This is a genomic window from Haladaptatus ordinarius, from assembly GCF_054177595.1.
The window spans coordinates 1-54121 of sequence record NZ_JBPEHH010000014.1 but is presented as its reverse complement, the minus strand read 5'-3'; the positions used below and the strand labels follow the sequence as shown (position 1 = coordinate 54121).

General features: G+C 60.8%; 68 protein-coding genes and 2 tRNA genes (1 of these 70 cut by a window edge). 29 read left to right on the top strand and 41 right to left on the bottom strand.

From position 1 onward, the window contains the following. From dnaJ to ACR3FF_RS07530, 4 genes are all read right to left on the bottom strand, one after another. Positions 1–1109, bottom strand: the 5' portion of a protein-coding gene (gene dnaJ / locus ACR3FF_RS07545) for a molecular chaperone DnaJ (RefSeq protein WP_458187379.1). The gene continues 31 nt to the left of window position 1, outside the view; the window shows 1109 of its 1140 coding nt (coding positions 1–1109); it begins with the start codon at positions 1107–1109; its stop codon lies beyond the left edge, outside the window. A gap of 99 nt (positions 1110–1208) precedes the next feature. Then, positions 1209–3107, bottom strand: coding sequence for a molecular chaperone DnaK (dnaK, locus tag ACR3FF_RS07540; protein WP_458187378.1), 1899 nt, complete (start codon positions 3105–3107; stop codon positions 1209–1211). 172 nt (positions 3108–3279) lie between these two features. After that, positions 3280–3927: a nucleotide exchange factor GrpE gene (locus ACR3FF_RS07535; RefSeq protein ID WP_458187377.1), complete on the bottom strand. Its 648-nt coding sequence runs from the start codon at positions 3925–3927 to the stop codon at positions 3280–3282. A gap of 48 nt (positions 3928–3975) precedes the next feature. Then, positions 3976–4323 (bottom strand): DUF7344 domain-containing protein, encoded by a 348-nt coding sequence (locus ACR3FF_RS07530; protein WP_458187376.1) that lies wholly within the window; start codon positions 4321–4323, stop codon positions 3976–3978. Positions 4324–4626: 303 nt separating this feature from the next. Between ACR3FF_RS07530 and ACR3FF_RS07525 the strand changes: the two genes are divergently transcribed. From ACR3FF_RS07525 to nth, 3 genes are all read left to right on the top strand, one after another. Next, on the top strand, positions 4627–4992 hold the full coding sequence (locus ACR3FF_RS07525; RefSeq protein ID WP_458187375.1) for a hypothetical protein: 366 nt from the start codon (positions 4627–4629) through the stop codon (positions 4990–4992). 79 nt (positions 4993–5071) lie between these two features. Further along, positions 5072–6376, top strand: a complete 1305-nt coding sequence (locus tag ACR3FF_RS07520; protein WP_458187374.1) for an MFS transporter — start codon at positions 5072–5074, stop codon at positions 6374–6376. A 121-nt stretch (positions 6377–6497) separates the two neighbouring features. Then, a complete protein-coding gene (gene nth / locus ACR3FF_RS07515; RefSeq protein WP_458187373.1) occupies positions 6498–7184 on the top strand; it encodes an endonuclease III in 687 nt (228 codons plus the stop codon). A 32-nt stretch (positions 7185–7216) separates the two neighbouring features. Here the strand turns inward: nth and ACR3FF_RS07510 are convergent, their stop codons facing one another. Next, entirely contained in the window at positions 7217–7702 is a 486-nt protein-coding gene (locus ACR3FF_RS07510; RefSeq protein WP_458187372.1) for a DUF7321 family protein, read from the bottom strand. Between the two features lie 89 nt (positions 7703–7791). Between ACR3FF_RS07510 and ACR3FF_RS07505 the strand changes: the two genes are divergently transcribed. The 8 genes from ACR3FF_RS07505 to ACR3FF_RS07470 all read left to right on the top strand — a co-directional run bounded on the left by ACR3FF_RS07505 (position 7792) and on the right by ACR3FF_RS07470 (position 12791). Next, positions 7792–8580, top strand: a complete 789-nt coding sequence (locus ACR3FF_RS07505; RefSeq protein ID WP_458187371.1) for a DUF7319 domain-containing protein — start codon at positions 7792–7794, stop codon at positions 8578–8580. A gap of 88 nt (positions 8581–8668) precedes the next feature. After that, positions 8669–9358 (top strand): plastocyanin/azurin family copper-binding protein, encoded by a 690-nt coding sequence (locus ACR3FF_RS07500; protein WP_458187370.1) that lies wholly within the window; start codon positions 8669–8671, stop codon positions 9356–9358. After that, on the top strand, positions 9359–9745 hold the full coding sequence (locus ACR3FF_RS07495) for a DUF7318 family protein (protein WP_458187369.1): 387 nt from the start codon (positions 9359–9361) through the stop codon (positions 9743–9745). A gap of 3 nt (positions 9746–9748) precedes the next feature. Next, a complete protein-coding gene (locus ACR3FF_RS07490; RefSeq protein ID WP_458187368.1) occupies positions 9749–10597 on the top strand; it encodes a ubiquinol-cytochrome c reductase iron-sulfur subunit in 849 nt (282 codons plus the stop codon). Next, positions 10598–11392: a cytochrome b gene (locus ACR3FF_RS07485; RefSeq protein WP_458187367.1), complete on the top strand. Its 795-nt coding sequence runs from the start codon at positions 10598–10600 to the stop codon at positions 11390–11392. A 5-nt stretch (positions 11393–11397) separates the two neighbouring features. Then, positions 11398–12162: a cytochrome b family protein gene (locus ACR3FF_RS07480; RefSeq protein ID WP_458187366.1), complete on the top strand. Its 765-nt coding sequence runs from the start codon at positions 11398–11400 to the stop codon at positions 12160–12162. Positions 12163–12175: 13 nt separating this feature from the next. Further along, positions 12176–12544 carry a DUF7315 family membrane protein gene (locus tag ACR3FF_RS07475; protein ID WP_458187365.1) on the top strand — a complete coding sequence of 123 codons (369 nt, stop codon included), beginning with the start codon at positions 12176–12178 and terminating at the stop codon, positions 12542–12544. Continuing rightward, positions 12537–12791: a DUF7314 family protein gene (locus ACR3FF_RS07470; RefSeq protein WP_458187364.1), complete on the top strand. Its 255-nt coding sequence runs from the start codon at positions 12537–12539 to the stop codon at positions 12789–12791. Before ACR3FF_RS07475 ends, ACR3FF_RS07470 begins: the two co-directional genes overlap by 8 nt. A 48-nt stretch (positions 12792–12839) precedes the next feature. Here the strand turns inward: ACR3FF_RS07470 and ACR3FF_RS07465 are convergent, their stop codons facing one another. Both ACR3FF_RS07465 and mvk read right to left on the bottom strand, forming a co-directional pair. Next, a complete protein-coding gene (locus ACR3FF_RS07465) occupies positions 12840–13580 on the bottom strand; it encodes an isopentenyl phosphate kinase (protein ID WP_458187363.1) in 741 nt (246 codons plus the stop codon). Beyond that, positions 13577–14560 (bottom strand): mevalonate kinase, encoded by a 984-nt coding sequence (gene mvk, locus ACR3FF_RS07460; protein WP_458187362.1) that lies wholly within the window; start codon positions 14558–14560, stop codon positions 13577–13579. Before mvk ends, ACR3FF_RS07465 begins: the two co-directional genes overlap by 4 nt. Before the next feature lie 132 nt (positions 14561–14692). On the opposite strand from mvk, the gene ACR3FF_RS07455 reads away from it, so the two are divergent. Continuing rightward, on the top strand, positions 14693–15373 hold the full coding sequence (locus ACR3FF_RS07455; protein ID WP_458187361.1) for a bacterio-opsin activator domain-containing protein: 681 nt from the start codon (positions 14693–14695) through the stop codon (positions 15371–15373). Between the two features lie 84 nt (positions 15374–15457). On the opposite strand, the gene ACR3FF_RS07450 is transcribed toward ACR3FF_RS07455, so the two are convergent. From ACR3FF_RS07450 to moaA, 17 genes are all read right to left on the bottom strand, one after another. Then, positions 15458–15655 (bottom strand): hypothetical protein, encoded by a 198-nt coding sequence (locus ACR3FF_RS07450; protein ID WP_458187360.1) that lies wholly within the window; start codon positions 15653–15655, stop codon positions 15458–15460. Between the two features lie 189 nt (positions 15656–15844). Then, on the bottom strand, positions 15845–16621 hold the full coding sequence (rpsB, locus tag ACR3FF_RS07445; protein WP_458187359.1) for a 30S ribosomal protein S2: 777 nt from the start codon (positions 16619–16621) through the stop codon (positions 15845–15847). Continuing rightward, positions 16618–17823 carry a phosphopyruvate hydratase gene (gene eno / locus ACR3FF_RS07440; protein ID WP_458187358.1) on the bottom strand — a complete coding sequence of 402 codons (1206 nt, stop codon included), beginning with the start codon at positions 17821–17823 and terminating at the stop codon, positions 16618–16620. Before eno ends, rpsB begins: the two co-directional genes overlap by 4 nt. Further along, positions 17820–18002 carry a DNA-directed RNA polymerase subunit K gene (locus tag ACR3FF_RS07435; protein WP_458187357.1) on the bottom strand — a complete coding sequence of 61 codons (183 nt, stop codon included), beginning with the start codon at positions 18000–18002 and terminating at the stop codon, positions 17820–17822. Before ACR3FF_RS07435 ends, eno begins: the two co-directional genes overlap by 4 nt. Beyond that, positions 18002–18202, bottom strand: a complete 201-nt coding sequence (locus tag ACR3FF_RS07430) for a DNA-directed RNA polymerase subunit N (protein ID WP_458187356.1) — start codon at positions 18200–18202, stop codon at positions 18002–18004. Before ACR3FF_RS07430 ends, ACR3FF_RS07435 begins: the two co-directional genes overlap by 1 nt. Positions 18203–18214: 12 nt before the next feature. Continuing rightward, positions 18215–18610 carry a 30S ribosomal protein S9 gene (locus ACR3FF_RS07425; RefSeq protein ID WP_458187355.1) on the bottom strand — a complete coding sequence of 132 codons (396 nt, stop codon included), beginning with the start codon at positions 18608–18610 and terminating at the stop codon, positions 18215–18217. Then, complete coding sequence (locus ACR3FF_RS07420; RefSeq protein ID WP_458187354.1) at positions 18604–19041, bottom strand: 50S ribosomal protein L13; 438 nt, start codon at positions 19039–19041, stop codon at positions 18604–18606. The genes ACR3FF_RS07425 and ACR3FF_RS07420 overlap by 7 nt, the downstream gene beginning before the upstream one ends. Beyond that, the gene (locus ACR3FF_RS07415; RefSeq protein WP_458187353.1) at positions 19038–19391 is read right to left on the bottom strand and encodes a 50S ribosomal protein L18e; all 354 of its coding nucleotides are present in this window, start codon (positions 19389–19391) and stop codon (positions 19038–19040) included. The genes ACR3FF_RS07420 and ACR3FF_RS07415 overlap by 4 nt, the downstream gene beginning before the upstream one ends. Positions 19392–19418: 27 nt before the next feature. Continuing rightward, positions 19419–19503, bottom strand: a tRNA-Leu gene (locus ACR3FF_RS07410). A 195-nt stretch (positions 19504–19698) separates the two neighbouring features. Beyond that, positions 19699–20445, bottom strand: coding sequence for a DNA-directed RNA polymerase subunit D (locus ACR3FF_RS07405; protein ID WP_458187352.1), 747 nt, complete (start codon positions 20443–20445; stop codon positions 19699–19701). Between the two features lie 3 nt (positions 20446–20448). Further along, complete coding sequence (locus ACR3FF_RS07400; protein WP_458187351.1) at positions 20449–20835, bottom strand: 30S ribosomal protein S11; 387 nt, start codon at positions 20833–20835, stop codon at positions 20449–20451. Continuing rightward, on the bottom strand, positions 20832–21353 hold the full coding sequence (locus ACR3FF_RS07395; protein WP_458187350.1) for a 30S ribosomal protein S4: 522 nt from the start codon (positions 21351–21353) through the stop codon (positions 20832–20834). The genes ACR3FF_RS07400 and ACR3FF_RS07395 overlap by 4 nt, the downstream gene beginning before the upstream one ends. Continuing rightward, the gene (locus ACR3FF_RS07390; protein WP_458187349.1) at positions 21353–21859 is read right to left on the bottom strand and encodes a 30S ribosomal protein S13; all 507 of its coding nucleotides are present in this window, start codon (positions 21857–21859) and stop codon (positions 21353–21355) included. The genes ACR3FF_RS07395 and ACR3FF_RS07390 overlap by 1 nt, the downstream gene beginning before the upstream one ends. Positions 21860–21875: 16 nt before the next feature. Next, positions 21876–21960 (bottom strand) — tRNA-Ser (locus ACR3FF_RS07385). A gap of 78 nt (positions 21961–22038) precedes the next feature. Next, the gene (locus ACR3FF_RS07380) at positions 22039–22320 is read right to left on the bottom strand and encodes a hypothetical protein (RefSeq protein ID WP_458187348.1); all 282 of its coding nucleotides are present in this window, start codon (positions 22318–22320) and stop codon (positions 22039–22041) included. After that, a complete protein-coding gene (locus ACR3FF_RS07375) occupies positions 22317–23093 on the bottom strand; it encodes a M99 family carboxypeptidase catalytic domain-containing protein (RefSeq protein WP_458187347.1) in 777 nt (258 codons plus the stop codon). Before ACR3FF_RS07375 ends, ACR3FF_RS07380 begins: the two co-directional genes overlap by 4 nt. A gap of 43 nt (positions 23094–23136) precedes the next feature. Next, complete coding sequence (moaA, locus tag ACR3FF_RS07370) at positions 23137–24096, bottom strand: GTP 3',8-cyclase MoaA (RefSeq protein ID WP_458187399.1); 960 nt, start codon at positions 24094–24096, stop codon at positions 23137–23139. A 229-nt stretch (positions 24097–24325) separates the two neighbouring features. On the opposite strand from moaA, the gene ACR3FF_RS07365 reads away from it, so the two are divergent. Further along, positions 24326–25366, top strand: coding sequence for an Mrp/NBP35 family ATP-binding protein (locus ACR3FF_RS07365; RefSeq protein WP_458187346.1), 1041 nt, complete (start codon positions 24326–24328; stop codon positions 25364–25366). Between the two features lie 3 nt (positions 25367–25369). Further along, positions 25370–25591 carry a DUF7976 family protein gene (locus ACR3FF_RS07360; protein WP_458187345.1) on the top strand — a complete coding sequence of 74 codons (222 nt, stop codon included), beginning with the start codon at positions 25370–25372 and terminating at the stop codon, positions 25589–25591. A gap of 20 nt (positions 25592–25611) precedes the next feature. Here ACR3FF_RS07360 and ACR3FF_RS07355 read toward each other — a convergent pair whose 3' ends face one another. Beyond that, positions 25612–25752 (bottom strand): hypothetical protein, encoded by a 141-nt coding sequence (locus ACR3FF_RS07355; protein WP_458187344.1) that lies wholly within the window; start codon positions 25750–25752, stop codon positions 25612–25614. 377 nt (positions 25753–26129) lie between these two features. Here ACR3FF_RS07355 and ACR3FF_RS07350 point away from each other — a divergent pair, with 377 nt between their 5' ends. From ACR3FF_RS07350 to lrpA1, 3 genes are all read left to right on the top strand, one after another. Beyond that, the gene (locus ACR3FF_RS07350; protein ID WP_458187343.1) at positions 26130–28019 is read left to right on the top strand and encodes a 2-oxoacid:acceptor oxidoreductase subunit alpha; all 1890 of its coding nucleotides are present in this window, start codon (positions 26130–26132) and stop codon (positions 28017–28019) included. A gap of 1 nt (position 28020) precedes the next feature. Then, positions 28021–28956: a thiamine pyrophosphate-dependent enzyme gene (locus ACR3FF_RS07345; protein ID WP_458187342.1), complete on the top strand. Its 936-nt coding sequence runs from the start codon at positions 28021–28023 to the stop codon at positions 28954–28956. 104 nt (positions 28957–29060) lie between these two features. Then, positions 29061–29489: an HTH-type transcriptional regulator LrpA1 gene (lrpA1, locus tag ACR3FF_RS07340; RefSeq protein ID WP_458187341.1), complete on the top strand. Its 429-nt coding sequence runs from the start codon at positions 29061–29063 to the stop codon at positions 29487–29489. Here the strand turns inward: lrpA1 and ACR3FF_RS07335 are convergent. Further along, positions 29482–30138, bottom strand: coding sequence for an arsinothricin resistance N-acetyltransferase ArsN1 family B (locus ACR3FF_RS07335; protein WP_458187340.1), 657 nt, complete (start codon positions 30136–30138; stop codon positions 29482–29484). The genes lrpA1 and ACR3FF_RS07335 overlap by 8 nt on opposite strands. Before the next feature lie 88 nt (positions 30139–30226). On the opposite strand from ACR3FF_RS07335, the gene ACR3FF_RS07330 reads away from it, so the two are divergent. Beyond that, a complete protein-coding gene (locus ACR3FF_RS07330; protein WP_458187339.1) occupies positions 30227–30703 on the top strand; it encodes an SRPBCC family protein in 477 nt (158 codons plus the stop codon). 34 nt (positions 30704–30737) lie between these two features. Further along, positions 30738–31295 carry an NAD(P)/FAD-dependent oxidoreductase gene (locus ACR3FF_RS07325; protein WP_458187338.1) on the top strand — a complete coding sequence of 186 codons (558 nt, stop codon included), beginning with the start codon at positions 30738–30740 and terminating at the stop codon, positions 31293–31295. Here ACR3FF_RS07325 and ACR3FF_RS07320 read toward each other — a convergent pair whose 3' ends face one another. Further along, the gene (locus ACR3FF_RS07320) at positions 31296–31883 is read right to left on the bottom strand and encodes a plastocyanin/azurin family copper-binding protein (protein ID WP_458187337.1); all 588 of its coding nucleotides are present in this window, start codon (positions 31881–31883) and stop codon (positions 31296–31298) included. A gap of 423 nt (positions 31884–32306) precedes the next feature. Further along, entirely contained in the window at positions 32307–33356 is a 1050-nt protein-coding gene (locus tag ACR3FF_RS07315) for a M42 family metallopeptidase (protein WP_458187336.1), read from the bottom strand. A gap of 132 nt (positions 33357–33488) precedes the next feature. On the opposite strand from ACR3FF_RS07315, the gene ACR3FF_RS07310 reads away from it, so the two are divergent. Then, on the top strand, positions 33489–33746 hold the full coding sequence (locus tag ACR3FF_RS07310) for an MTH865 family protein (protein ID WP_458187335.1): 258 nt from the start codon (positions 33489–33491) through the stop codon (positions 33744–33746). Here the strand turns inward: ACR3FF_RS07310 and ACR3FF_RS07305 are convergent, their stop codons facing one another. Both ACR3FF_RS07305 and pdhA read right to left on the bottom strand, forming a co-directional pair. Continuing rightward, positions 33747–33983: a hypothetical protein gene (locus ACR3FF_RS07305; protein WP_458187334.1), complete on the bottom strand. Its 237-nt coding sequence runs from the start codon at positions 33981–33983 to the stop codon at positions 33747–33749. It abuts the gene before it with no gap. 111 nt (positions 33984–34094) lie between these two features. Continuing rightward, positions 34095–35156, bottom strand: a complete 1062-nt coding sequence (gene pdhA, locus ACR3FF_RS07300; protein ID WP_458187333.1) for a pyruvate dehydrogenase (acetyl-transferring) E1 component subunit alpha — start codon at positions 35154–35156, stop codon at positions 34095–34097. A 211-nt stretch (positions 35157–35367) separates the two neighbouring features. On the opposite strand from pdhA, the gene ACR3FF_RS07295 reads away from it, so the two are divergent. The 9 genes from ACR3FF_RS07295 to ACR3FF_RS07255 all read left to right on the top strand — a co-directional run bounded on the left by ACR3FF_RS07295 (position 35368) and on the right by ACR3FF_RS07255 (position 42901). Next, positions 35368–36678 (top strand): M20/M25/M40 family metallo-hydrolase, encoded by a 1311-nt coding sequence (locus ACR3FF_RS07295; protein WP_458187332.1) that lies wholly within the window; start codon positions 35368–35370, stop codon positions 36676–36678. 40 nt (positions 36679–36718) lie between these two features. Next, positions 36719–37486 carry an NAD(+)/NADH kinase gene (locus ACR3FF_RS07290; protein WP_458187331.1) on the top strand — a complete coding sequence of 256 codons (768 nt, stop codon included), beginning with the start codon at positions 36719–36721 and terminating at the stop codon, positions 37484–37486. A 56-nt stretch (positions 37487–37542) separates the two neighbouring features. Next, positions 37543–37977, top strand: coding sequence for a DUF7313 family protein (locus ACR3FF_RS07285; RefSeq protein ID WP_458187330.1), 435 nt, complete (start codon positions 37543–37545; stop codon positions 37975–37977). Between the two features lie 110 nt (positions 37978–38087). Then, positions 38088–38453, top strand: coding sequence for a DUF7541 family protein (locus tag ACR3FF_RS07280; RefSeq protein ID WP_458187329.1), 366 nt, complete (start codon positions 38088–38090; stop codon positions 38451–38453). 48 nt (positions 38454–38501) lie between these two features. Then, entirely contained in the window at positions 38502–38729 is a 228-nt protein-coding gene (locus tag ACR3FF_RS07275) for a DUF6684 family protein (RefSeq protein ID WP_458187328.1), read from the top strand. Positions 38730–38798: 69 nt separating this feature from the next. Continuing rightward, positions 38799–40544 carry a cytochrome c oxidase subunit I gene (ctaD, locus tag ACR3FF_RS07270; RefSeq protein WP_458187398.1) on the top strand — a complete coding sequence of 582 codons (1746 nt, stop codon included), beginning with the start codon at positions 38799–38801 and terminating at the stop codon, positions 40542–40544. A gap of 696 nt (positions 40545–41240) precedes the next feature. Then, a complete protein-coding gene (locus tag ACR3FF_RS07265; RefSeq protein ID WP_458187327.1) occupies positions 41241–41507 on the top strand; it encodes a DUF7520 family protein in 267 nt (88 codons plus the stop codon). Positions 41508–41531: 24 nt separating this feature from the next. Continuing rightward, on the top strand, positions 41532–41930 hold the full coding sequence (locus ACR3FF_RS07260) for a universal stress protein (RefSeq protein WP_458187326.1): 399 nt from the start codon (positions 41532–41534) through the stop codon (positions 41928–41930). Positions 41931–42316: 386 nt separating this feature from the next. Then, a complete protein-coding gene (locus ACR3FF_RS07255) occupies positions 42317–42901 on the top strand; it encodes a DUF7978 family protein (protein ID WP_458187325.1) in 585 nt (194 codons plus the stop codon). 182 nt (positions 42902–43083) lie between these two features. Here the strand turns inward: ACR3FF_RS07255 and ACR3FF_RS07250 are convergent, their stop codons facing one another. The 11 genes from ACR3FF_RS07250 to ACR3FF_RS07200 all read right to left on the bottom strand — a co-directional run. Further along, positions 43084–43737, bottom strand: coding sequence for a thioredoxin domain-containing protein (locus ACR3FF_RS07250; protein ID WP_458187324.1), 654 nt, complete (start codon positions 43735–43737; stop codon positions 43084–43086). Then, a complete protein-coding gene (locus ACR3FF_RS07245; protein ID WP_458187323.1) occupies positions 43730–44476 on the bottom strand; it encodes an ABC transporter ATP-binding protein in 747 nt (248 codons plus the stop codon). The genes ACR3FF_RS07250 and ACR3FF_RS07245 overlap by 8 nt, the downstream gene beginning before the upstream one ends. Positions 44477–44528: 52 nt before the next feature. Further along, the gene (locus ACR3FF_RS07240) at positions 44529–45287 is read right to left on the bottom strand and encodes an ABC transporter ATP-binding protein (protein WP_458187322.1); all 759 of its coding nucleotides are present in this window, start codon (positions 45285–45287) and stop codon (positions 44529–44531) included. Next, on the bottom strand, positions 45287–46423 hold the full coding sequence (locus tag ACR3FF_RS07235; protein ID WP_458187321.1) for a branched-chain amino acid ABC transporter permease: 1137 nt from the start codon (positions 46421–46423) through the stop codon (positions 45287–45289). The genes ACR3FF_RS07240 and ACR3FF_RS07235 overlap by 1 nt, the downstream gene beginning before the upstream one ends. Further along, positions 46420–47355, bottom strand: a complete 936-nt coding sequence (locus ACR3FF_RS07230; RefSeq protein ID WP_458187320.1) for a branched-chain amino acid ABC transporter permease — start codon at positions 47353–47355, stop codon at positions 46420–46422. The genes ACR3FF_RS07235 and ACR3FF_RS07230 overlap by 4 nt, the downstream gene beginning before the upstream one ends. Before the next feature lie 112 nt (positions 47356–47467). Then, positions 47468–48820, bottom strand: a complete 1353-nt coding sequence (locus tag ACR3FF_RS07225; RefSeq protein ID WP_458187319.1) for a substrate-binding protein — start codon at positions 48818–48820, stop codon at positions 47468–47470. Between the two features lie 212 nt (positions 48821–49032). Beyond that, entirely contained in the window at positions 49033–50130 is a 1098-nt protein-coding gene (locus ACR3FF_RS07220; RefSeq protein ID WP_458187318.1) for a branched-chain amino acid ABC transporter permease, read from the bottom strand. 134 nt (positions 50131–50264) lie between these two features. Then, entirely contained in the window at positions 50265–51593 is a 1329-nt protein-coding gene (locus tag ACR3FF_RS07215) for a substrate-binding protein (RefSeq protein WP_458187317.1), read from the bottom strand. A 291-nt stretch (positions 51594–51884) separates the two neighbouring features. Beyond that, positions 51885–52865 (bottom strand): flap endonuclease-1, encoded by a 981-nt coding sequence (gene fen, locus ACR3FF_RS07210; RefSeq protein WP_458187316.1) that lies wholly within the window; start codon positions 52863–52865, stop codon positions 51885–51887. A gap of 44 nt (positions 52866–52909) precedes the next feature. After that, positions 52910–53518, bottom strand: a complete 609-nt coding sequence (locus tag ACR3FF_RS07205; RefSeq protein ID WP_458187315.1) for a YIP1 family protein — start codon at positions 53516–53518, stop codon at positions 52910–52912. 265 nt (positions 53519–53783) lie between these two features. Beyond that, a partial coding sequence (locus ACR3FF_RS07200; protein ID WP_458187314.1) for an IS4 family transposase occupies positions 53784–54121 on the bottom strand: 338 nt, incomplete at its 5' end.

Below are 54121 nucleotides of genomic sequence, written 5' to 3'. Positions count from 1 at the left end.
CCTTTTCCCACGTCGACTTCTTCGCCTCCGGCTTCTGCAAACGCCTCCAGTGCCTCGCGCTGTTCTTTGTTCAGCGACTCGGGCGTGACCACCTGCACTTTCACGTAGATGTCACCATACCCCCGCCGCCGGAGGTACGGCATCCCTTTTCCGCGTAGGCGGAACGTCTCGCCGCTCTGTGTTCCCGCCGGCACGTCCATCTCGACCGACCCGTCGAGCGTCGGAATCTCCACCTCGGCACCGAACACCGCCTGCGGGAACGAGATGGGCGTCCGATAGTAGAGGTCAGCACCGTCTCGTTCGAAGTCGGGATGTTCGCGCACTCGCACTTCGATGAGCAGGTCGCCGTTCGGTCCGCCGTTCTCACCGGGCGCGCCCTCGCCTTCCATCTGGAGGGTCTGCCCATCGGCGATACCCGCGGGAATGTCGACCTGCAGTTTCGCCTGCCGGTGGACGACTCCGTCGCCGCCACAGTCGCCGCACGTCTCTTCGTACAGTTCGCCCTCGCCCTCACAGCGCGGGCAGGTCCGCGACTGCTGGACGCGACCGAACGGCGTCTGTTGCACTTGCGTTACCTGCCCCTGACCGCGACACTCAGGGCAGGTCTCGACGTCCGATCCCGCTGGATGGCCCTTCCCGTCGCAGGTGTCACAGCGTTCCGGTCGCCGTACCGACACCTGCTTTGTCGCGCCCTCGTAGGCCTCTTCGAGGTCGATTTCGAGCCCGGTACGCAGGTTCGACCCCTGTCGGGGCCGGTTCGAACTGCGGCCACCGCCACCGAAAAACTGCTCGAAGATGTCGCCCATGCCACCCATGCCGCCACCGCCGAAGGGGTTGCCTCCGGCGCCACCGGCACCACCACCGTCGAAGCCACCGCGCTTTTCGGCCTGTTCGAAGCGGTCGTGGCCCATCTGGTCGTACGCCTGACGCTTCTGTTCGTCGGTGAGCACCTCCTTTGCCTTCTTCACCTTCTTGAACTTCTCTTCTGCGTCCGGTTCGTCGCTTACGTCCGGATGATACTGGGCGGCTTTCTTGCGATACGCCTGTTTAATCTCGTCCTCGTCGGCGTCCCGACTCACTCCGAGTGCGTCGTAGAAATCCTCGCTCATCAGTTGTTCTTACTAAAGTCGGAAGGTATTTGAATCGCCCGTCTGCTCGTCGTCGGTCGCGTCGTCAGCACCGTCGGTGCCGACCCGCAGACGAGAGCGTCACTCGTCGTCGTCCACGTCTTCGAAGTCGGCGTCGACGTACTCGTCTGCGTTCTGGTCACCGGCACCCGCAGCGCCAGCACCAGGACCTGCGCCACCCATGCCGCCGCCCATCCCACCGGGGCCTGCGGCACCGGCTTGCTGGGCCTGCTCTTGTTGCTGGTACATCTGCTTGCCGATCTCCTGGAGCGCCGTGCTCAGGTCTTCAGTCGCCGCCTCGAGGTCGTCTTTGCTCGCGTCGTCGTCTTCGAGTGTCTCTTCGACCCCCTCCATGGCGTCGCGGATGTCCGCTTCGAGGTCGTCGTCGATGTTCTCCTCGTTCTCTTCGAGGAGCGTCTCGGCGCGCTGGACTGCGCCTTCGGCGGCGTTCCGCGCCTCGATGAGTTCTCGGCGCTCTTTGTCCTCTTCGGCGTGTTTCTCCGCTTCGTCTTGCATCCGGTCTATCTCCTCGTCCGAGAGGCCAGCGCCGCCTTCGATGGTGATTTCCTCGCTGTTGCCCGACCCCTGGTCTTCGGCGGAGACGTTGACGATACCGCTCTCGTCGATGTTGAACGCGACTTCGATCTGCGGGGTTCCGGCCGGTGCCGGTGGGATTCCCGAGAGGTGGAACTCGCCGAGCAGTTCGTTCTTGTTGGCGATTTCGCGTTCGCCCTGGAAGACACGAACCTGCACCGAGGTCTGGTTGTCGGCCGCCGTCGTGAATATCTTCGACTCCTCGGTCGGGATGGTCGTGTTCTTGTCGATGAGTCGCTCGAACAGGCCGCCTTTCACCTCGATACCGAGCGAGAGCGGCGTCACGTCGAGCAGAACGATGTCGTCCACGTCGCCGGAGAGGACGCCACCCTGAATGGCCGCGCCGAGTGCGACCGCTTCGTCAGGGTTGACGTTCTTCTTCGGCTCCTGGCCGGTCAGTTCCTCGACCTTCTCGGTGACCTGCGGCATGCGCGTGGAGCCACCGACGAGGATGACTTCGTCGATGTCGCTCTTGCTGTACCCCGCGTCCGAGAGCGCCTGCTCGGTCGGTTCGACCGTGCGCTCGATGAGGTCGCTGGTCAGCGACTCGAACTTCGCGCGGGTGAGACTGTCTTCTAAGTGGACCGGGCCGTTGTCGGTCGCCGTGATGAACGGGAGGTTGATGTCCGTCTCCTTGCGCGAGGAGAGTTCGATTTTCGCCTCTTCGGCGGCGTCTTTCAGACGCTGGAGCGCCTGACGGTCGTCGCGGAGGTCGATTCCGTGGTCGTTCTCGAACTCCTCTGCGAGATAGTCGATGACGGCGTGGTCCCAGTCGTCGCCCCCGAGGTCGTTGTCACCGTTCGTGGCGACGACTTCGTAGACGCCCCCGCCGAGGTCGAGGATGGACACGTCGAACGTCCCCCCACCGAGGTCGTAGACGAGAACCGTCTGGTCGGTGTCGTCGTCCAGTCCGTAGGCCATCGACGCCGCGGTCGGTTCGTTGATGATGCGCTCTACCTCGAAGCCGGCGATTTCGCCGGCGTCTTTCGTCGCCTGGCGCTGTTTGTCGTTGAAGTACGCGGGAACCGTGATGACGGCTTTCTCGACGTCGTCGCCGAGATACTCCTCGGCGTCGCGTTTGATTTTCTGGAGAATCATCGCGGAAATCTGTTCCGGTGTGTACTCTTCGTCGCCGATTTCGACGGTGTAGTCGTCTTCGCCCATGTGGCGCTTTATCGACTGAATCGTCTTCTCGGGGTTCTGAACCGCTTGATTCTTGGCCGGTTTGCCGACGAGACGTTCGCCGTCGTTGGAGAACGCGACGACAGACGGCGTCGTTCGGTCTCCCTCTCCGTTGACGATAATCTCCGGGTCGCCACCTTCCATCACCGCGAACGCGCTGTTCGTGGTACCGAGGTCGATACCCAGTATCTTGTTACTCGTCATTGTTGGGGCAACCTACCCGTTTGCGCCGGTTAAAGGTTACTAGATGTCACGACGTGGCGCTGAGAACTACCGCCGTGCTTGCTTGCGATTCGACGTACGTGAATCGGTCTCATCCGGGAGTTTTATGTTGAACCGGTACTCCATCCGGTGTCTCGGGTCGACCGGAACCGATTCACTCGTCGTTCGCCACGTCGGTTTCCTCGCTCTCGTCACCGTTGCCGTCGCTGACGGTGACCTGCGCCGATTGGAGGACTTTCTCGGCCATCTCGTAGCCCGGTTGGTACACGTCGGCGATGGTGTCCTCCGGATGGTCACTCTCGACTCGGAGCATCACTTCGTGGCGTTGCGGGTCGACTTCTTCGCCAGGGTCCGGGTCGATTTCGGCGACGTTCTCGTCCTCGAACACGCGGTCTAGCTCTTTCAGGGTGAGTTCGACGCCCTCGCGGAGGCTCTCGACGTTCTCGTGGTCCTCCTCGACGGCGCGTTTCAGGTTGTCGCGCACGTCGATGAGACGGGTGACGAGGTCTTCCGTCGCGCGTTTTTCGAGTTGCTCTTGGCGTTTTTTCGCCCGTTTCTTGTAGTTCTGGAAGTCGGCCTGCTTTCGTTTCAGTCTCGCTTCTAAATCCTCGACCTGCCGCTCCAGTTCTCGTCGTTCCGACTCGACGGTGCTAACGTGTTCTTCCACCTCGGCGGCGAGGCTCTCGTCTTCGGTGGCGACCCGCGCGACGAGGTTCGTCTCCTCCGGGCCGAGCACGTCTTCCGTCGCGTCCTGTTCGGCTCGCTCCTCGTCTGCCGTCTGGGCGGCCTCCTCCTCGGTCATACACGTCGAAAGTTCCTGCGTGCGTTTAAGGTTTCAGAATCGGGACGTTCAGAACCGGGACGCTATTTCGACCCGGGCGAAGACGTCGACGAGCCAGTCCGCGGAGAGCGTGTACTGTGGCCGGCCGACCAGCCCGCTAAGTGGGTCGTACTCGACCAGTCCACGCCGCGAGAGCGTGGGTAGCCGGTTCCGCGAGATGTCGGCCAGCACCGCTTCGAACGCTTCGTCCGACACCGAGTCGGGAGGGACGCCTCGTTCCCACGCGGCCACCTCTCTCGCGAGCGTTTCCAGTTCCATCGGGGCGGTTCCGGCGTGCTGGGTGAGTGAATAGAGCACGTAGCGGTCGCGACGCTCAGACACGCTGGCGAGCAGCGAGCCGACAGAACCGCGTGACATTTGAGTCCATTCCACTATCGCTCCCGGCGAATTTTAACCCCATCAACCGTTTCCATCGTTCACCGTCTGTAACGTGAGGTGAGTCGTCGCGGACGACGTATCGGGTTCGATTGTTTCGGTCGATAACTTCGGATGTGGGAGTTTCAGCGCGCGCTGTGTGGCGGTAACGACCAATTCTCGCGGACGAACTGCGACCGTTCACGGATACGTTCACGTTCGAAACGAACCTCACGAAGAATCGTCGGCCTACTCGTGCCAACGTAGGACACAACCCTTTTCGGGCGGGCGAGAGAACGCAGAGGTATGCCAGACGAAGAACCAGACGAGAATGGCGAGGAGGAACCGGAGAAATCGTTCCGAGAGCGCGTCGAAGAGATTCGAGAAAAGCGTGCGGAAGAGGGCGACGAAGACCGTGACGAACGCCTGAAAGAGGCACTCGGCGGTGAGGGCGGTGGCGGCCCCGGCGGCATGGGCGGCAACCCCTTCGCCCAGATGATGGGCGGTATGATGGGCGGCGGCCCCGGCGCGATGGGTGGCGGACCGGGCGGCCCTGGCAGCGAGTCCGGCGGCAACGAAGAGCTCACGCGCGAGGTTCGACAGCTCCGGGACGAGGTTCGTGACGTCACTCGACAGCTCCAGCGCATCGCCGACGCGCTCGAAGACGACTGACCTGTCATCGAACTTTCAGCAATTCCGCGACCGAAAGCAGAGATTCTTATAGCTCGTCAATCTATTTCGATTCGTAATAGTGTCGGAAGCGTCGAGTGGCGGTAGCTCACTCCGCCTGTTCACGGACCGCGAGTTCGTCGCACTGGCGAGCACCGCGTTCGCCCGGAGTCAGGCGTACTCGACCATCCTCATCGCGCTGGCGCTGTACGCCGACATGTTCCACACGACGAGCACCGTCGAGGGACTGTTCGGGACGGCGTTCGCGGTGGTGCAACTGCTCATCGTCCTCCCGCTCGGCCGCTACATCGACACGCGCAACTCGAAGCGCATCCTGCTGGTCGGACTGTTGCTCAACGTCCTCGTCTTCGTCGGCTTCATGTTCGTCGAGAACGTCACGCACATCATCCTGATGCGCGTCCTGCAAGGGACGGGGGCAAGCATCCTCTGGCTCACCGGGATGACGGTGGTCGGCGAAATCAGCGACAAGGGCTCGCGCGGGTTGTGGATTGGAACCTACAATCAGGTCGGGGCACTTTCGAGCCTCGTCGGCGACATCTTCGGCGGACTCCTGCTCTACCTCTACGACTTTCGGCTCACGTACGTCGTGCTCTCGGTCATCACCATCGGGGCCTTTCTCTCCGTTCTCCTCTTCCTCCGGGACAACCCCGGAGGCAGAAAGGACCCCGAGGAGACGAGCGGGCGCGAAACCCTTCAGACGCTGCTCGGACGGTCCGCCATCAAGGCACTCGTGTTCTTCCGCCTCTCGTTCAGCGTCGGGAAGATGGCGGTCATCATCTTCCTCCCCATCTACGCCCGCAAGGGGTTCGGCATCAATCCGTTCGTCATCGGTGGTATCATGGCTGGGGGGAAACTGACCAAATCGCTCACGCAGGGGAAAGTCGGCGACTGGACGGACCGCGTAGACGACACCTATCGGTTCATCCTCGTGGGTGCGCTCGTGTACGCGTTCGGGACGGCGCTCATCCCGCTCGCCGGTGTGGCTCACCAGTACATTCCCGACACGACCGTCGCCGCGTTCGGCGGGGAGATGGTGGTTCCCGGTGCCTTCTTCGTGCTCTTTGCGGCCTACGCCGTGCTCGGAATCGGTGACAGTCTCCGGCTTCCCGCCAGCATGTCGCTGTTCGTCGAAGAGGGCGAGCAGTTCGACGCGGTGGCCTCCAGCCTCTCCCTTCGCTCTATCGCGTGGAAGGTCGGGCAGGTCGGTGGGCCGGTGTTCATCGGAGCCATCTGGGACGCGACGAGCGTCCTCGTCGCGTTCTGGTCGGCGGCGGCGTTCATCGTCGTCTCGGCTATCGTCTTCGTCGTGATGTACAGCACCGACCCCGCCCCGGACGAGTGTGTCGACCCGGTCACTGGGGATTAGAGCCGTCTGCGGGCACGTCGTGAACGGATTTTCCACCCACAGTACGCCTCGAACGACTCGTTTCCTCCACTCCGCCGCGAATATCGAACGACTGAAACCCTGTCCATCCGAGTCACCCGCTATGGGTGACCCACTGGAGACGCGAGACGAACAGTTGGACGAGATTCTCGAGAGACTGTACGACGAATACCCGGATGCGACCATCTCGCTCGACTTCACGAATCGCCTCGAACTACTCGTCGCGGTGATGCTCTCCGCGCAGTGTACGGACGAGCGCGTGAACGCGGAGACCGAGCACCTCTTCGAGAAGTACCGGTCGCCGGAAGATTACGCGAACGCGGACGTGGACGAACTCGCCGACGACCTGAGTTCCATCACCTACTACAACAACAAGGCCAAATGGATACGGAGCGCCTGCCGGACCATCGTCGAGGAACACGACGGCGAGGTTCCGGACACCATGGCCGAGTTGACCGACCTGACGGGCGTCGGGCGCAAGACGGCGAACGTGGTGCTCCAGCACGGTCACGACACGGTGGAGGGCATCGTCGTGGACACGCACGTCCAGCGACTGTCGCGTCGATTGGGGCTGACCGAGAAAGAACGCCCCGAAGCCATCGAAACCGACCTCATGTCGTTCGTCTCCGAGGAGGACTGGCAACAGTTGACCCACCTGTTCATCAGCCACGGCCGGGCGACCTGCACCGCCCGGAGCCCCAACTGTGACGACTGCGCCCTCGAAGACATCTGCCCGTCGTCGCAACTGGACAACGACGCCGACCTCGCCAGCGGCGAGGCGTGGAACTGACCGGCCGTCGAAACCGGGGCTGAACGAAGCGTTCAGAAGTAATCGGTGTACAGGATGAGAAATCGCGCCATACCGAGCGTCCACGCGAGCAACCAGAAGACGACGTAGCCCGCGACCCCGACGCGCAGTCGCCTGCGCCACGAATCCATGTTCTCGTGGAGCTCGCTGATGTCGACGTCCTGGTCCGGTTCGCCGTACAGGTCGTGGGCACGCTTGACCTGAAAGATTCTGACGATACCGGTGAGCGCCAGCACCAACATCGCGTAGGCCTGCAAGCCGAGAAAGACGTGCACTGCGGCGAGGCCACCCAGCTGGTCGAGGAGACGGGGGGCCATCCATCCGACGACGGGAATCGTCGTCAACAATAGCCCGACGAGGATTATCTTCAGATGGTAGGTGAGCAAGCTCCAGGTTACCGTCTCGGCTTCGAGGATGACCCACGCGCCGTAGAGATAGAAAGGAAAACTCGCAGTCACGACCAGCGCGACCACAGTCGCAATCGCCGCGTCGCTCACCATAATCGGAGGTTAGACCGGGGGGCGTTAAAGCGTGCGAAACGTCGGGCGTGTCAGAAGATGTTTAGCCGTCGAAGCGTAACCTTCGGATAATGGCCGACTCCGACAGTGGGACGCAGGGCGCAGACGACGATGTGCCAGAGAAATCCCGCGAGGAACTCCGCCGCGAGGTCGAAGAGAAGTACGATTTCGATAACTTCGGTCCCGAGGACATGGCGGAGATGACGCTCGAAGAGTGGGAAGTCGCGTTCGACCCAGACTCGTGGATTACGGGCCGCGAGTTACTCGACCGAGTCGAGGCCGACTTGAAACATCGAATCGCCGTCCGAGAAGTGTTCGCCGTGGTCGAGCGTATCACCCGCGACGGCGAACCCCAACTGCTCGCGTACTCCGACGAAGGCTACGCTATCGTCTACCCCGACGGGAGCGTCGAGGGGCGAGGGACGGTACTCCGTGACGTGAAACCGACCGTGGCGCTCGCGTCGATGGAGGAGTACGACGTTCCGGAGGTTTCCGAAGACGACCAACTGCCCCGACCCGACGACGTTCCGGAAGGAAGCGGCGAACTGGGGAACAAGTTGATGCAAGCCATCGCGGCCATCCACGTGCTCGCCGGAATCGGACTCCTCCTCGCGTGGTTCCTCGTCGCGCTCGGACTCCTCAGCCTTCCACAGCGAGTTCAGGGTGCGACGGCGCTCCTCGCCATCGTCGGTGCTGGCTTTCTCGTCTTCGGACTGTTCGTCCTGGTCATCGTCGCGAACGCTCGACTCTCCGATAGGTTCCGGTCGGAAGAGTACCGGAACCGGTTACGGTCCGCAGGGGTCGAATCGGGTGACCGACCCGACTTTCTTCCCCTGGACGAAAACGAGCAGGACGACTGAACGGACGAGAGGAGTTTCGAAAACCCTGTAGACGGGTATCCATCGGCATCGGTGGCTTTAAGCAAGTCCCATCCTGAGCAACACGTGTATGAAGAGGCGGGACTTTCTACTGGCGGCCAGCGGCGTTGCTGGCGGAACTGCCGCGGCGGCGGCACCCGCTGGTGCGCAGCAGACGACCACGTCAGGAGGTGGAAACCAGTCGGGCGGGAACGGGACTGGTGGAAACACCACGACGACGTCTGGCGGCGGCAACCAGTCGAGTGGAAACCAATCGAGTGGTAATCAATCAGAAGGCGGCGGCGGTGGCGGCGGGGCCACGAAGACGGTGACGACCGGCCCCGGCGGCGAACTCGTCTTCGAACCAGCCAAGCTATCGATATCGCCGGGAACGACGGTGAAGTGGGTGTGGGAGTCGAACACCCACAACGTCATCCCCGAGAGCCAGCCCAGCGGGTCGAGCTGGAAGGGCACGCCGGGTGGCGAGGCGAAGACCTACGACTCGGGCTACACGTACGAACACACGTTCGACACGCCGGGAACGTACGAGTACTACTGTGCGCCGCACAAGAGCGCCGGCATGACCGGGACCATCCAGGTCGGCGGTGGTGGCGGTGGCGGCGGCGGACAGGAAGAAGCGGACCCGGAGGAGATGGGCGTGCCGTTCCAGGCTCACTACGTCGGAATCGCGACGATTCTGATGATGGTCGTTTCGATCATCTACACGTTCTTCTTCCTGAAGTACGGCGAATCACCCCACACGAGCGGAGGGAACAGATAGATGTCATCGTCAGGAAGCACGTACGGCGACATTCATCGATACGAACCGGCACGGGAGAGTACGACTGCTGCTATCGCAATCGTCCTGTTGACGATAATCGAAGTCGTGTTCGTCGGCCTGTTCACCTACGGCCTACTCAACGGCTGGGGTCTCTCCGAGGTCGGGAACATGTATCTCGGGGGCATCCTCGCGGTCATCTTCATCGATCTCGCGTTCGTACTCATGCTGTACCGCAAGGAGTTCCTCCCCGACGTGATGATAGTCAAGAAGCGTCGTCGTAAATGGGAAGACCTCTACGTCCGCGAAGAAGAGCAGTACGGAACCGAATCGTTCGGTGACGCGTGGGAGCAGTTCAAACGAGCAGTGTACCCTTACTACAAACGATAAACAATGGCAGGAGACGACAAATATCCGGAAAGCACAGGTCGCCGCCGTTTCGTCAAAGGCGTCGTCGGGAGTGCGACCCTCGCCGGCTTCGGTACCGCCGGGGCCGCAGCCCTGAAATCGGCGACGTCCCCGACCGGCGAAGGTGGCGGAATCACCCAGTTCATGGGGATGGAGAACACGGACGGCCCCGCGCCGCGCGCGATGCCACAGATACCCATCGAGATAGACGGCGAGGGGTTCATCAAAGGCGTGTTTCCCAAGCCCAAGAAGGTAGAAGAGCAGGGTCGGACGATTACGGTCGCCGAGACGAACATCGGCGGAATCACCTACTCGGCCGAGTGGTTCCAGTACTGTGGTGTCCAGACGTACAAAGGCGTCGACCCGGAAGCCGACATGGACAACTACTTCCGGTACAAGGAAGGCGGCGCATACGACTGGCAGAGTAGCGAGGTCAAGGCAGGAGACAAGGTTCACGTCGACGACTTCAGCGATTACAAGACGTGGGGCAACGACATCGGAAAGTCCGGTCTCGGCAAGCCGGCGATGGTGACCTGGCGCTCGCAGGACGTGCCCGCGAGCCAGACGATGACCGTCCAACTCATCCGAAGCACGAACGTCGAAGAGATGGCGAACGAAAACGAGTGGCTCAAAGCGAGCACCCAGGAAGGGTTCATCGCCAACCTGAACAAGTGTACGCACTTCTGTTGTGTCCCCGCGTTCAAGGGCATCGCCGGTGCCGCGAAGTTCGGTGCCCAGGACATGATCTACTGTCCGTGCCACCAGTCCATCTACGACCCGTTCAGCATCGTCAAGAAATCGTTCGTGGCACTGCCACGTCCGGAGGACGAGTAGATGAGTATCGAACGCAAAGACGAACACGACCACGGTGAGTGGCTCCGTGAGAAAGACCTCACGCCCATCGAGAGCACGTTCCTCACGACGCTCATCTGGATGGACCGACGGTTCCGCATCGTGGACTATCTCGAGATTCTGGAGACGCTGTACTACCGCGTCAACCTCCAGATGCCGAAAAGCCACACCGAACAGTACGGGCTGGACAACAAGTTCTGGTACTGGTATCCCCTGTACGCGCTCGGGAGTTTCTCGACCATCGCGTACGTCGTGGCCGCCATCAGTGGCGCACTGCTCGGGTTCTACTACTCGCCGTCCACGGCGGGTGACCCATCCGCGGCGTACTCCCAGTTGGAGCTCATCATGACCGACCTCAACTTCGGGTTCATGCTCCGGAGTATTCACCGCTGGTCGGCACAGGTGATGGTCGCGGCAGTGTTCCTCCACATGCTCCGTGTCTACTTCACGGGTGCGTACAAGGAACCGCGCGAGGTCAACTGGCTCATCGGCATCGTCCTCATCAGCCTGACGATGGTGTTCGGTTACACGGGCTACCTGCTCCCGTGGGACCAGCTCGCGTTCTGGGCCGGACAGATCGGCGTCGAGATGAGCCTCTCGGTTCCACTCATCGGTGAGTGGGTCGCCCAACTGCTGTTCGGCGGGTTCAGTCTGAGTCAGGCCACCTTGCAACGCATGTACATCCTGCACGTGTTCCTGTTGCCGTTCGTGGTGACCACGCTCATCGCGGTCCACATCGGCATCGTCTGGATGCAGGGCATCGCGGAACCACACTGATACCAATGACCGACGAAAACGAAACCCAACCCCGAACTGACGGAAGCGGAACCGGCATCGTCCCGCCGGACGACGAGACCCCGTCGTGGCTCGAACGCAAGCAGCGCACGCAGGGTCTCTCCCGGTTGACCTACGAATACTTCGAACGCGCCCGCCGCGAAGACCAGGACCTCCGCGAGGAATCGAGTTACGTCGAGCGCGACGTGCTGGCGTTCCCGACGTGGCCACACGAGATGATTCGTAATCTCTCGATTACGAGTTTCTTTGTCGGGATGATTCTGTTCCTCTCGGCGACGCTCCCGCCACACCTCGGCCCGCCGGCAGACCCGAGTTCGACCCCGGCTATCATCCTGCCCGACTGGTATCTCTACTGGTCGTTCGGCCTGCTGAAGCTGGGGCCGCTCAACCCCGAACTCGCCATCCTCGGCGGTGACAAACTGATGGCAGACCGAACCTACGGTGTCGTCGCGAACGTCGTCGTCGTCGGCGCTATCGCTATCGTTCCGTTCCTGAACAAAGGAAGCGCACGACGTCCCGTCGAACAGCCGTTCTGGGCGGCAGTCGGCATGTTCGGCGTCGTGTTCGCCATCACCATCAGCGCGCTGTCCATCAAGAACCTGCTCCCCATCAACGCTCACCTCGCGTTCGACCTGACGTTCCTCGTGCCGATCGTGGCAGGAACCATCACCTACGCGGTGTTGAAATCGATGCGCGAAGGCTACATGTTCAGCCTGAACCGCCGGTACTACCGCCTGCGACCGCCGAAGTGAGCTGACTTTTTCAATGTCTGGACGGGACGACGAGTTCGAGACGAACTATTCTGTGTTCGGCGACGAAGAAAGCGACGGCGAAGACGCCAAATCGTCTGGGATTCGTTCCCGCGAGGTGGTCGTGCCACTTCGCATGTACAAAGTAGTGACCGTCTTCTCGACGCTGTTCGCCGTTATCACCGTGGTCGGTGGGTTCATCTCGCTGGACGTGGCGACCGACCGTGCGACCGCTCCGCTTCCGGAGGTCGATTTTCCACTCGCCATCTTCGGACTGATACTCATCGCTGCGGGAACGGTCGTGTACGCCTTCTCCACTCGGTTCCGCGCCGAAGGAATGGGAAAGTCTAAAGACGACTCCGACGAACCCTCGAACAATGGCTGACGAATTCGCGAAGGGACTCGGTATCGCCACGGCCGCGGGACTCGCCTGGATGGTGCTGTCGGGCTGGTATACGACCCCCGGCTTCGAAGATACACAGCTCATCGGCGAGATTCCGGGGAGTCTGGACATGTACGGCAACCTCGCCATCATCCTCCGCGAGGCGTTCTTCTGGTTCGCTATCTTCGGCATGATCTTCTTCTGGGTAATCGTCCCCGGCGTGCGCCAGATTCGGCAAGCACGGTCGTAAAACAGTTTCTCTCTCTTTCTCTTCCGAAAACCACACTGCCTCTCCAGTTTAACCGTCGATGCGCGTCCCCGGCGACCCACCGGAGAGGAACGCTCCAACGTCCTCGGGGCCGAAGATAGACGCCGGCGTCCCGAGTTCGAGCAACGCTCGCACCTTTCCTGCCATGCCGCCGGTCACGTCGGTCGAGTCGCTACCGCCGAGTACGTCCGCGACCTGTTCGTAGGCGGTGATTTCGGGGACGACCGACTCGGTCTCGTCTAAGACGCCGGGCACCGTAGAACAGAAGCCGACGCGGTCGGCATCGAGTTGGTTGGCGACCGAGACGACGAGTTCGTCGCCACTGACGACCGTCACGCCCTCGTCGACGTGTGCGATGACGTCACCGTGGAGGACGGGGACGAATCCCTCTCCGAGCATCGTCTCGACTTGCGCCGTCGGGAGCGTGAGCGTCGCCGTCTCGTCTCTCGCTCCGGTGGAGAAGGGATGGACGGGGACGGCGGGAACGTCGCGTTCGTGAAGACGAGAGAGAACGAACTGGTTCAGGGTCTTCATCGCCCCGTGGATGTCGATGACGGCACCGACGTCGTGACTCCCCGCCGTCTTCGAGACGCCGTGCTGGCTGGCGTGGTGGTGGCCGAAACTCCCGCCGCCGTGGACGAGGACGAGATTCTCGACGTTCGCCGCGCCGATTTCCTCGGCGACCCGAGTCAGGGTCGCGTCGTCTACCGTATCCGCACGGTCTTTGTCCGTGACGACGCTCCCGCCGAGTTTGAGCACGGTGAGACTCATTCCGCGCGCACCCCCTCGGTGTCTAGTTCGGCGCGGAAAACGTCCTCACACCCCGGCGTGAATCGGAGTGCGGTCTCCGTCTCGTCCGTCGGGTCGAGCGCGACGATACAGCCACCGCCGCCCGCCCCGGTGAGCTTCGCCCCGAGTGCGCCCGCGTCGCGAGCCGCCCACACCATGTTGTCGAGCGAGCGCGAGGAGACGCCCAGTGCCTCCAACAGACCGTGATTGAAGTCCATCAGTTCGCCAAGGTCCTCGACGTCTCCCGCTGCCAGCACCTGTTCCCCTCGTCGGACGATGTCGCCGATGATCTCGACGGTATCGGCGGCGAACTCGTACTCCTCGCGGAGCGCCCGAACGCCCGCGACGAGTTTTCCCGTGTCGCCAGTACCCCCGTCGAACCCGACGACGATGGGGAGGTCGGGGGCCTCGATAGCCCGGCAGTCGTCACCCTCGACGCGGACGGCCCCGCCGGTCGCCGAGCAGAACGTGTCGGCGCGCGAGGCTTCACCCTCCTGTACCGCGAGCTCTGCCCGATACGCTCGGTCTGCTATCTCCTCGGTCGGGAGTTCGACGCCCAGTTCGCGGGCAGCGGCGTCGATGGCTGCGACGGTCACCGCTGCCGAGGAGCCGAGTCCCGCTCCGAGCGGGATGTCGCTCTCGACGGTGATGTCGAAACCGGCGTCCGGCGTGTTGGCGGCCTCGCGGGCCTGTTCGATGGCGGCGTCGATGTAGCCCACTCCGGCCCGGACGAGCGATTCGGAGACGTCCACGTCGGGCGTTTCGTCCGTCCCGCCGCTGTACTCGACGGTGAATCCATCGATGCTCAGGTCCTTCGCGTGGACCCGGAGGCGGTCGTCTTCGCGCGATTCGACCGTCACGGTCGCCCTGCGCTCGATGGCACAGGGGACGGCAGGTTCCCCGTAGACGACGGCGTGCTCCCCGAAGAGGTATACCTTCCCCGGGGCGCTCGAAGTTGTCATGGTCTACTCTCGGTGAGCAGGGGGTATCACTTTTTTCGAATACCGCTCTCGTCGATGGGAGACGGTCGACCGGTAGTGGTTCGGTCGGGTCGAGCCAACGCATCTATCCTCGTGGAATGAGACTGATGGGGTATGACTGCGACAGTCGTCGAGGTCGAAATTCCGTCCGACGAGTTTGCCCTCAGCCGAGCGTTGTCGACACTCGGAGGTCTGGCGTTCGAAATCGAGCGAGTCGTCGCTCACGGCGACGACCACGTCATGCCGTTCGTGTGGGTGACCTGCGATGGGGGGTCTCGGGAAGATATCGAATCGGCTCTCGCCGACGACCCGACCGTCGAGGACGTCGAGTTGCTCACCGAGATGGAAGACGAGTGGCTCTATCGAATGGAGTGGGTCGACCAGATAGACACTCTTATCCAGATTCTCATCAACGAGGAAGGGACGATTCTCGCCGCGATGGGTGACGGCCACTCCTGGAACTTCCGCATCGTCTTTCCCGAACGGGAGTCCCTCTCGCGCACCTACGAATACTGTGAGAGCGAGGGGATGACACTCGACGTTCTCAACATCTATCGGTTAGAGGAGGGGCGGCGTGGACGTTTCGGACTGACCGAAGACCAACAGGATATGCTAACTCTCGCCTTCGAACACGGGTACTACGACGTCCCTCGCGAGGCGACGGCTGGCGACCTCGCCGACCAACTCGAGATCTCACATCAAGCCGTCTCTGAGCGATTACGCCGGGGCCACGAGAGCCTCGTCGAAAACGCACTTATCCTCGGAGAGGGGGCTGACGAACCGGACGACGAATGAGTCTCCGCGATACCGCTCCCGTGAACGAGCGGATACACGAACAGGCGTCGATGCCGCTTGCATCGCGGACAATTGCTGACCCGTTCAATCGGTGGCTGTCAAGTTACTGGGAACGAGACAGTGAGTTTTGAGTCGGGAGAAGGGAGACCGTTCGTCGGCCGTTATCGAGTGGCCGGTCTCGCAAAAGTGGTGGACGGCCCGCTGGCTCCGTTCCTGCCGGTCGGCCGTCGTCTCGACGGCCCAGCCACATTCGTCGCAGTCCAGACTATGTCCCCCGACCATATCTCTATCTCCGTCCGGATATGGGGTTAGAACACTGGTTGCGCCAGCAAGCGTTTTTACACCGGTTACCGGTCTCTCGGCCACCACCGACCATCGATATCCAGAGCCATCGACCGTGAGGTACTACCCGTGGCGACCACTCTCGAACGGGAGTCGACGCGTAAAACAGCGCAAATCCAAATACGGCGATTAAATCTCGCTCTCGAAGTCGTCGAGCGAGTAGGCGGGTTCCGCACCGCGGCGGTCGAGCGTCTCGTTGGCCAGCAGCCAGTAGACGACCGACAGCGCCTTGCGACCTTTGTTGTTCGTCGGGACGACGAGGTCGACGTTGCTCGTGTTGTTGTTCGAGTCACACATGGCGATGACGGGGATGCCGACCGTGATGGCTTCCTTGACCGCCTGTGCGTCACCGATGGGGTCGGTGACGACGACCACGTCGGGTTCGATGTAGCCGTCGTACTTCGGGTTCGTCAGCGTGCCCGGGATGAAACGCCCCGTGCGGGCGCGTGCGCCCACGGCGTCGGCGAACTTCTCGGCCGGGAAGCGACCGTACTGGCGCGACGACGTGACCAGTATCTGCTCTGGGTTGTAGTTGGCGAGGAAGTCCGCCGCCGTGCGGATTCGCTGGTCGGTCTTGCTCACATCGAGAACGTACAGGCCATCCGTCCTGACGCGGTGGATGAACCGCTCCATGTCCTCGGTCTTCTGTTGGGTACCGATGTGGACACCAGCGCCGAGGTAGTCCTCGACGGGGATGAGGAGGTCTGCCTCCTCGTCGCCGAGAACGTCCTCGTCGAACTGCGCTTCGTCTTCTTCGGTCTCGTCTGACTGTGCGGCGACGTCTTCGTCGGGGTCGACGTCGGGTTCCGCACCGGATTCGCCGGTCGGTTCCGCGTCGATTTCCTCTTCCGCGGCGTCGAGACCGTCTGGTTCTTCGTCTACCTGTTCGGATTCGTTTTCACTCATAGTCGTGATACGTTCTGCTCGATTCTGATGAGTTCGTTCAGCTTGGCGGTTCGCTCGCCGCCGACGGTACCCGTCTTGATGAACGGTGCGTCGGTCGCCACGGCGAGGTGTGCGATGGTCGTATCCTCGGTCTCTCCACTCCGATGTGAGATGACTGGGTCATAGCCGTTTTCGACGGCGAGTTCGATGGCGTCGAAGGCGTCCGACAGCGTCCCTATCTGGTTCGGTTTGATGAGGATACTGTTACCTGCGCCTTGCTCGATGCCGTCGGCGAGTCGGTCGACGTTGGTGACGAACAGGTCGTCACCGCAGACGAGCGTCTGTTCGCCCACGCGGTCGGTGAGTTCTGCGAACCCATCGTAATCGTTCTCATCGAGTGGGTCTTCGACGTAGACGAGGTCGTACTCGTTCACGAGGTCGGCGACGTAGTCGATCTGCTCGGCGGTCGAACGTGTGCGGTCGCGATAGTGGTACTCGCCGTCCTCGTACAACTCGGCACCGGCCATATCGAGCCCGAATCGGATATCGAACCCGAACTCGTCGCTGACGGTCGAGACGGCTTCGTCCATCACTTCGAACGCTTCGGCGTCGTCGATGGCGGGTGCCCACGCACCTTCGTCGCCTTTCGCCGACGGAACGTCACGGTCAGCCAAGACGTCTGCGGCTTCCTGATGGACCGCGGCGTTAGCGAACACGGCGTCTTGCACGCTGGGTGCGCCGACCGGAGCCGCGAGGAACTCCTGAATCGCCGTCGCGTCGGCAGCGTGTTCGCCGCCGCCGATGACGTTCCCGAGCGGAATCGGGAAGTTGTCGCCACGGAACGCACCACCGAGGTGCTGGTAGAGTGGCGCGCCGAGCACGTCCGCCGCGGCTTTCGCGGCGGCCATGCTGATGGCGACGGCGCTGTTCGCGCCGATTTCGGAGAAGTTCTCGGTTCCGTCTGCGACACGAAGGGTGCGGTCGACGTCGCGCTGGTCGCCGACGTACACCGTCCCTTCGAGCCGTGGAACCGCGTGCTCGCGGGCCGCGGCTATCGCTTCACCCGGTTCGAGTTCGATGGCCTCGTACTCCCCCGTGGACGCCCCACTGGGAGCAGCGGCTCGACCGAATCCACCGCTTTTGGTCTGCACGTCGGCTTCGACCGTCGCGTTGCCGCGCGAGTCGAGCACCTGACGGAGTCTGACGCGTTCGATGAGCGTCATTTCTTCCCCTCACGTCGGACGGTGAACGGGAGCACACCGGCGTCGTACTCCTCGGCCGCTATGAGTATGGGCTGGGACTCCTCGGTCTCGATGAGGACCGGTGCGCCGTACGACACCTGCAGTGCTCGTGCGCCGAGGATTCGTGCTTTCTCGTATCGGGAGTAATGTTGTTGTGCCATCACTGATAAGGTGCGACGATGTCCACGAGGTCTTTGTGTGAGACGATCATCCGTCGGCAGCAGTGACGCTCGACGCCGAGATCGTCGAGAACGTCTGCTGGGTCTTCGTCACCCATCTGCGTCTCGGCACGCGCCTTGTACTCCTGCCAGTGTTCACCGATGACGTTGCCGCACGTGAAACATCGAACTGGAATCATCATGGTTGGACCACCTCAGCGGTAGGACTTCTGATAGCGGGCGCGGGCACCGGGGCCGCCCCACTTCTTGGGTTCGGACTGGCGAACGTCGTTGACCAGCAGGGAACGGTCGAACTCCATGAACGCGTCGCGGAGTTCGGCGTCACCCATGTGCTGGACGAGACCGCGGGCGATGGCGGTGCGGACGGCGTCTGCCTGTCCGGTGATTCCGCCGCCCGAAACGGTGACCTCGACGTCCACGCTCTCGCGCTCGTCGTCCGCGATGCGGAACGGTTCGAGCATCTTGAGGCGGGCCATCTCCGGGTCCACCAGTTCGACTGGTTTCGAGTTGATTCGCACGCGACCCTCGCCTTCCTTGACCGTGGCGCGGGCGATGGCCGTCTTCTTCTTACCGCTCGTGTTCGTTACCATGTGACGTTAGCACCTAGGTGTTGACTGACTTCGCCCAGCTGGACGAAGCGGATGTTCGAAAGTCGGTCTAGTGACGTTCCGTCGAGGATTTCGCCATCCTCGTCGTACGGATTGCCGACGTAGACGCGAACGTTCTCGAAGGCCCGACGGCCACGCGGCTTCTTGTACGGAAGCATGCCGCGAATCGACCGTTTGGCTATCATATCGGGACGTTTCGGGTAGTACGGACCCTGGTCGGAGCTGAGATTGAATCGCGTCTCGAACTTCTCTTTGACGTCCTCTTCGCTACCGGTGATGATAGCTTGCTCGGCGTTAACGACGGCGACTCGCTCGCCGTCCAACGCCTTCTGTGCGACTTGACTCGCCACACGACCGAGAATGCAATCTCGGGCGTCGACGACGACGTCTGCGTCGAATTCCGCGATACTCATCGAATCACCCGGACGTTCGAGCCGTTGGGGTTCTGTTCGATTGCCTGTTCGAGTTTTATCGGTTCGCCGTTCGCCTGCTCTATCTTCGTCTGTGCAGTCGAGGAAAAGTCGACTGCGGCGACAGTGACGTTCTTCTGCAGGACACCGCTCCCGAGAACCTTCCCGGGTACGACGACGGTCTCGTCTTCCTGCGCGTACCGCTCGATGCGGCCCAGGTTGACCTCCGCGTGCGTACTCCGTGGTTTCTCGAGGCGTGTCGCAACGTCGCTCCACACGTCGGCATCCGAGTTACGGGACACCGACTTGAGTTCGGCGATGAGACTACTGAGCCTCGGGTTAGTTTTACTCATGCTACTTCCTCCAGTGTTGAGAACGGATGCAGGGAGCAGGATTTGAACCTGCGGACTCCTACGAGACAGCGCCCTGAACGCTGCGCCGTTGGCCAGACTTGGCTATCCCTGCACGCTAAGAATACGTGCGTACCCTCGTGGGCAACACACTGTTGACTGTGGCCCTTCAAACCAGTTTCGGTTGCCGGGGCGCGAGACGCCTCGGATTCCGCGAGCGACCGCTGCCCGCGAGTCTGCCGTTCCCGAAAGCAGTTACTCCGGGTAAGGCCGACAGACGCGTCAGGGTGGTTCGAAAGGCCTGTCATGGTTATAGTTGAATTGCCTGTTCGAGTTCGTCTGCGCGCGCGACAAGAGTATCGACGGCTTGCGTCACCAGCTCTTCGACGGTGAACGACCCGTCACTCTCGACGTGGAACACGAAGGCGTTCGACACGTCGTGGACCTCGACTTCCTTTCCGGGGAACCGCTTCGTGAGGTCATGGTCGAACGACTCCGTCGGAACGAGTTCGCCGTCGTCTTCGATGACGCCGCGGAGAATCTGGGGTTCTTCCTCTCCGAACTCGTCCCGGTCGCCGACGACTTCGACGCGCTGTAGGTGTCGATAACCGACCGCGACGCCGCCCTGATGTTTGGCGTGTTCCTTGCCCGAATCGAGCACCGCGTCGGCCTCGAGTTCGAGACGCTGGTCGTCTTTCAGGTCGATAATCGGGACGTTGTCGTCGGCGGGTTGCACCATCTCGTCGGAGCTGATGAGGTCGCCCGAGAACGCGGTTCCCGGCCCCGACACGTCGAGGCTGAGCGTCACGGTGTCGCCAACCTCGAACTCGCCGGGTGGCGTCGTCAACGGGACGAGACCGAGACGCAGACCGATTTGCTCGTCGAACATCACCGAGGAGTTCTCGATGACGCGGAGCGTATCGATAGACAGCGTCGGAACGTCCGCAATCATCGCCCGCCGAACACCGTTGGCGAACGCCGGGGTGACGTTGCGAACGAGGAACCGCGCCTTGCGTTCGTCGCCGTCGATGAACTCTACGTCGAAGTCTTCGGTCATGTGTTAGAATCCACTACCTTTCGGTGCGCGAGTACCGTCGTGCGGAATCGGCGTCACGTCCTCGATACGGCCGATTTCGATACCAGCACGTGCGAGTGCGCGAATCGTCGCCTGCGCACCCGGTCCGGGGTTCTGCTGTAGGTTGCCACCGGGGCCGCGCACGCGGACGTGCAGGCCGTCGATGCCAGCAGCTTTGACCTCCTCTGCGACCGTCTCGGCCATCTGCATGGCCGCGTACGGCGAGGACTCGTCGCGGTTCTGTTTCACGACCGTCCCACCGGAGGACTTCGCGATGGTCTCCGCACCGGTGAGGTCGGTGATGGTGATTATCGTGTTGTTGAACGATGCGTGCACGTGGGCGATGCCCCACTTCTCGTCGTTGTCGCTCATTCGTTACCCTCCGCGCGTTCTGGATGTAGTTCGTCCGCAAGCGGGCTTCCCTCGTCGAAGGCGACGTAGTCTTCCTCGTCGACTTCGACTTTGTACGATGGAATCGACACACGGCTGTCGTTGACCGTGACGTGCCCGTGCGTGATGAACTGGCGAGCCTGTTTCGGCGTGTGGGCCAGTCCTTTCCGGTACGCGACGGTCTGGAGCCGACGCTCCAGAACGTCCGTGATGTCGAGAAGCAACACGTCACCGAGTTCGTCGCCCTCGTCGAGGACGCCGATTCGCTTCAGTCGGGAGAGGAACTCGTCGGCCTCTTCCGCTTCGTCACCCGTGATGCTGCCGAGGAGTCGGCGAGCCTCACGGCGGAAGTTGCGAAGCTGACTCTGGGTGCGCCAGAGCTCTTCTTTGTTCTTCAGGCCGTACCGGTCCATCAGACCACGTTCCTCGGCAATTCGCTCGCCCTGGAACGGATGATTCGGCGTCTCGTAGAACTTCGTGTTCTCACCGGGGAGCGACATTATTCCTCGTCACCCTCCGCTGCTGCGGCCTCTTCTTTGATCTCTTCGACGTTCACGCCGATCGTCCCCTCGGTCCGTCCCGTAGACTTGGTTCGCTGACCGCGAACTTTCTGTCCACGCTTGTGACGGAGCCCTTTGTAGGAGCTGATCATCTTCATCCGGTTGATGTCCTGACGACGCGTCATCGACAGGTCGTTGCCGGTTTCGTGAGTTGATTCACCGGAGAAGTATCCGTTACGGTGGTTCGTGAGCCACTCGGGAACCTCTTCGGCGTAGTTCTCCACGGCTTCGACGACGCTCTCGATGTCGTCCTCGTCGAGGCGGCCGAACGTCGCTGTTCGGTCGACGTCTGCCTCCTCGGCGATTATTCGTGCCGTGCGACGACCGATCCCTTTCATCTCTGAAAGCGACCGCTCTACGGATTTCGTCCCATCGAGGTCTGTTTGCCCGATGCGGACGAAGTACCGAAGGTCGTCGTCTTCGTCCTGTGGTTGTTCCGTACTCATGGTTGATAGGTTGGAGCGTCGAGGGAGGGATTCGAACCCTCGAGGCTTGACGCCACAGAGTTAGCAACCCTGCGCCGTGGGCCAGACTAGGCTACCTCGACACACTCACTTACGTTCGCCCTTCCGGACTCGGGATACGTATCCCTACAGTTGTCTGCACCTCATCCTACCGGGGGTTACTATTTAAACGCAACGAATGACGCTCGTACGGCACGATACGCCGCCGCCACCACCACGGAGACCGCGTACGCACCGACTAGGAACGGTGCCCAGAACACCCACAGTTCGAACGTCGGAAAGAGATAGCTACCGACTGAACTTCCGAGCGTGAGTGCGAGATACCCCGGTAGCGCGAGTGGCGTCATGAGTCGCGTGTCCAGTGCGCCGACGACGAGTGGGGCGACTAGCAGGATGTACGCACCTATCACCGCTCGTCCGGCGAACACCTCTCGAACGTTCATCTGTTCGTCCTCCGTTCGATACCGTGACGAGAGAGTAGTTCGCGTGCAACGCGTTTCGTCCACCGGGTTCTCGTCTGTGAGTCGAGTAGAAACTTCGTCGTCTCGACGATGTATCCCGGTTTTCCGAGGTCACCCGCCACTTTGTGAATCAACATCGGCCGTGACCCGTCTAGCTCGCCTCCACGACGGTACGCGTGGTAGGGCATGTGCCACGGCACGACGTCGTCGTTCACCCGTTCTGCAGTCTGCTTTGCGTACTCGCTCGCGCCACCGACGTCCGTCGGCCAGATTACCTGCCCGACGGACGACTCGTGGTAGCCATAGATTCCGAGCGAACGATGTAAGTCGAGTACCACGTCCGGTTCGTGGCGGGAAACCACGTCCCAGATGGCTCGCGCGAGTTTCGACTCCGGTTTCTCGCCCGTCGGAAACATCCGATTCAGGTCGCCGTTCGCCCCTTCTCGGCGGTCGTGTCGAATCGCCACCTGATTCGCCTTCGGCAGGACGACGAGCGTCCCACCTTCGATTTCCCACTCCGCAATCTCACTCGCCGCACGATATCCGCTCTTTTCGTCACCGTGTATCCCACCGACGACGAGTGCAGTCGGACCTTTTCCCCCCTCTCGGACGTACATCTCCGTCTCGTGTTTCGTCCCACCGAGAATCGTGTTCGAGGACGCTCGCGTTCCCCTGCTCCCAGTTCCGACGACCGGAGCAGTGACGGCACCGCCAGCCAACGTCCCCATCTTTACGAGAAATCCTCGTCGTCGCATACGGGAGAGCGCGTAGTCAGCCCCTATCAACCTTGTCGCCGTCTCAGGCGTCGATGTACTGGTCGTTAACCTCCCACTCGCCCTCGTCGTTTCGAATCATGTACTCTCCGTAGTAGGGAACGCGGTTCGCAACCGTCTCCCGGAAGGTTTCCCTGATTTCGGCTTTCGTCATCTCTCCCATCGACCGCAGGTCGTCGTTGCGATTCAGACATCCCTTCAGGTACCCTTCGTGCGTCACGCGCACGCGATGACAATTCGAACAGAAACTCGGATTTTCGACCGGGTCGACGATCTCGACCATTCCGCCGTTTATCCAGTACCGTCTTCGGCCGTGCATCTCCCGAACTTCGACGTCGTCGGCCTGCTCTTCGAGCCAATCGTGAACTCGCTGGATGTCGATCGCCCACTCCGGCTTCCCGGTCAACTCGGGCATGTACTCGATGAGCTGCAACTGGAGTCCCTCGTTCTCGGCGACGTGCTCGACCATCTGAGGAACGTATCCCGCAGTCGCCTCGAAAACCACCATGTTGAGTTTTACTGGGACGAGTCCTGCATCGAGAGCCGCGTCGACGCCTTCGAGTACTTTGTCGTACGCGCCACTCTTCGTCACCTCCGCGAACGATTCGGGGTCGAGGGCGTCCTGCGAGACGTTCACGCGCTCCAGTCCCGCCTCGCGGAGTTCGTCGGCCCTTCCCGGAAGGAAGGTGCCGTTCGTCGTCATCGATACCTCCATCTCGTCCGGCGTTCGGCGGATGATTTCCACCAAATCCTCCCGGAGCATCGGCTCACCTCCCGTGAACTTCACCTTACCGACGTCGAACTCGCGGGCGACCTCCAGAAATCGAACGACGTCGTCGGCACTCATCTCGTCGTCCTGTGGCTCCATCGGTCCGCGGGTGTCCCCAAGCCCCTCGTTGTGACAGTAGACGCAATCGAAATTACACCGGTCGGTAAGTGAGACGCGTACACCAGTTACTTCGCGCCCGAACGAATCCTCGAGCATCATCAACGTCTTTCGGACGAATATTCTTAAACTCGTGGGACGGTACCGCCTGGATGTAACCAGATTTGGTTACGTCTCCCCCCAGGGAGAAACCACCACTTGCTACCAAACGGTAAATTATATTATTGGTTTGGCGATGTTGACGACGGTTTCGAAACCGATCTACGAGACCCAACCAAGTTCGTCCAGTTCACAAGTCTTATCGACGAGTCGTACGCTAGTCGTCGATATGGACGAAGCTGACGTTCGAGAACTCCTCCGATCGGTTACAGACCCCGACCTCGACGAAGACATCGTCTCCCTCGGCCTCGTAAACGACATCACTGTCGACGGAGAGAGTGTACGCGTGTCGCTCGCACTCGGTGCGCCGTACGCCCCGCACGAGAGTGAGATTGCAAACCGTGTCCGTGAGGTCCTCGGTGAGGAAGGACTCGAAGCAGAGCTTTCGGCTCGCGTCGATAGCGATCTCTCGACGGGAGAGCAAGTGCTTCCCGGTGTCAAGAACGTCATCGCCGTCGCGTCAGGAAAAGGCGGCGTTGGAAAGAGTACCATCGCCGTTAATCTCGCTGCTGGATTAGCCAAACTGGGCGCCCGCGTCGGTCTCTTCGACGCGGACGTCTACGGACCGAACGTCCCGCGCATGGTCGCGGCTGACGAGCGACCGCAAGCCACCGAGGAGGGGAATCTCGTACCGCCGGAGAAATTCGGTGTGAAACTGATGAGCATGGCGTTTCTCACCGGGCAGGACGACCCCGTCATCTGGCGTGGTCCGATGGTCCACAAGGTGCTCACTCAGCTCTGGGAAGACGTCGAGTGGGGGCAACTCGACTACATGGTGGTCGACCTCCCACCCGGAACGGGCGACACGCAACTCACGCTCCTTCAGAGCGTTCCCGTCACGGGTGCTGTCATCGTCACCACGCCACAGCGTGTCGCGCTGGACGACGCGGAGAAAGGGCTCCGGATGTTCGGTAAACACGAGACGCCAGTTCTCGGCATCGCGGAGAACATGAGCACGTTTCGATGCCCAGACTGCGGGAGCGAACACGACATCTTCGGGCGCGGCGGTGGTGCCGCGTTCGCCGACGAACACGACATGCCGTTCCTCGGTGCTATCCCACTCGACCCCTCGGTCCGAACCGGTGGCGACGAAGGGACGCCCACCGTCCTCGACGACGAGAACGAGACAGGCGATGCCTTCCGCGTACTCACGGAGAACGTCGCCAACAACGTCGGTATCGTCAACCGCCAAAAACTGACCGAGGAGTGACCCGTGGCTCGAGAGACGGAATCGTTCGAACCTGACGAAGACCGGATGGAGACACTCCGTGAAATCGCCGACGACATTCGCGGGGAGAGTAGCGAGAGCAAACTCCTCGCCGCGATTCTCTACCGAGTCAGTGACCTGTTCGACCCCGACGAGGAGACGACGACGCGAGATATCTACGTCAACATGCGGGAGATTATTCGGACGAAAGATTCTGACAAGAAGTAAGCTTATACCGTCAAAATAGATTATGCTTGTTCTCCTGCAAACTGGAAAAAGGCAAACAAAATAGCGCCACCTACTGAAAGAGGAACCAAAGTAACAACAGATTTACTGAATAAATATACCATTTGTTCAACCATCATAGGTTTAGCAGCTTCTATGCTCATGTTAGTCGTCAGTCCTATTATCCTAAATAGATACACGGGGCGACTGCGAGAAATGACAGTAGCGAACCGAAGGCAACTGCATACGCCCAATAGTTGGTCATATTTATTTTATTATAGAATACCAATAATCACAAGTGTTCTGCTCATTCTAGTCGATTCAATATTCTGATGTAGTCAATCTGGTTCCTTTTCAACACCAATAGAACGCCCTCCAGTTATTAGACCATCATTAAACAAGACATTTCTCTCTCCACATCTTCGAAATCAGTCGTTAGGACCCATCTATCACGATAAACCCTTGCTAATGTATGGCAAAGGCTTTACCACCTTGCGTCGCATCTTCTAGCCACTAGGCCGGAAGGCCAGGAGTTACAATTATGACGGATGACGAACTAATCTGGCGAATCGCAGGTGGTTCCGGGGACGGAATCGACTCGACGAGTCAGAACTTCTCGAAAGCCCTGATGCGTTCGGGGCTGAACGTATTCACGCATCGACATTATCCGTCGCGCATTCGCGGCGGCCACACCTACGTGGAGATTCGCGCGGCCGACCACGAGGTAAAATCACGAGGGGACAACTACAACTTCCTCCTCTCGCTCGGGGACGGTTTCGCGCGTAATCCACAGGAAGAAGCCTACTACGGCAACGAAGAGATAAAGCCCCTGTCGGAGAACTTAGACGAACTCCGAGAAGGCGGCGTCATCGTCTACGACGCCGGACTGCTCGACACCGACGACATCCCGAACTTCGAAGAGCGCGTCGAGGAGAACAACTGGCACGTCTTCGACCTGGACCTTCGAGCGCTCGCAAAGAAACACGGCAGAGAAGTCATGCGGAACACCGCCGGTGTCGGCGCGACGTGTGCCATCATCGGCCTCGACCTTGACGTCGTCGAAGATCTGATGAGCGAGGCAATGCCGGAGAAAATCCTCGAACCCAACCTGGAGATTCTCCGGGAAGCCTACGAGGACGTCAAGGAGAACTACGACACGGACGTCGGCATCACCGTGCCCGAGAGCGAGCACGAAGAAGAGCAGGTGCTCATCTCCGGAAGTCACGGTATCGCGTACGGGGCCATCGACGAAGGATGCCGGTTCATCTCGGGCTATCCGATGACTCCGTGGACCGACGTGTACACCATCATGACCCAGCATCTCCCGGACCTCGGCGGTATCTCCGAACAGGTCGAGGACGAAATCGCCGCCGCCGCGCTCGCCATCGGTGCGAGTCACGCCGGCGCGAAGGCGATGAGTGGGTCGTCCGGCGGCGGATTCGCACTCATGTCCGAACCGCTCGGACTCGCCGAGATGACGGAGACGCCCATCGTCCTCGTCGAGTCGATGCGCGCAGGGCCATCGACGGGGATGCCGACGAAACCTGAACAGGGGGACTTAGAACACGTCCTGTACACGAGTCAAGGAGACTCGAATCGGGTCGTCTTCGCACCCGGTGACGCCCGCGAGTCGTACCTTCAGACGCGAAAGGCGTTCGAACTCGCCTACGACTACCAGATTCCGTCCATCATCCTCTACGACCAGAAGCTCTCCGGCGGACACGAGATGGTGCCGGAGTCGGTGTTCGACCGCGACCCGAACCCGGACATCGGAGCGGTCGTGACAGAAGAGGACATCGAGGCGGGAGAACGCCTCGCAGGTCGGTTCAAACGATACCGCTACGACGGCGAGGACGGCGTCAGCCCACGCTCTCTGCCAGGACAGAAGGGTGGCAACTTCCTCGCGTCAGGAAACGAGCACAACGAGGCGGGTCACATCAGCGAGGACGCGGACAACCGCGTCACGCAGATGGACCGTCGAATGTCGAAACTCGTTGCCATCCGCGAGGAACTCGACGCGATGGACGAGTCTCACCAGACGGTGTACGGCGCGGACGACGCCGACTACGCCATCCTCAGCTTCGGGAGCACGAAAGGTGCTGTCGAGGAAGCGGTCGACGTGCTCAACGACGCCGGACACTCGGTCAAAGCGATGAACGTCAGCGACATGGTCCCGTTCCCGAAAGACCAGGTCAACGAGTTCCTCGCAGACGTGGACGAAGCGCTTGTCGTCGAGATGAACGCCACGGCACAGTTCCGCAGGCACATTCAGGGTGAGACGGGTCGCCACGGCGAGAAGCTGTTCAGCCTGCTGAAATACGACGGCAATCCGTTCGAACCGGCCGATATCGTACGCGGCTTCGAATCGCAGCTGGACGGAAGTGCCGAGCTAGCGCACAACACGCGCATCGAATCAGCAACGGGTGACTGAAATGAGTGTATTCAACGCAATCGGAGAAGAACGAGAGATCGATTCGGACGAGTTCACACCAAGCCTCGAACCGCAGGCGACGTGGTGTCCTGGTTGTGGTGACTTCGGCGTCCTCAAGGCGCTGAAACAGGCGATGCCCGAAGTCGGGCGAACGCCGGACGAGACGCTGCTCGTCACGGGTATCGGCTGTTCCGGGAAGCTATCGTCGTACTTCCAGAGTTACGGCTTCCACTCCATCCACGGACGCTCCCTGCCGGTGGCACGTGCGGCCAAACTCGCCAACCCGGACCTCGAAGTCATCGCTGCAGGCGGTGACGGTGACGGCTACGGAATCGGCGGGAATCACTTCATGCACACCGCGCGTGAGAACCACGACATGACCTACATCGTCTTCGACAACGAGATTTTCGGCCTGACGAAGGGCCAGACTTCGCCCACGTCGCCGAAGGGACACAAGTCGAAGACCCAGCCACACGGCAGTGCGAAAAGTCCGATTCGACCTCTGTCACTGGCGCTCACCTCGGGTGCGAGTTACGTCGCACGAACCGCGGCGGTCAACCCGAACCAGGCGAAAGAGATACTCGCCGAAGCGATGGAACACGACGGGTTCGCGCACGTGGACTTCCTCACGCAGTGTCCGACGTGGAACAAGGACGCCAAGCAGTATGTCCCGTACATCGACGTACAGGACAGCGACGATTACGACTTCGACGTAAACGACCGACACGAGGCAGCCGAGATGATGCGCGTAGCCGAAGACTCCCTCTACGAGGGAACGGTGCTCACCGGTCGATTCTACGTCGACGACGAGCGTCCGTCCTACCAGCAGGAAAAACAGGCGACGGGTGACATGCCGGAGACGCCGCTGGCAGAACGGTACTTCGACGACGATTACGAGTGGGAACGGAGCTACGACCTGCTCGACCGCCACAAGTAATCTCGTTTCGCTTCTTTCGGTCGTTCGTCCAACCTTTCCGCGGGAGACAATGTGTTTACTACTTCGCAAGGTATTTTTTCCTGTGCGGCAAACGACCTGGTAACATGAGTACGGAATCGACAGCAGACCGTATCCTCCGTGTTTTAGAACACGACGCACAGGCGTCGTACTCGGAGATTGCAGACAGAGCGGGAGTATCCAAACCCACCGTCAGAAAGTACATCGACAAACTCGAAGACGACGGCGTTATCGTCGGCTACTCGGCGGAAGTCGACCCGAAGAAGCTCTCGAGCCAGAGCATCGCGCTCGTCGGTGTCGACGTCGAGAGCGAACGCTACGTGGAGGCAACGCGGGCGTTGAAAGAACTCGACGACATCGAGACGCTCTATACGAGCAGCGGTGACCACATGCTGATGGCGGAGGTTCGTGCACCCGACGGCGACGCAGTCGGTGACGTGATTTCCGACCAGATTCTCACCATCGACGGCGTCTCAGCGGCCCATCCTTCGTTCCTGCAAGAACGTCTCAAATGAGCTGAATCGATTGCAGTCCTCGTTCCAGTGCCTCGGTTTCCGTTTCCGTTTTCAACTCCGTCAGTGACGATGGCGGCGCGGGGTTGTTCTGCGAGTTGGAGTTGGCGTCTGCTGGGGGACGTTGGTCGGACGATGACGCCGACTCGGCGACATCGGTCGGACGCAGTTGCAGGTGCCACCAACCGACGTCCTGCCACGCCCCGTGCTTGTACCCGACGTCTCTGTACACGCCGACCTGTTCGAACCCCATCGACTCGTGTAGTCCGACGCTGGCTGGATTGGGAAGCGCGATTCCCGCGTACGCGTTGAAAAATCCCTGTCGTCGCAGGAGTGCGAAGAGCGATTCGTAGAGACCACGTCCGACGCCCTGGCGACGAGAGTCGCCCCGGACGTAGACCGAGACGTCGACCGACCACCGGTAGGCGTCTCGAGTTCGGTGCTGACTCGCGTATGCGTATCCCAGAATCTCGCTCTCGTGTTCGCAGACGAGCCACGGATAGGTCGGACGCGTCGTTTCGATTCGTTCAGCCATCTCGTCGTCGTTCGGGGGGTCGGTTTCGAACGAGACGACCGTCTCACGGACGATAGGTGCGTAGATGGCCGCGACGTGTGGGGCGTCGTCTGCCTCGGCGAGTCGGATGGAGACCATCCTCCCGACCTGCGTGCCGAGGCGAAATAAATCGTCGTCTCGCCGATTGCACACAAGAGATTTGGAGGCAGCGACGGAAGATTCGGTGATGGCTACCTTCCAGCGTGAGGTCTGGGTGAACGCACCGTTCGAAGATGTATGGCGGTTTCACTCGACGACCGACGGGTTGGAGGCGCTGACACCCACGTGGATGCATCTCCGAGTCGAGGGCGTTCGAGGGCCGGACGGCGAGCCAAATCCCGACGTCCTGGAAACGGGGACCGAGATTCGGCTTTCGCTCCAACCGTTCGGGATCGGCCCGCGTCAGCGGTGGCACTCGGAAATCACGCGACGCGAGGTTCGCGGTGGGGCAGCCGTGTTTCAGGACGTGATGAGAGAGGGACCGTTTCCCGAGTGGCGTCACTCGCATCTCTTCTACGCCGGCGACGGACGAACGCTGGTGCGTGACAGGGTGGACTATCGGTTCCCGGCACTCGGCGCGAGGGGGAGTCCACTCGCGAAGGTCGGCTTCGAACCGATGTTCTGGTACCGTCACCGAAAGACGAAGGAGTTGCTGGAGCGGTGAGCTTTAAGCCCGTTTCCGTGGAACGTGCCAACGTATGACAGACGTAGCCGTTATCGGTGGTGGTCCCGCCGGACTGAGCGCCGCGCTGTTCACCGCCAAAAACGACCTCGAAACCGTCGTCTTCGACACGGACGAGACGGCGATGCACGCCGCGTGGCTCTACAACTATCTCGGTATCGAGAGCATCGGCGGCGACGAGTTCATGGAAGTCGCCCGCAAGCAAGTGGACGACTTCGGTGCCGAACGAAAACAAGGCGAGGAAGTGACCGACGTCGAGGAGACCGCCGACGGATTCTCCATCTCGACCGATTCGGGTGAGTACGACGCCAAGTACGTCGTCTTCACCACCGGCCGGTCGCGGGAGATGGCCGAAGCCCTCGGCTGTGAACTCGCCGACGACGGCACCGTGAAAGTCGATATGGACAACGCGACGACGGTCGAGAACGTCTACGCGGCCGGGTGGACTGCACGCGCCGACAAGATTCAGGCCGCCATCTCGGTCGGTGGGGGTGCGGCCGCGGGGCTGGACGTTCTGAGTGCGGAGAAAGGCCGCGCGTTCCACGACTTCGATACGCCCGACGACGCGGAGTAGTTACTCGTCGAACTCGCCGTAGTCGCCGCCGAACTTCATGAAGAAGTACGCCAGGCCGAGGGTGAACACTAGCGCCCCCGAGGTAGCGACGCCGAGCGACTTCGCACTCCCCGGAATCGCAGGTTCGGACGACCCGCCGCCACCACTGGAACCGACCTGGATGGTTCCGGTCATGCCGGCGCTCTTGTGCGGCGCACAGAAGTACTCGTACGTTCCCGGCGTATCGAACGTGTGCTCGTACGTATAACCCGAGTCGTACGTCTTGCTCTCGCCACCCGGCGTGCCCTTCCAGCTCGACCCGTCGGGTTGGCTCTCGGGGATGACGTTGTGGGTGTTCGACTCCCACTCCCACTTCACCGTCGTTCCCGGCGAGACCGAGAGTTCGGCCGGTTCGAAGACGAGTTCGCCGCCGGGGCCGGTCGCCACCGTCTTCGACCCGCCGCCACCGCCGCCGCCGGAGCTTTCGTTTCCACCGGAACCTTCTTCCTGGGCCGACGCCGTTCCAGCCGCACCAGCGGCCGCAACGCCCGCAGAACCGAGGAGAAATCCGCGTCGAGTGACCGATTCGTCCGCTTCCCCATCTGTCATGGACGGGGCTTAGTCCCGGTGGGTACTGAATACTTTGGTTTCTCCACGACCCTTCACGACGGTCGAAGTGGCGCGGCTGTCGAACGACGGGCCCCGTTGCAGTTGCGGTTTTCCCCTTAGCACCCACTGCTGGACCGTGACTTTCAAAATCGTAGAGGAAGCCGATTTCCGGTGGCCGAGTCGGGTGCTGGTTTCTGGCGGTCGTGTCACCGGTCTATCTCTCGAACCGACCCATTTCACTCGTCGGTTCCTTGCTGTGTTCTCCCGATATGCTCTCGCTGAGTGAGTTCCGAGACTGAACGAGCGGACTCGGCACGGACTGAACGGAGTACCGAGGTATTGGCTCGGGGTTCTCCAAGGAGGGTGCCTGAGCGCAACGCCAAATTGGCGTAGTGCTCGGTTTTAACAGCAGGAAACGCTGGATTATAGCGTGTAATCGTGCTCGCCGGTCTCGGTATCGAGGAACGCAGTGAGCAGGTCGATGGTCGCAGACACGTCCTCGGCGTGAGCGCTCTCGGTCACCGTGTGGAGGTAGCGCGTCGGAATCGAAATCGCGCCGACCGGCTTCGCGCCGTGGGTGTTCTGGAAGCCAGCGGTGTCGGTGCCTCCCGACGGAAGGACTTCGAGTTGGTGGGCGATATCGCGGTCGTCGGCCACGGAGCGCATTCGCCGGTGGACTTTCGGGGTCGTCACGACGCTCCCGTCCTTGAGCTTGATGGCTGTTCCCTCGCCGAGGCGGGTCACGTAGTCCCGCTCGTTTTCCACGCCGGGGATGTCGTTCGCCACCGTCACGTCGAGGGCGACCGCGAGGTCGGGGTCGACGTCGACGCCCAGTGCCGGCGCACCGCGAATGCCGAGTTCCTCCTGTACCGTCGCACAGAAGTGGATGGTCACGTCGGGGTCGTCGATTCGCTTGGCCGCTTCCAACATGGCGAACAGGCAGACTCTGTCGTCGAGCGCCTTACCGGTGACGTGCTCACCGACCCGGGTCGTCGTCTGTTCCATCGTCACCAGGTCACCGACCGATACGCGCTCGCGGGCCTCCTCGGCGGGTAGTCCGAGGTCGATGTACACGTCTTCGACCTCCTGTTCTTCCTCGTCGTCGTCGAGAAGATGCGGGGGCATTGACCCGATGATGCCCGTCAGGTCGTCGTCTTCGGTGTGGACGGTGACGCGCTGTGCCCGAAGCACGCGAGGGTCCCACCCGCCGAGGGGGTCGATGGCGAGGAACCCCTCGTCGTTCACGTGGCGGACCAGAAATCCGATCTCGTCCATGTGGGCCGCGACGGCCACCGAGTAGTCACTCGCCCCCTCCACCGTTCCGACGACGTTTCCCATCGCGTCGGTGTGCATCCGGTCTACTTCCCCGTCGAGTTCCCTGCGGACGATGTCTCGAATACGGTCTTCGTATCCCGGTACGCCACTCGTCTCGGTTAGTTCAGCCAGTAACTCGAAGTCGAAATCGAACGCCATACGTCCTCTGTGGTACATCACCCTATAAACCTCCGTGAACCGGAGAGGCCCTGGGAAAATCCGTGAATAAACTTACAACTTGTTTACTGTGGTTCCACAACGTTTTTGCCTGATACCCACACACGAAAGAACATGGCCGACAAGGAAGCAGAATTCCGACAACAGTTCCACGACGCATTCGAAGGCGCAGATTACCCCGTTAGCAACCCGATGGACCTCGTTCCGGCACTGCCGAACGGTCCGGGGACGCGCTTCGAAGCGGGCGACACCAGTTTCACGGCGATGGAACTGTCGACGAAGATGAACGACTCGCAGGATTTCCCCTACGACGACGTCGACTCGCTCGTCGACGACCTCATCGAGGGGTTGAAACAGAAGGATATGCTGTAACTACTCGTCGTCCTCGTCTTCGTCCTCGTCCGGAAGCGCGATGAGCAGAACTTCCCAAACGTCCTGTTGCTCGTTGAAGTAGCTATCGAGCACTCTATCGTTTTCGCCGATGGGAATCGGCTGCTGTGGACGCGAGATTTCGAGCCACGTCAACGTCGGTTCCGTTATCTCCATCTCCGCGATGTCAGCGATTTCTTCGGTTCCGTACTCACCCATTTCTGCTTCGTGTCGTTCCATTGGAAAACCCCATGCTGGGTACCACAGGACCGCACATAACTGTGCTGGCGACGGCCGAGCGGGAGTATCGAACGGAGATGTTCTGAAAAAAGCCGTGCGACGACTCGAGGTCTACCGTTCCACGTCGGGTCTCTCGGGGACGGCGGCACGCTGGCGTGCGTACCGAGGGTGGTCTTCGGCGTAGACGTGGTCGAAAATGGCGTCGGTGTCGTATCCCTCGTGTGCTTCTGCGGCCTCGACGGCCTCTGCGACGGCCTCTTTCGCTTCCGCTCGAAGCGCCTGCTCGTCCTCGTCCGTCCACCCGTGCTCCGATTCGAGATACTCGCGGGTGCGGTCGAGCGGGTCTTTCTCGGCCCACGATTCGACCTCAGACTCTTCGCGGTACTTCGTCGGGTCGTCGGTCGTCGTGTGTGCTCCCTGTCGGTACGTCACCGCCTCGATGAGCACCGGCTTATCCTCTCTCGCACGTTTGAGAGCGTCGCGCACCGTTTCGTACACGGCGAACACGTCGTTGCCGTCGACACGGATGCCTTCGAACCCGTACGCCTGGGCTTTCTGCGCGATGGTGGCACTCGCCGTCTGGCGCTCGCGGGGAACCGAGATGGCCCACTGGTTGTTCTGGCAGAAGAAGACCGTCGGCGTCTCGAACACGCCAGCGAAGTTCATCGCTTCGTGGAAATCGCCCTCGCTTGTCGCGCCGTCGCCGAAACTCGCCAGCACGGCGCTGTCGTCGCCCTTGTACTTCGCTCCCATACCGACGCCGACGGCGTGGGGCAACTGTGTGGCGATCGGAATCGTCGGCGGGAAGGTTCGAAGCCCGTCTGCGTCCTCACGATCGATGTAGTTTCCTGCTCCGGAGAGGTGAAGCAGGATGTCGCGCATCGCGTGTCCACGGGTGAGGTAGATGGCGTGGTCACGGTACGTCGGGAAGCAGTAGTCGCCGGGTGAGAGTGCGTACGCTGCACCGACTTGCGCCGCTTCTTGCCCCTGGAGGGGTGCGTACGTCCCGATTCGTCCTTGTCGGTGGAGCGAGACCGCTTTCTTGTCGAACGTGCGCGCGAGAACCTGTAGTCGGTACATGTTCTCTACGTCCTCCGCCGAGAGGTTCACGTCCTCTTCGACACTGCCGTCGAGTTCGACCACGCGCGTCATTTCCGGTGCTTGTGAAGCCATATATTGATATCTCCGACTGTCTATCGGTAAAACGGTCGCATTCGTTATAAAGTATCGCTACAGGTACTAAATAACCAGGAATTACGAATCTGTTTAAATACCTTGATGATAGTCTGTCGGTTTTTGCGCCGAACGAGGGGGAGGAACCGACGAATCGTAGAGATGTTATGGTTCGAAACACTTAGGCGGCCACCACGAGACGTGAAGGCGTATGACACAGTGGATTGGCAGGACGTTCACGAGCGATACGGGATGGGATCTTCTCGAAACGATAGTCGATATCGGCGACCGGATGGCTGGAAGCGAGGGCGAACGACGCGGTGCGGAGGCGACCCGCGACGTCCTCGAAGCGATCGGAGCGAGAAACGCCAGGCTGGAGGAATTCGACATTCAGGGATGGTCTCGCGATAGCAGTTCGATACGAGCGGGTGAGACGACGCAGGACTGTATCGCCCTGCCCCGTAGTCCCGCCGACAGCGCGGACGGCGAGTTCGTCGACCTCGGCTATGGACTACCCTCCGACTTCGAGGAGGTCGACGTCGAGGGCAAAGTCGTGATGGTGGCCTCGAACGTTCCCAGCTACTACGACCGGTTCATCCACCGTCGGGAGAAATACTACTACGCGGTCGAGGGTGGCGCAGCGGCCTTCGTCTTCCGAAATCACGTCGAAGGCTGTCTCCCGCCGACGGGCAGCGTCGGTACCGAAGACGACCCTATCGGTGACGTTCCCGCAGTGGGGGTCAGCAAAGAGGTCGGGTCACGACTCGCCCGGCGGTGGGAAGGTGAGACCGTGACGGTCGAAGTCGAAGCGGACATCCACGACGCGACCAGTCAGAACGTCCACGCGGAACTCGGCCCGGACACCGACCGGCAGGTGCTCGTCACCAGTCACGTGGACGCCCACGATATCGCCGAAGGTGCCATGGACAACGGCGCTGGAACCGCTACCCTCGTCGAAATCGCGCGCGCGCTCGCGGAGCGAGAAGACGAACTCGAAACGCGCGTTCACTTCGTCGCGTTCGGTGCCGAGGAGGTCGGACTCGACGGGTCGAACTACATGGCGGATATCACCGACCACGATAGCATCAAGGCCATCGTCAACAACGACGGCGTCGTTCGCGGGCGCACGCTGTCGTTTTTCACGCACGGCTTCGAGGAACTGGACGAGGCGGCCCACGACGTCGCCGAGAAGTTCGACCACCCCATCACCTCGATTCCCGAGCAGGGACCACACAGCGACCACTGGCCGTTCGTCCAGTGGGGCGTGCCGGGCTACCACGTCATGAGCGAGACGGGCGACGAAGGCAGAGGATGGGGACACACCTTCGCCGACACGCTGGACAAACTCGACGTACGTGACCTCCGCGAGCAGGCCGTCTTGTTGACGGCCCTCACTGAATACATCGCGCGCGAAGAGTTCACGGTCGCACACAAAGACCCCGAGGAGATTGCCGCCGCGCTCGAAACCGAAGACCAGGCCGAGGGGATGAAGATAATCGGTGACTGGCCCTACGACGAGTAGCGCGGTATCCTTTTCACGTCGGGGGAACAGTGTTCATGTAATGGGAACGAAGCGACCGACACGGGAGGAGCCGATGCGGGTCGGCGTCGTACCGGGTGACGACGCGCAACTCGTCAGTCGAATCGACGGTGCGCTCACCGACGAGGAGGTGGTGATAGCCGACGACCCGAGAACCGTCCTCGATGCGACCCCGTCAGTCGTCGTTGCAGTCGGTGAATCCGCCGTCACCGACCTCGTGTGGGCCGACGTGTCGACGCCGATTCTACCCGTCGAGGCAGGGTCAGGACTGAAGAGCGTCCCCGAACCGGCGCTCGAATCGGCGTTGGAAGACCTCCTCGAAGGTGAGTGGACGACGAGAGACCACCCGCTCCTCTCGGTGTCCGTCGATGGCGACACCGTCGCAGATGCAGTGTTCGACGCGACGCTCGTGACGAGTAAGCCGGCCCGAATCTCCGAGTACAGCGTGCACGCCGACGGCCAGTTCGTCGACCAGTTCCGGGCCGATGCGGTCGTCGTCGCCACGGCGGCGGGCAGTCGGGGATATGCACGCGACGCGGGCGGTCCGGTCGTCCAACCGGGAGCGGAGTTCGTCGCCGTCGTCCCGGTCGCACCGTTCGCCATTCACGAAGACGACTGGGTGCTCCATGGCCCGGTGACGCTCGCAGTCGAACGCGACGAGGACGCGGTGGTGCTCCTCGCCGACGACCGGGAAGTGCGTCCCGTAGAACCGGACGAATCGGTTGCGATCGGGTTCGACGGCACGGTGTCTATCGTCGAGGTCGAAGACAGTTCGGGATTTTTCGCGTAATAGGGACGCGAGCGAATTGGAAAGAATATAATACGCTGTCCAACTGAAGTGTGAATATGCAACTGCTATCGCTACTCGGGCCGCTCGACGTGCTCGAACCATTCGTGGAGTACGTCGTGCTCGCTCTCGTGTTGGTCAACATGGTGACGCGGATGCTCGCGTTCCGGAACTACAAGAAGCAGTCACGGGACGACGACCGCGAGACACTCGACCGGTGGATACCACACGAACTGTCGAACGTTGCACTGGTGCTCGCGTCTTTCTACCTGTTGACGCTCCACCACCACGCGGGTATCGTCCTCTCGACGCTCGTGCTCGGACTGTTCCTCACCGACTTCTTCGAAGTCGAAGCGCGCGCGGTCGAGATGCGCCGCGGTGTCCCGCTCGACAGGCCGAAAGGAGCCGTCACGGCGTCCGTCGTCGTGCTTCTGTACGCGGCGTATCTCAGCCTGTTCATCTTCATCAAAGACTACTGGAACGCGATCGTCTGACGATTCTTCCGTTTTCGATACTCGTGAGCCGTGTCGCGGGTAGTTTCTCTCTCGAACCTCGAAGGGGGAAGACGCAACGGTAAAACCGCTCGGTCCCTAACCCCCCTCGCATGGACGAACAACCGGGGCTCTCCGACCAGTATCGAAAATCAAGTCCGTGGCCGCTGTTCGTCGCGTTCGGGCTCGCACTGTTCGAAGTCGGTATCGTGATGGCCGACAGCCTCTTTCCGGTCGCGGTCGGCGGCATGTTGATGTTCGTCGGCAGTGTCGTCGGCATCCTCCGCGAATCGGAGTACATTCACGACCCGTGGAAAGGGCTCGTCGTCTCCGCTGGCGTGGCCTTTCTGGTCGGTGGTGCAGTCTGGATGACGACCTCCGGTTCCGTTCAGCTCAGGGGGACGGCGATTCTCGTCGGCGGTGTCGTCTTGCTCGTCGGCGGCGTCGCAGGTGCGCTGTGGCAACCGAAGCCGGTCTGAGCCAAATCACCAATCTATTTTACGCCCTGTTTGCTACGTACTCGTACTATGGCAGAACGTGTCTTCGACCGGGAAACGCTGCTTGACCTGACGGTCAACATCATTCCACTCGGAATAATGGCCTTCTTCCTCGTCCTCTCGCTCGTCCTCAGTCCGTGGACGGGGAGTTTCCTCATCGACGTCATCGGGTGGGGACTCATCGTCGTTCCGTTTGTCCTGCTTGCCCTGTTAACGTATGTCGCAGCGATAAAAATCGAGGGCACGGACGGAACCTAACCTTTCTTTACCCTGTAGTTCACACCGTCTTCCATGGCAGCTACTGGGCAAATTGCGCTCACCGTCGTTATGGGGGTGTTTCTACTCGCAGTCGCCATGTTCATCGCCCGTATCGAGAACTGGCGCTCTTACACACCCCTTACCGGAGGGGGCTACGGATACGGAGACCGGACCAGGCAGGGTCACGAAGAAAAACCTGCTGGAATCATTCGCTGGCTGACGACCGTCGACCACAAAGACATCGGCTTACTGTACGGGACGTACGGTGTCATAGCTTTCGCGTGGGGCGGTCTCGCGGTCCTTCTCATGCGTGCCGAACTCGCCGCACCGGAAGCCGACATCATTCAGGGAGGATTCTACAACGCGCTTCTCACCACGCACGGAATCACCATGCTGTTCCTGTTCGGGACGCCCATCATCGCGGCGTTCTCGAACTACTTCATCCCGCTGCTCATCGGCGCGGACGACATGGCGTTCCCGCGCATCAACGCCATCGCGTTCTGGCTCCTGCCTCCGGGCGCACTCCTCATCTGGGCGGGCTTTTTCATCCCCGGCATCGCTCCCTCCCAGACGAGCTGGACGATGTACACGCCACTGTCGGCCTGTGCTGGCGGTGCGAGCTGTGGTGCGCAGGCCAGTGCCGGCGTCGACATGATGCTTCTCGGGCTTCACCTGACGGGCGTCTCCGCCACCATGGGTGCGATAAACTTCATCGCCACCATCTTCACCGAGCGTGGTGACGACGTTGGCTGGCCCGAACTCGACATCTTCTCGTGGACGGTGCTCACGCAGTCGGGACTCATCCTGTTCGCGTTCCCACTCCTCGGGAGCGCGCTCATCATGCTCCTGATGGACCGCAACTTAGGCACGACGTTCTTCGCTGCCGAAGGTGGTGGTCCCATCCTGTGGCAACACCTGTTCTGGTTCTTCGGCCACCCCGAGGTGTACATCCTCGTCCTGCCGCCGATGGGGCTGGTCAGCCTCATCCTCCCGCGGTTCGCGGGCCGGAAGCTGTTCGGGTTCAAGTTCGTCGTCTACTCGACGCTAGCTATCGGCGTCCTGAGCTTCGGCGTCTGGGCCCACCACATGTTCGCCACCGGTATCGACCCCCGCATCCGGCTGAGCTTCATGGCGGTGTCGCTCGCCATCGCCATCCCGAGCGCCGTGAAGGTGTTCAACTGGATTACGACGATGTGGAACGGTCGTCTGCGACTCACCGCACCGATGCTGTTCTGTATCGGCTTCGTCCAGAACTTCATCATCGGCGGCGTCACCGGAATCTTCCTGGCGGCGATTCCGGTCGACCTCGTGCTCCACGACACCTACTACGTCGTCGGTCACTTCCACTTCATCGTGATGGGGGCCATCGCCGTGGCCGGCTTCGCGGGCATCTACTACTGGTTCCCCATGTTCACCGGTCGGATGTACCAGAAGTCGCTGGCTCACTGGCACTTCTGGTTGACCATGATCGGTTCGAACATGACGTTCTTCGCCATGATGTTCCTCGGCTATGGCGGCATGCCCCGCCGGTACGCGACCTACCTCCCGCAGTTCGCAACGTGGCACCAGGTCGCCACCGCTGGCGCGTTCATCATGGGATTCGGTCAACTCATCTTCGTCTGGAACGTCGTCCAGTCGTGGCTCGAAGGGCCGAAAGTCGAGGGTGGTGACCCGTGGAACCTTGAACAAGACGGCATGCGCTCGAAAGAGTGGCACTGGTTCGAGAAGAAACAGGAGACTGCACTCACGGACGGTGGCGAACAGACCGACGATCTGTCACCCACCTCAGACGATACGTCCGACGGTAGCGATTGACATCCTCCCCGCGGTAAACGGCGAGGATTCCTCGAAGAGGATATTAAGGTTGCACGTTTCCTCGGGAGCGAAGTACGCTTTCGCGTCCTCCCTCACCGGTTGCCGTCCAATTATGACCGAGGACGTGCGTTCCAGCGCGTAGAGCCGTGTCAAAGCGGCCTTCCCACCGATGTGCAACCGGCGTATCAACCGGGAATATAGCATTCCCGTCCACGGTAGGATATTCAGTCTACTGGGTACCACCAGCAGCGTCAGACGACCAGTTGGCCCGGACGTGGTGGACTGGGCATCGACTTTGTTACCACGCTCGAAATCAGTACGAAGTACTGGAACTGCCCAAGGCAGTGGTTCGAAACGAGGGAACGTTGGTAGTATAGATACGGCAGAAAAACGCGTAACGTTACCGCTCGTGGAATATCCGGCCTTGCTATCGTCGGCAGTTGTCGAATACTTCGTCGGATTCATCCCCGCCCAAAAGGGCGAGGCTTTCTCCTCGAATTCACGTAAACCGGAAGAGCACAGCAAATAGGCGTCGAGCGGTTTTATTTCTCACGTCGTCGCGAGGATGATTCCCATCGCGAACATGAGCACAGCAATGCCACCGAGGACGACCAGGAGCAGTTCTTTTTCGGACATACTCGAACTAGGCGTGAGTGGATGAAAAGGCTAATCCTTGGCGTGTCGCAAGGTTCGTCTGTGCCATCTCGACTCGAAGGTCGCTCGCTCGTCGTCGGCCTGTACCTGTTGTTAGTCTCCGTTGGGGGGTTCGTGGGCGCTCTCCTCGGTCTGTTCGGCCCGGACGACCTCCGTCCCGTCAAACTGCTCGGTGTCGTCGAGTTACAGCCGACGCCTGTGGGACTGGCCACGTTCGGCATGGTGACCATCGGCCTGATTCTCGGCATCCTGCTCGTTCTCGTCGTGGTCGTCTCCGAGCGCTACGACGACGCTCACCCCAAGGGCTAAGCCAAATCACAGTGACAATCGACCATGTACCACGTCTTGGTCGCACTGGATGAAACCGAATCGCGCGCGCTAGCACAGGCAGAGGCAGTCGTCGACCTTCCGGAGTCGGGGACGGCAGTTCAAGCAACGCTTCTGTACTCGTTTACCGACAATCCGAGCGGTGCGTCGGCCATGCAGGTAGCGGGTGTCCGACGAGCGCAGGAGATTCTCGAAGACGCGGGCATCGACACCGACGTGATAGAGACGAGCGGAAGCCCGGCAGACACCATCCTCGACGAAGCAGAGAAGCGCGACGTCGATTGCATCTGCATCGGTGGCCGGAAACGATCACCTGCTGGAAAAGCCCTGTTCGGAAGCGTCTCACAGTCGGTCATCCTGAACGCACACCGTCCGGTGCTCGTCGCAGGCGTCGGCCAGCAGTAGGGCCGTCTCACGGCGGTTCACTTCTCACCTCGTTACGAACCCGAGCAGGAAAGCGGCGGCGACGAGAACGGGACGAGACCGAAGAAACGAAACGCGATAGGCGGGAGAACCGGCCGTGTCGAAATCCTCGATACGTGATGGGTTTCAGCGGTCGAGTTGCATACAGGGCGCGAATGTATCGCGTGGGTTCTGTCAACCTTGGAGTGGTTTGCGGTGGCTATGTACCAACAGAGCGTAGATTGGTTGGGCGAGCGGGCCACAGTTCGACGTAGCGGATATAGTGGTAGGGGTTCACCACGGTCGACTGTGTCCGGTTCTCCTTTCTACCAGCCATCCAATCAATCGTCTGGTAATGGTTTATTGTAGTTTGTTCCTATGATGCAACTATGATCCGTGGCTTTCGCCGTATCGGTGCTGGTATCGGGACGTACCTGCTCTCGTATCTCCTCGTCGGCCTCGCCACCATCCCGTTACTGCCACGGATACTGCAACCAAGTCGCGACCCTTCCGGAGAAGCGCGGATGTTGTGGCTTGCGTACACGGACGCCGGCCAGCCCGTCTGGAAAGCAGTCGGCTGGGTCCTGCTGAACGCTCATTTTATTCCAGTGAACGCCCATTTCCGCGGGGCGGGTCTGTCAGGTGGCACCACAGTCGGTGTCGTCGGTGGCTACGAGTGGCTCTATCTCGTCCCTGTGGTTGCGTGTCTCTTGGGTGGTGCGGCCATCGTTGTCCTGTCGGACGACTCCTCCCCCGTCGCGCCGGCCGTCGGCAGCTATCTCGCCGTCGGCTACGTCCCAACCGCAGTCCTCTCGGCACCCCTCTTCGCAATCAACACCAGCAAAGCCGGTGTAGGAATGGGGGATGAATCCGGGCACCTATTTCTCCGTGGGGTTTTGGCCGTTCGCCCTCGTCGGCTACCCCTGGTGTTCGGGACGCTCGGCGCGATCGTCGCCAAATCACCGCTACTCTGAGACGTCCAGTTTCGTCGCCTCAACCGGGACGGATAGGCAATTCGAGTCACGAGACAGTCGGTGCAGAGACGAGCCCTTGGCGAGACACGCTCTGTCTCTTGCACGCCGCTCCTGTCAACTACCGATTTTATCGGAGCTAGCGAAGCGAAAGGCGACAGCAACGGTGTTCGACGGGCGCGACGTTACTCGTATAGCGACCGGAGCGTCTCGACCAGCGTGTCGATGTCGCTACCGTCGACAGTCTCCTGGCACTCCCCGCCTTCGAAACAGAGGAACGCCGGGGCGACGTCCACGGCGAACTCGCGGCGGAACGCGACGACATCGTCGCCGTCGACGCCCGAGAACGCCACGTCCTCGGGAAGTGCCGCTCGAATCCGCGGGAGGTCGTCGATCAGCGCCTCACAGGGCGCACAGTCGCGTTTCCAGACCGAGACGACACAATCGGGATGCGCCGCGAGGAAGTCGAGGTACGTCTCGTCATCGAGTTCGCGAACGTCGTCGGGAACCGGCGAGGACGGACCGATGGTGGCGAGCATGTCGGCCATCACGCCGAGTTCTCCGCTCGTGTACTCGTCGTCTACGTGCGCCGTGAGCGCGAGGTAGTAACTGAGCTCGGCACGGGTCACGTCGCTGGCCCGAGCCGCTTCGAGCGAGACGTCGAACGCGTCGGCGACGCTTTCCTCGAACGCTTCGACGGTGACGCTCGCGTAGGTGTCGAAGTAGACCGACCAGCGATGCTCGAAGTCGTCCGTGAGCGAGACGGTTCCGTTCTCGTCGACGACGTCCTCTTCGACCAGCGCGTCGAACAGGGCATCGGGGTCGTGGGCGTCAGACACCAAGGTACCGCTCCCTCGTCTCTTCGTCGTCTCTGAGTCGGTCGGCGGTTCCATCGAAGACGATCTCTCCCTGGTCGACGACGTAACATCGGTCGGCCAGTTTGATCGCGGCTGCCGCGTTCTGTTCGACGAGAAGGATGGTCGTTCCAGATTCGCTGATCTGTCGGATAGCGTCCTCGACGTTGGCGATTATCTGCGGCGCCAACCCCTCGTACGGTTCGTCCAGCATCAACAGGTCGGTGCTCTGTTTCAACGCTCTGGCGATGGCGAGCATCTGCTGTTCACCACCCGAGAGCGTCCCCGCCTTCTGGTTGCGCCGCTCTCGAAGTCGCTCGAACTCGTCGTACACGTCCTCGGTCGTCATTCCGACGTGTTCGACCTGGGGTATCGAGCGCCCGACCGTATTCGACCGGTTGCGGACGACCTCCGCGAGATGGAGGTTTTCTTCGACGGTGAGATTGGGGAAGACACGCCGTTCTTCGGGGACGAGCGAGATTCCGCGTGCGGAGATATCTTCGGGATCTATCCCGGTGATGGTCTCGTCCTTGAACCGTATCGACCCATCGCGAACGTTCGGTGGCTGTGCCCCGGCGATACTTCGCAGTGTCGTCGTCTTACCCGCCCCGTTTCGACCGAGAAGTGCACAGATCTCACCTTCCTCGACGCGCATCGTCACGTCCCGCAAGATGTGACTTTCACCGTAGTATGCGTCCACGTTTTCGAGCTCGAGCAGGCTCACGACGACCACCTCCACGAACGCACTGACCTCCATGGATACACTGACTGGGAGTTCACAGTTCGACACCTCCGAGATACGCCTCCTGCACCTGTGGGTCGCCCTGTACCTCGTCCGGCGTCCCTTCGGCGATGACGCTGCCGCGATTCAACACGACGATGCGATCGGAGACGTTGAACACGATCTCCATGTCGTGTTCGACGAGCAGGATAGTGAGACCGAGCTCCTCTTTCACTCGTTCGATGAGTTCGACCGTCGAGTGGGTCTCCTCGGGTGACATCCCTGCTGTGGGTTCGTCCATCAACAGCAGGTCGGGTTCGCTGGCGAGGGCGATGCCGAGTTCGAGACGGCGTTTGTCCCCGTACGGCAGGTCGGCCGCAGGAGACTCTCGCTGATCGAGTAAGCCGACCGAATCGAGGGTGTCGCGCGTCAACTTGTCCACCTCCGGATACTGTTTCTGGTGGCGGAGGAAGTTGAACCGGAACGACCCGTGCTCGGCGGCGAGCGCAGCGATACGAGCGTTCTCCTCGACGGTGAGATCCGGGAAGATGGACGCTGTCTGGAACGACTTGCTGACCCCGGACTGGACGACGTCGTGGGGTTCGAGACCGGTTATCGACTCGCCTTTGAACCGGATGTCGCCGTTCGTCGGTTCGAGCATCCGCGTGATGAGGTTGATGAGCGTCGATTTGCCAGCCCCGTTCGGGCCGATGACACTGACACGCTCGTCTTCCTGAATATCGAGATCGACATTATCGACCGCGACGAGACCACCGAACTCCTTGGTGAGGCCGCGAGTCTCCAATAGCGCCATCAGTTCCCACCTCCTTTCTGCTCGGGTTCGTTCGACGAACCGAAAACGGTGTCCCGAACCGATTCGATCACTCCCCAGATTCCCTCCGGGAAGAGCACGATGACGGCGACGAAGATGAGACCGAGGATGAGATGCCAGTAGGGTTGGATCGCGGGATTCCCGCTGAGGACGTTCTCGACGTAGAGGTAGATTCCCGCCCCGAGCATCGGGCCGACTATCGAGCCGACACCGCCGAGGACGGTCATGACGACGATCTCGCCGCTGGTCGTCCAGTACAGGGACTCGACGGGAACGTACGAGCCGTGAACGACGAAGAGGCTCCCGGCGATGCCCGCGAAGGCACCCGAGAGGACGAACGCCATCAGTTTGTAGCGCCAGACGTTCAGACCGACGAACTCGGCACGCTGTTCGTTCTCCCGAATCGCCTTGAATACCAGTCCGTACGGCGAATGGAGGATTCGGGCGACGATGGCGATACAGAGTATCGTGGTGACGCCGACGAACACGTACAGCCAGTCGCCGAGGAACGGTATCGGCGTGTTAAGCGGGATGGATTCGAACGCCGCGAACGCATCGAGGAAGCCGAAGAGGTTGCCCACCGCGACGTCGGTGAACCCGTTCTCACCGTTCGTCAGGCCCTGGAGGGGTGAGAGCGCGAGGTAGTAGGCCATCTGGCCGAACGCGAGCGTCAGGATAGAGAAGTAGATACCGCCCCGACGGAGCGAGATGAATCCGAGTATCCACGCCAACACTACGGCGAACAGCGTCCCGAACAACACCACGAGGATCGGACTCCCGTTCACGCTGGCGCTGAAGATACCTGCGGCGTAGGCCGCACCGCCCCAGAAGGCGGCGTGGCCGAACGACAGCAGGCCGGTGTAGCCGAGCAGGAGGTTGAATCCGAGAGCGAAGATACCCCAGATGAGGATGAGTGACGCGAGCGACTGATAGCCTCGCAGGAGGTCGCTGACGACCGGGGCCTGCACGAACAACCACGGGAAGATGGCGACGACGAGGATCGACAGGAGGACGATCGAGCGTTCACCTCCGGCGAATCGCGTCCAGACTGGGAGTTCTCCCGCTTCGATGACTGCACCGCCGTCCTCAGTCGGTTGGTCGGTAGTGCCGTCGGTCATGGGGCCACCTCCTCGTTACCGAGCAAGCCCTGTGGCCGCGCCAGCAAGATGATGGCGGCGAGCACGTAGATCCCCACCTGCGACCATTGCGGAGCGACTGCGACCAGCGACGAGAGGGTGAGCCCGATGAGGATACCGCCGACGACTGCACCCCTGATGCTTCCGACGCCGCCGATGACGACGACGAGGAACGAGGGGACGAGCACCTCCATGCCGATATTCGGGTTCACGGCGTACAGTGTCCCACCGACGACGCCAGCGATTCCTGCGAGTGCCGCGCCGACACCGAATACGACGAGGTACGGTCGAGTAATTTTCACGCCGAGAAGCCGAACCATCTCGGCGTCACGGGTGCCCGCGCGCACGACGAGACCGAAATCCGTGAACTCGATGAGTAGATAGACGAGAAAGATGAGGACGGCGGTGATGGCGATGACGTAGAGCCGCCACTTTCCGATGGTGCCGACCAGTGGCAGTGCAATCGGGCCGGACGCCCAGTTTGGTCGCGCGAAATTGTAGCTCTGGCCACCGAACAGTATCTTGAACGCCTCCTGTACGACGATGGCGATACCGAACGTGAGCAGAATCTGGTCGGTGTCGGGGCGGTCGTAGAACGGTCTGGCGACGAAACGTTCCATCAGTAACCCGACCGCGAACACGACTATCGGTACGACGATGAGTGCGGGGAGGAATCCCCAGCCGAGACCGATCTCCGCGAATCCCCACTCGGCGAGTTTTCCGTCGCCGATCTGGATGTTGAGGGTGACGAGTAACCCGAGATACGTCCCGAGAAGATACAACGCACCGTGGGCGAAGTTGACGAATTTTAGCGTCCCCAGGATGATCGAAAGGCCGATAGCGACCAGTACGTAGATGGCTCCCTGCTGGAGTCCATTCAGCAAGACCGTCGCCAGTTGTGAAACGATACTCACGACTACTTCTCCCTGCGATATCTATCTATCATGTGACTGTCTGTCCCATTCTCTATGTTAGTCATACTCTACCGAACATAAGCGTTAGTGTACATCCCCTGATGGATGACGGCTACTTGGCCGGACCGAGGTTACACTTCGACGCAGGCCCTTCCCCGCATTCGTACCCGAGTTTGTCGCGGGGCGTGACTTCGACGATCTCGAAGTATTTACCGGATTGCTGTTCGGACTTCGGCAGTCCTTTCACGACCGGCACGGCGCGCTGGGCCTGGTGGTCGCATTTTCGCATCAGTTCGCCCTCCATGCCGAGGTTGTCGTACTCGTGGCCTTCGAGTTGCTTGATGACTTCGGGGGGATAGAACGTCTCGGCTCGTTCGACAGCCGCAGCGTACTGGAGCGTCTGGGCGTACGCGAGCTGTGCCGGGCCAGACGGTATCCGTCCGTTGTACTCCTTTCCGAAGAATTTCGTGAACGAGTTCGACGGTCCGTTATCGATCTGAGAGTCCCACGCAACGGTGCCGAAGATGCCTTCGATAGCACCACCTGCGGCCTGCGCCATCGGGCGGTTGTACAGCGGCATCACGATCTTCATATCCTGGTTCATCCCTGCCTGGATCGCCCCTTTTAGGGAGTTCGCGCCGTCCAGGCCGTAGTGGTTCAAGAACAGGGCGTCTGCGCCAGAGTTCGCAGCCTCCGAGAGGTACGACGAGAAGTCTTTGGTGCCCAGTGGCGTCGCCACGCTCTTAACCTGCGACCATCCGGCCTCCTCGAAGAACTTCTTCATCGATGCCTGCTGGGTCTTCCCCCAACTGTAGTCGGCGTACAACTGATAGAACTTGAGGTCTTTGCCGTACTCTTTGGTCACGACGGGCGCGAGCGCCTGGCCGGTCATGTAGGCGTTGAACATCTCGCGGAACCCGTACCTGTCACAGTCTTTCCCCGTCGTGTCGTTGGAGTGCGTGAGACAGGCCATGAACATGACATTCTCCTTCTGACAGAGTCCCTGCACCGCGATGGCGACCGCACTGGACGACCCGCCGGACACCATCATGACGTTGTCTCGGCTTATCATCCGAGACGCCTGCTTTCGGGCCTGGTCTGAGTCAGTTCCCGTGTCACCAGTGACGTAATCGACCTTCTTGTCGAGGATGCCGTCGCCCGAGAGGTCGCTCCAGTCGTCTACCCACCCGCCACCGTTGTTCAGGTGTTTCACCGCGAGTTTGTACGCTCGGAGTTCGTCTTTGCCTTCCGAAGCGTAGGGGCCGGACTGTGGAACGTTGAATCCGAACGTAACTTTGTCTCCCTCGACGGGATAGTTGCCGAGCGCTGGGTAATCCTCGTTACCACCGCCCCCGCCACCACTACTGCTCAGACATCCAGCCAGTCCGGCGACGCTAGCCGTGCCTGCCGCACCAGTCATCTTCACGACATCTCGACGAGTTAGGTCTTTGCCACCATGTGCCATACTATCAAGAGCATATCTCACACTAATAATTGTTTCCATGTAATTCCATGCAAATGAATAATTAAAATATATATTCTCACCAGATATAGCGGGAGTTATAGTCAAATTCTAGTGATATATTGTCGCCTAGTTGTAATGTATAATCTCACATTGATGGTCTGCAATTGTCTATTTAATTATGTAAGTCGGCTTGTCATCTCCCGTCGTGGAGCCTACTCCTCGCTCTCGACCAACCGTCTAAGACGGGAGGCGGTGCTGGTGAAAAGGCCCCAGATGCCTCGCGGAAAGAGCACGACGACGAGCACGAAGACGAGACCCAGGACGAGATGCCAGTACTGACCGTAGCCGGGGTAGCCACTGACGATGTTCTCCACGTAGAGGTAGACCCCGGCACCGAGTATCGGGCCGAGCAGCGAGCCGACACCGCCGAGCACAGCCATCACGACCACCTCGCCGCTGGTCGTCCAGTACAGCGACTCGACAGGAACGTAGGCTCCGTGGATCGTAAAGAGGCTTCCAGCGACCCCCGCGAACGCGCCCGAGAGGACGAACGCCATCAGTTTGTAGTGCCAGACGTTCAGCCCGACGAACGCCGCCCGCTGTTCGTTCTCCCGGATGGCACGGAAGACGATACCGTACGGCGACTGGAGGATGCGGTACGCCGCGACGACGCTGAGAATGGTCAACGTGCCGACGAAGATGTACATCCAGTCACCCAGCAGCGGTTCGAGCACCGGTGGTGGCGAACTGAGTCGGAACGTTCCGAGGAGGTCGCCCGTCTCGACGCCGGTGAAGCCATTCTCTCCGCCCGTCAATCCCGACAGCGGTGCGAGCGCGATGTAGTAGGCCATCTGGGCGAACGCCAGAGTCAAGATGGCGAAGTAGATTCCGCCCCGGCGAAGCGAGACGAATCCGAGAATCCACGCGAGCACGACGGCAGTGGCGGTTCCCGCGACCACCATCAGGATGGGGCTTCCGGAGACCGTCGAACTGAAGATGGCGGCGGCGTAGGCCGCACTCCCCCAGAAGGCGGCGTGGCCGAACGACAGCAGGCCGGTGTAGCCCAGCAGGAGATTGAAGCCCATTGCGAAGATGCCCCAGATGAGGATGAGCGACGCCAGATCACGGTAGCCGTCGAACAGTTCGCTGACGACCGGTGCCTCTACGAACAACCACGGGAAGAGCGCGACGGCGAGCGTCGTCCCCGCGAAGATGGCGAGTTCACTCCCTTTCAGGCGGTCGATGAACTCGAATCGCTCGCTCGACTCGACGACAGACCCGTCCTCGACGTAGTCACCGTCGCCGTTCATGTTGCCACCGTCCTATCGGTCGCCATCCACAAGAACGAATTCGTGGTTGTCATGGCTGCTCACCCCCGCTCTTTCCAACCCCCACCATGTCTCTGGGGACTTCGGCATCCTCCATAAATATCGGTGATGGTTGACTACTCGTACGGGCCGAGGTTACACTGTGCAGCAGGCCCTTCTCCGCACTTGTAGCCGACTTGCGCTCTCGGGGTGACCTGCACGAGTTCGAAGAACTTGCCCGCCTCCTGTTGGGATTTCGGCAATCCTCGCACGACCGGCACTGCGCGCTGGGCTTGATGGTCGCACTTTCGCATCAGTTCCTTGCCCATGCCGAGGCTGTTGTACTGCCGCCCTTCCAACTGTTTGATGACCTCGGGTGGGTAGAACGTTCCCGCGCGCTCGACGGCCGCAGCGTACTGGAGCGTCTGGGCGTACGCGAGCTGTGCCGGTCCCGACGGGATTCGCTCGTAGGCGTCGTTGAACGCCTTCGTGAACTTGTTCGACGGTGGATTGTCTATCTGGGAGTCCCACGCGATGGTACCGAAGATGCCCCTGATCGCGTTGCCCGCGGCCTGTGCCATGGGGCGGTTGTATAGGGGCATGACGATGTCCATGTTCTGGTCGAGACCCATGTTCCGGGCCTGTTTGAGCGAGTTCGCGCCGTCCAGTCCGTAGTGGTTCAGGAATAGCACGTCCGCCGGTGAATTCGCCGCTTTCGAGAGGTACGACGAGTAGTCTTTCGTCCCGAGCGGTGTCGCCACGCTGGCGACCTGTGACCATCCGGCTTCCTTGAAGAACTTGTTCATCGATGCCTGCTGGGTCTGCCCCCACGTGTAGTCGGCGTATAATTGGTAGAACTGCTTGTTCCCACCGTACTCCTTGCTCACCACGGGCGCGAGTGCCTGGCCGGTCATGTAGGCGTTGAACATCTCCCGGAACCCGTACCGGTCGCAGTCTTTCCCCGTCGTGTCGTTGGAGTGCGTGAGACAGGCCATGAACACCACCTTCTCGCGCTGGCAGAGTCCCTGCATCGCGATGGCGGTCGCGCTGGACGACCCGCCGGTCACCATGATGACGTTGTCGCGGCTTATCATCCGCTGGGCTGACTGCCGGGCCTGATCTGCGTCGGTCGCGGTGTCGCCCGACACGAAGTCGATCTGCTTGTCGAGCACGCCGTTTCCGGACAAGTCGCTCCAGTCGTCCACCCAACCGCCACCGTTGTTCAGGTGTCGCACCGCCAGCTTGTACGCTCGGAGTTCGTCCTGTCCCTCCGACGAGTACGGTCCGGACTGTGGAACGTTGAATCCGAATGTCGCAGTGTTACCCTCTATCGGATAGTTGCCGAGTGGCGGATAATCGTCCTGAGCACTCGCCGTTCCCGCAACCCCTGCTATCCCCGTCGCACTCGCACCGCCGGCAATCTTCACCATGTCCCGACGTGTCAGGTCAGTGTTCTCCCGTGACATGCTATGACACGCGACAACCTGACTAATAACTATGGCGGATATTGCTTTTTGACAACAAGTTTGAAATCGAAGACGTGTCGTGTTAGGAGAGCGTCGTAACCCGATTCAGGTAATTTCACTCGTCGGATAACGATGCACACTTCGGCGTTCATTCATCGACGCAGACCCACGATTTCGAACGATTTGATCAGGTCGAATCCGCGACCGAAAGGCGACGGACGAAATGTGCCATCGAAGATGAATACCTATAACGCGACTGCTAGCACGACTAGCGTATTCCTGTGACCTTCGTCACGTCCACTGGTCGAGACCGGTCTGGGTCACGCTCTCCTCGATTCGCTCGAAGCCGCGTTCCACCTCGTCGACGTGTACGGACCACTCGTCGGTGACGTACTCGCGGGCGGCCTCGATGTCCGGGTTCATCGTGGCGTCGAACTCGTACTCGTCGGTGACGTTGGGGTCGAGGAACAGTTCGCGGATTCGGTCTGCGTACTCGATGTACTCCTCGCGGGCTTCGAGGACGGCCCAGATGTCGCCGTGTTCCTTGACTTCTTTCAACGCCGTCTTCGGGCCGATGCCGGAGATACCCTCGTTGAAGTCGGTTCCACAGAGGATAGCGATGTCCACCAGTTGCTCCCACGTGACGTCGTGTTCGTCGAGCGTGGCGTCGAAGTCCATCAGTTCCGGGTCGCCTTTGCTCGTGAGTTTGCGGAGCGTGAGCGGCGACCCGAAGAGCAGCGCGTCGTAGTCTTCGGTACCGGTGTAATCGACCGCGCCGCGCCGCGCCATGTGTGCTGCCTGCGCTTCTCCCTCGGCGGGGGCTTCGACGACCGGCACGTCGAGCATTTCGAGCAGTTCCCGCGTCGTCTCCTGGATAACCGGCGTGAGTCGTTGAGTGTGGGCTTCGAGTCGCGCGATTTCTATCGTATCGCCTTCCTCGCGTGCCTCTTCTAGCTTGTCTTCCAGTTTCTCGCGCTGTTCGCGCCGGCTCTCTATCTCGTCGCTTTTCAGGTCGGTCACGCGTCCGTCGAAGACGAAGATAGGCGTCAGGTCGTGTTCGAAGAACTTCGGAAGCCCCTGGACGATGCCGACGAGGTTCGCCACCTCGGTTCCGTCCTCGGTCGTGTAGACCTCATCTCGCGTCCACTTTACCGTCGTCGTCAGGTAGCGATAGAGCCAGTTGTGTGCGTCTACTGCTACCAGCGAGCCATCCAGTTCGTCGAAGCCGACCTCTTCGAGAACGGCGAGTTGCCGCAGTGCAGAATTACCCATTTACGGGCACTATGTGTGGAGTGGGCTTGAAAGCTCCCGTCCGGTCACACCGGTATCGAGAGTCCGACCACGTCGAAAATCGCCAACAGGCCGACCGGAACCCCGACCGTGACGATGGCCTGTCGGCGAGTGACGTTCCGGGCGTGTCGGACCGCCGCCACCCAGATGTAGGCACTCCAGAGGGTGAACAGCAGGTCGACGAAACCCAAGACGAGCGAGGCGAGCGTCCCTCTCGCCACCATCTCCATCGCAGTTCTGGAACCGCCGCCCGTGGTCGGTGAGGGGTCGAGCGTGACGGCGACGACCACGAGCGTAAGCACGCCGTAGAGAACGCCCGGTAGGAATCCCCACCCCGTGAGAACCACGGTATCGCGCAGTGAGTCATCCGCGTCGAACAGCGACGAGATGGCGTAGAACACGACGCCGTAGAACGCCCAGAAGACGAACGGTATTACGAGCGAAGTCGCCAGCAGTATCGGGAACGTGGGCGGCGTGTTCGGTCCGTCGAGAATCCACGCCGTCAACAGCGACTTCATGATGCCGATAACGCCGAGCATCGCCACCACCAAGGCTGGGAGAACGACCGTCGGGGAGGTATTTCGACGGGCGAAAAATTCGTCGGGGTCGGAGAGCACGGTTCGTATCGAACTCATGTCCGTCGTATCACGGGTCGTGATTTTCCTCCTCGTGTATAAATTATCTTGTGGTAGCGAGAAAACCCCGTGCTTTAGCGCTGTCTCTTACCCATAAGTCAGTGATAGAGAGAAAATCTAATCAAATGAGATCTGAGAAGAAGGAATGAGTCAAAATGCGGTCATTATTGGAACTGAACCTTGAGTCGCTATGAGTACTCTGTCTTTGATACCGGAGAGAAGCTGAGATTCATGGTGAGTATCGCTGAATGAGCGCTTTCACCGCTCATTCAGCACCAAGTTCGTATCCCTCCGCCCACATGCGCAGCTTCTGCAGTCCTTTCCACATCGTCTGCCAGCCTGGTGGAGGATCTGAGCCTCGATCCAGATACCCGCCGAGTTTTGCCACACTCACTGCGTAGGCCTTCCCGTCTTGATCGCTCAATTCTGGAAACTTCTTTTCCAGAATTGTGCGCTCTGCCTCGTTCAACAGGACCTCAGCGGAAGGAGAACTCTCACCACGAGCAAGCTCTCGTAACTCCAGTACCTTCCAAGCAATCACCGAGTACAGACTCAGCAAGACTTCCATCCGTTCCCAGGTCTGAAGTTGTCGTTCTTCGAGTT

Bases quoted from the DNA above. Each gene is read 5' to 3' on its own strand.
- dnaK (WP_458187378.1), bottom strand. From the start codon at position 3,107: ATGACGAGTAACAAGATACTGGGTATCGACCTCGGTACCACGAACAGC.
- ACR3FF_RS07535 (WP_458187377.1), bottom strand. From the start codon at position 3,927: ATGACCGAGGAGGAGGCCGCCCAGACGGCAGACGAGGAGCGAGCCGAA.
- ACR3FF_RS07530 (WP_458187376.1), bottom strand. From the start codon at position 4,323: ATGTCACGCGGTTCTGTCGGCTCGCTGCTCGCCAGCGTGTCTGAGCGT.
- ACR3FF_RS07525 (WP_458187375.1), top strand. From the start codon at position 4,627: ATGCCAGACGAAGAACCAGACGAGAATGGCGAGGAGGAACCGGAGAAA.
- nth (WP_458187373.1), top strand. From the start codon at position 6,498: ATGGGTGACCCACTGGAGACGCGAGACGAACAGTTGGACGAGATTCTC.
- ACR3FF_RS07510 (WP_458187372.1), bottom strand. From the start codon at position 7,702: ATGGTGAGCGACGCGGCGATTGCGACTGTGGTCGCGCTGGTCGTGACT.
- ACR3FF_RS07505 (WP_458187371.1), top strand. From the start codon at position 7,792: ATGGCCGACTCCGACAGTGGGACGCAGGGCGCAGACGACGATGTGCCA.
- ACR3FF_RS07500 (WP_458187370.1), top strand. From the start codon at position 8,669: ATGAAGAGGCGGGACTTTCTACTGGCGGCCAGCGGCGTTGCTGGCGGA.
- ACR3FF_RS07495 (WP_458187369.1), top strand. From the start codon at position 9,359: ATGTCATCGTCAGGAAGCACGTACGGCGACATTCATCGATACGAACCG.
- ACR3FF_RS07490 (WP_458187368.1), top strand. From the start codon at position 9,749: ATGGCAGGAGACGACAAATATCCGGAAAGCACAGGTCGCCGCCGTTTC.
- ACR3FF_RS07485 (WP_458187367.1), top strand. From the start codon at position 10,598: ATGAGTATCGAACGCAAAGACGAACACGACCACGGTGAGTGGCTCCGT.
- ACR3FF_RS07480 (WP_458187366.1), top strand. From the start codon at position 11,398: ATGACCGACGAAAACGAAACCCAACCCCGAACTGACGGAAGCGGAACC.
- ACR3FF_RS07475 (WP_458187365.1), top strand. From the start codon at position 12,176: ATGTCTGGACGGGACGACGAGTTCGAGACGAACTATTCTGTGTTCGGC.
- ACR3FF_RS07470 (WP_458187364.1), top strand. From the start codon at position 12,537: ATGGCTGACGAATTCGCGAAGGGACTCGGTATCGCCACGGCCGCGGGA.
- ACR3FF_RS07465 (WP_458187363.1), bottom strand. From the start codon at position 13,580: ATGAGTCTCACCGTGCTCAAACTCGGCGGGAGCGTCGTCACGGACAAA.
- mvk (WP_458187362.1), bottom strand. From the start codon at position 14,560: ATGACAACTTCGAGCGCCCCGGGGAAGGTATACCTCTTCGGGGAGCAC.
- ACR3FF_RS07455 (WP_458187361.1), top strand. From the start codon at position 14,693: ATGACTGCGACAGTCGTCGAGGTCGAAATTCCGTCCGACGAGTTTGCC.
- ACR3FF_RS07450 (WP_458187360.1), bottom strand. From the start codon at position 15,655: ATGGTCGGGGGACATAGTCTGGACTGCGACGAATGTGGCTGGGCCGTC.
- rpsB (WP_458187359.1), bottom strand. From the start codon at position 16,621: ATGAGTGAAAACGAATCCGAACAGGTAGACGAAGAACCAGACGGTCTC.
- eno (WP_458187358.1), bottom strand. From the start codon at position 17,823: ATGACGCTCATCGAACGCGTCAGACTCCGTCAGGTGCTCGACTCGCGC.
- ACR3FF_RS07435 (WP_458187357.1), bottom strand. From the start codon at position 18,002: ATGGCACAACAACATTACTCCCGATACGAGAAAGCACGAATCCTCGGC.
- ACR3FF_RS07430 (WP_458187356.1), bottom strand. From the start codon at position 18,202: ATGATGATTCCAGTTCGATGTTTCACGTGCGGCAACGTCATCGGTGAA.
- ACR3FF_RS07425 (WP_458187355.1), bottom strand. From the start codon at position 18,610: ATGGTAACGAACACGAGCGGTAAGAAGAAGACGGCCATCGCCCGCGCC.
- ACR3FF_RS07420 (WP_458187354.1), bottom strand. From the start codon at position 19,041: ATGAGTATCGCGGAATTCGACGCAGACGTCGTCGTCGACGCCCGAGAT.
- ACR3FF_RS07415 (WP_458187353.1), bottom strand. From the start codon at position 19,391: ATGAGTAAAACTAACCCGAGGCTCAGTAGTCTCATCGCCGAACTCAAG.
- ACR3FF_RS07405 (WP_458187352.1), bottom strand. From the start codon at position 20,445: ATGACCGAAGACTTCGACGTAGAGTTCATCGACGGCGACGAACGCAAG.
- ACR3FF_RS07400 (WP_458187351.1), bottom strand. From the start codon at position 20,835: ATGAGCGACAACGACGAGAAGTGGGGCATCGCCCACGTGCACGCATCG.
- ACR3FF_RS07395 (WP_458187350.1), bottom strand. From the start codon at position 21,353: ATGTCGCTCCCCGGTGAGAACACGAAGTTCTACGAGACGCCGAATCAT.
- ACR3FF_RS07390 (WP_458187349.1), bottom strand. From the start codon at position 21,859: ATGAGTACGGAACAACCACAGGACGAAGACGACGACCTTCGGTACTTC.
- ACR3FF_RS07380 (WP_458187348.1), bottom strand. From the start codon at position 22,320: ATGAACGTTCGAGAGGTGTTCGCCGGACGAGCGGTGATAGGTGCGTAC.
- ACR3FF_RS07375 (WP_458187347.1), bottom strand. From the start codon at position 23,093: ATGCGACGACGAGGATTTCTCGTAAAGATGGGGACGTTGGCTGGCGGT.
- moaA (WP_458187399.1), bottom strand. From the start codon at position 24,096: ATGCTCGAGGATTCGTTCGGGCGCGAAGTAACTGGTGTACGCGTCTCA.
- ACR3FF_RS07365 (WP_458187346.1), top strand. From the start codon at position 24,326: ATGGACGAAGCTGACGTTCGAGAACTCCTCCGATCGGTTACAGACCCC.
- ACR3FF_RS07355 (WP_458187344.1), bottom strand. From the start codon at position 25,752: ATGAGCATAGAAGCTGCTAAACCTATGATGGTTGAACAAATGGTATAT.
- ACR3FF_RS07350 (WP_458187343.1), top strand. From the start codon at position 26,130: ATGACGGATGACGAACTAATCTGGCGAATCGCAGGTGGTTCCGGGGAC.
- ACR3FF_RS07345 (WP_458187342.1), top strand. From the start codon at position 28,021: ATGAGTGTATTCAACGCAATCGGAGAAGAACGAGAGATCGATTCGGAC.
- lrpA1 (WP_458187341.1), top strand. From the start codon at position 29,061: ATGAGTACGGAATCGACAGCAGACCGTATCCTCCGTGTTTTAGAACAC.
- ACR3FF_RS07335 (WP_458187340.1), bottom strand. From the start codon at position 30,138: ATGGTCTCCATCCGACTCGCCGAGGCAGACGACGCCCCACACGTCGCG.
- ACR3FF_RS07330 (WP_458187339.1), top strand. From the start codon at position 30,227: ATGGCTACCTTCCAGCGTGAGGTCTGGGTGAACGCACCGTTCGAAGAT.
- ACR3FF_RS07325 (WP_458187338.1), top strand. From the start codon at position 30,738: ATGACAGACGTAGCCGTTATCGGTGGTGGTCCCGCCGGACTGAGCGCC.
- ACR3FF_RS07320 (WP_458187337.1), bottom strand. From the start codon at position 31,883: ATGACAGATGGGGAAGCGGACGAATCGGTCACTCGACGCGGATTTCTC.
- ACR3FF_RS07315 (WP_458187336.1), bottom strand. From the start codon at position 33,356: ATGGCGTTCGATTTCGACTTCGAGTTACTGGCTGAACTAACCGAGACG.
- ACR3FF_RS07310 (WP_458187335.1), top strand. From the start codon at position 33,489: ATGGCCGACAAGGAAGCAGAATTCCGACAACAGTTCCACGACGCATTC.
- ACR3FF_RS07305 (WP_458187334.1), bottom strand. From the start codon at position 33,983: ATGGAACGACACGAAGCAGAAATGGGTGAGTACGGAACCGAAGAAATC.
- pdhA (WP_458187333.1), bottom strand. From the start codon at position 35,156: ATGGCTTCACAAGCACCGGAAATGACGCGCGTGGTCGAACTCGACGGC.
- ACR3FF_RS07295 (WP_458187332.1), top strand. From the start codon at position 35,368: ATGACACAGTGGATTGGCAGGACGTTCACGAGCGATACGGGATGGGAT.
- ACR3FF_RS07290 (WP_458187331.1), top strand. From the start codon at position 36,719: ATGGGAACGAAGCGACCGACACGGGAGGAGCCGATGCGGGTCGGCGTC.
- ACR3FF_RS07285 (WP_458187330.1), top strand. From the start codon at position 37,543: ATGCAACTGCTATCGCTACTCGGGCCGCTCGACGTGCTCGAACCATTC.
- ACR3FF_RS07280 (WP_458187329.1), top strand. From the start codon at position 38,088: ATGGACGAACAACCGGGGCTCTCCGACCAGTATCGAAAATCAAGTCCG.
- ACR3FF_RS07275 (WP_458187328.1), top strand. From the start codon at position 38,502: ATGGCAGAACGTGTCTTCGACCGGGAAACGCTGCTTGACCTGACGGTC.
- ctaD (WP_458187398.1), top strand. From the start codon at position 38,799: ATGGGGGTGTTTCTACTCGCAGTCGCCATGTTCATCGCCCGTATCGAG.
- ACR3FF_RS07260 (WP_458187326.1), top strand. From the start codon at position 41,532: ATGTACCACGTCTTGGTCGCACTGGATGAAACCGAATCGCGCGCGCTA.
- ACR3FF_RS07255 (WP_458187325.1), top strand. From the start codon at position 42,317: ATGATCCGTGGCTTTCGCCGTATCGGTGCTGGTATCGGGACGTACCTG.
- ACR3FF_RS07240 (WP_458187322.1), bottom strand. From the start codon at position 45,287: ATGGCGCTATTGGAGACTCGCGGCCTCACCAAGGAGTTCGGTGGTCTC.
- ACR3FF_RS07235 (WP_458187321.1), bottom strand. From the start codon at position 46,423: ATGACCGACGGCACTACCGACCAACCGACTGAGGACGGCGGTGCAGTC.
- ACR3FF_RS07225 (WP_458187319.1), bottom strand. From the start codon at position 48,820: ATGGCACATGGTGGCAAAGACCTAACTCGTCGAGATGTCGTGAAGATG.
- ACR3FF_RS07220 (WP_458187318.1), bottom strand. From the start codon at position 50,130: ATGAACGGCGACGGTGACTACGTCGAGGACGGGTCTGTCGTCGAGTCG.
- ACR3FF_RS07215 (WP_458187317.1), bottom strand. From the start codon at position 51,593: ATGTCACGGGAGAACACTGACCTGACACGTCGGGACATGGTGAAGATT.
- fen (WP_458187316.1), bottom strand. From the start codon at position 52,865: ATGGGTAATTCTGCACTGCGGCAACTCGCCGTTCTCGAAGAGGTCGGC.
- ACR3FF_RS07205 (WP_458187315.1), bottom strand. From the start codon at position 53,518: ATGAGTTCGATACGAACCGTGCTCTCCGACCCCGACGAATTTTTCGCC.